This window comes from Yersinia sp. LJYL362 (assembly GCF_048323875.1).
In genome coordinates, this window is sequence record NZ_JBLWEX010000300.1 from 1 (window position 1) to 43,900 (window position 43,900).

Here is a 43,900-nt window from a genome sequence, read left to right on the forward strand (position 1 = left end):
AACGGGCTTCACCCAGCATTTCACGCTCTTCATCAATCAATACACCCGGCAAACCGCCCCACTGGAAAGAGAGCACGGCAGTCGCCCCCAGTTTGGCAAAGCGATCATATTGATGAGCAGCCACCAGTTCATTGTGCGCCAGCCCTGGCCGGATATCTTTGCCAGGGAAGGCTGCTCGCATCTGTTCCACCGCATCCAGCACCATTTCGATCGCACCATCACCCACGGTGTGAGTGTGTGGATGAAGGCCAGCACGGGCGCATTCCAGAATCACCGCATTGACGACTGGCGCGGTAAAATAGAGGTCGCCATAGTGTTTAGTGGGCTGCCAGTCTGGGTTTTCTGCCGTGCCGTGGTTGGCACGATAAGGTTCGAGCAGGGCGGCGGTCATGGTCGGCGGCTGTAATACACCGTCGATAAACAGTTTCAAGTGATCAACAGCAAACCCCGGCGCGGGTGTCCACTCTTCATTTCCCCACAGACGACCAAACTCCACCACTTCTTGCACCACGCGTGCCGCATCTTCTGGCCCTTGCAGGCTGTCTGGTGTCACTTCTTTGGCACCCAGAACGCGTAGAGTCAGCTCATTTCGCTCATATAATTGGCGGAAAGCCACCAATTGTTCGGCAAATACACGGGTATCCATCACGGTAGTGACGCCCTGAGCATTTAAGACTTGCTGCACATGAGCGGCTATTTGCACATTCTTTTCTGGCGTGGCAGAAGGGATGCTGTCAAAGGCGCGCATGGCCGGTGCATCTTCCAAAATCCCGGTGAGTTTACCGCTTGCATCGCGGGCTATTTTGCCGTCCGGCGGGATGGGAGTATTTTCGTCAATTCTCAGCAACTCAAGTGCACGGCTATTGGCCGCCAGCGTATGGCAGTCATTTGAGAATAAAGCCACCGGGCGACGAGTATTGAGTGAGTCGAGGGCGGCTCGGCTCATATCGGCCCCCACCGGTGTCATGGCTTGGCGCTGCCAGGCTCGCACCGTCAACCAGTCATTTTCACCTTTAAAGGGATCACTATCGAGATGCTTTTGGATAATATTCAATGTCTGCTCAACACTCAGCGCGGCATAATTGAGATTACAACCGATCAGCTGTTTGCCACCCCAAAACGGGTGCATATGGCTGTCAATAAGGCCGGGCATCATAAACTTGCCAGCCAGATCGATAAGTTGGGTTTTCGGGCCGGAAAATTGTGGGATAAGCTCATCACTGCCCGTCGCCAGAATATAGCCCTGGCCCAGTGCGATGGTGCTACACACCCGGTTATTGGCATCTGCCGTGTAAATGATGCCGTTGTAATAGATAACATCGGCGACAGTAGATTGTTGAGTCATAGTAGGCTCTCAAAAATCCCGTTTTTCCTTGATGTTGCAGCAGTTTTCGCATGCTAGCCACAACGACAATGATTTTGGGAATCGGTGGGTCAAATAGCCATTATAGCCGGTATCTCGAGCAAAACCTGTGGTACGAGACCGGTTGAGGCTGGTGTTAAGTTAAGTGTTTTTGAGTAATTCTGTTTTCATCATGGCGGTCAGATGGCGCAGTATTTCCGCTTCCGAAAAGCCTAATTCGGTCAATTGTGTTAATCCATCCAGACCACAGACCAGCCCAATCAAGCGCCATGCGACATCACTAGCATTGATATCAGAGCGGAATTCATTATTAGCTATTCCGGCATCAATTACCTCGACGGTAGCCTGATGCCAATCCGACATTGAGGTGGCACAGGCCTCTTTAATCAGGTCATCGCGCTCAGCGAGGATCGAAACTTCATTCCATAAGCGCGTTTCTCGTTTGCCCGCTTCATCTTGTGGATAACCCAGAACAAGAAGTACCCGCTCATGAGCCGGCAAGTTTTGGCTGTTCATCGCGAAAGCCGCTAAAGATTGCTTCACTAATAATAGAAAAGCATCGGCCCGCAGTCGTGAAACCGACGAAAAGTGATGATGCACTTGCCCAACAGCCACGCCCGCCTCACTGGCGACACGGCGCACGGTGGTGGCGGTCATTCCCTCGGTGGTTGCGACACGCATCGCCGCGTGCAAAATAGTGTTATGCCGCTCTTCACGATTCAAATAGGCCAAAGCGTTTCCTTTATCTGACGCATTCATGTTTTCATCATTATGTGATGAATTGGACGTTAGTTCAACTTTCCGCTATTATTGCGATATTGAACGGGTGTTCAACATTAATTTATACCTAATTCGAGCGTTTTGTATGTCCAAAAAGTGGATGATTTTCTACGTTATTATTCTAATGTATCTCCCTGTTTCTATTGATGCAACCGTACTTCATGTGGCTGCACCCCGATTGGGGATCGCCTTGTCTGCCACCGGTAGCGAGTTACTGTGGATCATTGATATTTACTCGTTGGTGATGGCCTGTTTATTACTCCCAATGGGTGCGCTGGGTGATCGCATCGGTTTTAAACGCCTAGCCTTACTGGGGTCGGTACTGTTTGGTTTGGCCTCTCTCGGGGCGGCGTTGGCACCTTCGGTGGCGGCGTTGATTGCTGCGCGTGCCTTTTTGGCCATTGGCGCGGCGATGATTCTGCCTGCGACTTTATCCGCAGTACGTCATATCTTTACCGATGAACGCGAGCGGGCATTGGCGTTAGGGATTTGGGTGGCTATCGGCACGATGGGCGCGGCGATGGGGCCGTTGGTCGGCGGGCTATTAATGGAATACTTCTATTGGGGCTCAGTTTTCCTGATTAATATCCCGATTATTATTGCGGTGGTTATTGCCACATTAGTGGTTATCCCTCGTCAGCCAATGCGCACTGAGCAGACGTGGAAATTAGCGCCAGCATTAGTATTGGTTACGGCGATCCTGATGTTGGTTTATGCCGCCAAAACCGGATTGCGCGGTAATGGAGATCCGCTGACGACCGCACTGACAGCATTCGCAGGCGGCGTGATGTTATTTGCTTTTGTGCGCCATCAATTATCAGCATCAGCTCCAATGATCGATTTTCGGCTGATAAGCCAACGAGTTATCGCGGTGGGTATGGTCATGGCGATGACGGCGATGATAACACTGGTGGGGTTTGAATTACTTCTGACGCAAGAATTGCAGTTTGTGTTAGGCAAAACGCCACTTGAAGCAGGGATATTTTTGCTACCGCTGATGATTGCCAGCGGGGTAAGTGGGCCGCTATCCGGGTGGTTGGTAGCCAAATTGGGGTTGCGTACTGTCGCCAGTGCCGGTATTGCATTGAGTTCATTGAGCTTTCTGGGATTAGCCTGGACAGATTTTGCCACGCAGGTGTATCTGGCGTGGGGGTGGATGATATTACTTGGTTTCAGTATTGAAGCTTCGTTACTGGCCTCCACCGCGGCAATCATGAGCGCCGCGCCGCCAGAAAAAGCCGGTGCGGCAGGGGCGGTAGAGGGCATGGCTTACGAGCTGGGGGCCGGGCTGGGGGTCGCCATCTTTGGCTTGATGCTATCGCGAGCCTATACCGCTTCGATTGTATTACCGGAGGATTTGCCCGCCAGTTTAGTGGAGCAAGCCAGTGCTTCTATCAGCGAAACCATCCAGGTTGTCAATAACCTTGGTGGGTATGAAGCGCTGCTCAATAGTGCCAAACTTGCCTTTTCTGCCTCGCACAGCTTGGTGTTAGGTACCGCCAGTATTTTGTTGATTTTGCTGGCAACCGTGGTGTGGTTTGCGATGCCAGGGAAGCGTGTGTCACAGTGGAAAAAAGCGGCGCATGACAGCGCCACCTATTAACTGTCAGAAATTAATATCTGGTAAGTAAACAGTCTTACTCTTTAGTCATTACACTGAGTAAAGTGTGTGATATACCTATTTAAGGTAGCGATGTGAGTTTTGATAGCGGGTGATGTCAAAACTGTATTCCCATAAAGAGTAAGGCTTTCTCTATGACCGCGCGGCAGTTCACAGCACAACTCGATGTCGACAGTTCAGCTCAACCTGTCCGGGTCTCTGTCAAAGGGGATTGGGTGTTGGCGCATTATCGCGATTTAGAACCTGTTGTGGCGAAATTTCGCACTAACCCTCCTCCTGCAGTCGTATTTGATCTCAATCAATTGGGCGCTTTGGACACCGCAGGTGCAACCTTATTAGCCTTGCTATTGGGTGAGTCGCGAATCAGCCATCTGCGTGAGCTCGCCCCTAAACTGCCCGAGGAACGCCGCACTTTACTGGAAACAGTGAGCCGTGTTTTACCTGATTTAGCCACTGAACCATCAGAAAAGCCCCCGTCATTTTGGCTTGAGTTATTGGCGAACACCGGCCGGTCGGTGGATAATTTATGGCAAGATATCAAATCGTTACTGGGTTTTGTCGGCCTGACACTTGAGGCGTTATTCAGCACGATTTTCCGCCCCTCGCGCTGGCGAATGACCTCCTTGATTGCCAATATCCAGCAAATTGGCCTCAATGCTGTTCCTATTATTATGCTGCTGACTTTTCTGGTCGGAGCGGTCATTGCTTTCCTGGGTGCCACGGTATTAACCACTTTCGGTGCGGGTATTTTTACCGTTGATTTGGTGGTGTTTTCTTTCCTGCGGGAATTTGCCGTGCTGCTCACCGCCATTTTGATGGCAGGGCGTACCGCCAGTGCCTTTACTGCTGAAATCGGCCTGATGAAAGCCAATGAGGAAATCGACGCCATCCAAACTCTGGGGCTCAATCCGGTTGAATTGTTGGTGTTGCCGCGGGTGTTGGCGCTGTTAATTTCATTACCGATGTTGACCTTTATTGGCATGATTTGCGGTATTTTCGGCGGGATGGTGGTCTGCGCTTTAACTCTCGATATTTCGCCCACGATGTTTTTATCAATCATGCAAAACAGTAATGGATTGCAGCATTTTCTGGTGGGAATAAGTAAAGCGCCCATTTTCGCTTTCCTGATTGCTATTATTGGTTGTCTGGAGGGGTTCAAAGTCACTGGCAGTGCTGAGTCTGTCGGGGTACACACGACTACCAGTGTGGTGCATTCGATCTTCGTGGTGATTTTGCTTGATGCCGTCGCAGCACTATTTTTCATGGAAATGGGATGGTGAGCCAAATGACGCAAGAGCCAATCATTCAAATTCGCAATCTGGTTAACTGCTTTGGTCAACAGTGCGTGCATCAAGACCTCAATCTTGATGTGCAGCGTGGCGAAGTTCTGGGTGTTGTTGGTGGATCGGGCACCGGTAAGTCTGTGCTACTGCGCAGTATCGTGGGATTACGCCGCCCCACGGCCGGGCAGATCCATGTGTTTGGTCAGGATTTAATGACATTGTCGGGCTTGGCTCGTTCCCAAGTTGAACGTCGATTTGGTGTATTGTTCCAACGAGGCGCATTATTCAGTTCTCTGACGGTGACGGAAAACGTGGCGTTGCCATTAATCGAAAATGCGGGTTTACCGCGTGGCGAGGCCGAGCGGTTAGCCCAAGTTAAATTAGCATTAGCGGGTTTACCGCCGGGGGCGGGCAGTAAATATCCGGCCTCACTGTCGGGCGGGATGGTCAAGCGTGTTGCTTTGGCCCGCGCATTAGCATTAGACCCAGATATTTTGTTTCTCGATGAGCCGACGGCGGGCCTTGATCCTATTGGCGCGGCGGCGTTTGACACGTTGATCCGCACCTTGCGTGATGCATTGAATCTTACGGTATTTCTGGTTACACATGATCTGGATACGCTCTATACCCTGTGTGATCGTGTGGCCGTGCTGTCACAAAAGAAAGTGCTAGTGGTGGATACCTTGGATAATGTGGCTGCAACGGATGATGACTGGATTCAGGCGTATTTTCATGGCCCGCGTGGCCGGGCTGCTTATCAGGCGGCGGCAGCGATTAATAGCGAAGAGAGGTCGTAAATGGAAACCCGTGCTCATCATGTTGTCATTGGTTTGTTCACTCTCATTGTGGTCAGTGCCGCACTGTTATTCTGCCTATGGCTGACAAACGCAGGTTCTAACCGCCAGTTCAAGCTATACGATATCGTCTTTAATGAGCCGGTGAGCGGGCTGTCTCAGGGCAGCATCGTGCAATACAGTGGTATTCGGGTCGGCGAAGTGACTCAATTGCGTTTAGACAGTGAGAACCCCAATAAGGTTTGGGCGCGTATCCGCGTGTCTGCTTCGACGCCTATCCGCGAGGATACTCAAGCCCGTTTGACCGTTGCTGGTATTACCGGTACCTCAAATATTCAATTTAGCAGCAGCACCCCGTCAAGCCTATTATTGGAGGGGAAAGAGGGCGAAATCCCTATTATTATCGCCACGCCATCACCGATGAGCCAATTGCTGGCCAATGGTGAGAATTTCATGAGTAACGCCAATGAAGTGCTGATGCGCCTGAACCAACTATTAGCGCCTGATAATCAGCAGCGACTCATCACCACACTGGATAATCTCGCACTGGTCACCCAGACGGTTGCCGATCAACGTCAGGATATTCGCACCATGTTGCAGCAGTTGGCGCAGGCCAGCAAACAAGCCAATGAGACACTGGCGCAAACCAACCGCCTGCTGCGTAATGCCAATGGGTTAATGGACGGGCAGGGTAAGCAACTGGTTAATGATGCCGCCAAGACCATGGCCTCGCTGCAAAATACCAGCACCATTCTCAATAAATTGGTCAGCGAAAATCAAACCTCTCTCAATAATGGCATGCAAGGAATGAATGAATTGGGGCCTGCTGTTGATGAGTTGCGCAGAACATTAGCCACATTGCGTGCGGCGGTTTCCCGTTTGGAAGAAAACCCGGCGGCTCTGCTGCGTGGCCGTGAAAGAACACAGGAGTTTACGCCTCGATGATATCTCTGAATATAACGCACTCTAGCGGCCGTGGTGCGTGGCTGTTGATGTTATCCGTGCTGGCAATGTTGCTGTCAGCTTGTACTATTTTACCCAGTGCGCCGGTATCACAAGTTTATCTACTGCCCGTGCCCCCAGCGGCAAATGTGCCACGTGCGCAGCCAGTGAATTGGTCGTTGCGCGTTTCACAACCGGCCACCAATCAGTTTATCAATAGCTCGCGTATTGCTGTTCAGCCGGAAGGTCAGGAAATTGCAGTCTACAAAAATTCGCGCTGGACCGATCCTGCCCCTATTTTGGTGCGTAATCGCCTGATTCAAGAGTTCCGCACTGATGGTCGTATTGCTGCGGTTAGCAGTGACGATGATAGCCTGCAAGCTGATGTGGAATTGAGTGGCGATCTATCGGCATTTCAGGGGGTGTATCAAGCGGGCAGCAGTGAAGTGCTGATCCGTTTTGATGCTCGATTGGTGAGAATGTCAGACCGTAGAATTATGGCGACGCGCCATTTTGAAGTTCGGCAACCCATTAAGGGCACGCAAATGAATGAAGTGGTGGAGGCTTTTGGCTTGGCGAGCAATCAGTTAGCCTCACAGATACTAAACTGGACACTGCAACAATCACCTCAGTAACTGTTTTCTCAGTTAAAGGGGGGGGGCTTCATCTTAAATATAGCCGAAATAATTCAAGTTGCAGGAAGGCGGCAAGTGAGTAACAAATCGGTCGGGAACCGATTTGAACAGCATTTATGCTAGCCCACAGGGTGAGCCTCAAGGATGGGGCTCATTAATCCCCAGGAGCTTATTGATTTTAAGGTCAATGGCAGTCAGTGACTGGGGTGACAAATCGGTCGGGAACCGATTTGAACGCTGTTTGCTGCGGCCTCGAAGAGGCGAGGCTCATGGATGGGCCGAGTAATGAAGGTAGCCAACGCACATGCAGCTTGAAGTATGACGGGTATATGTCAGGTTAAGTAAAGTCCGACAGTTATATTGACTGAGTAATTATAAACTTCTGCAAAATAACTGACCGCTGTTACGGAAATATATCTTATATCAAATAAGAGTTGATTTTATGTTTCATAATGTTTGACTATTGTTCTGTGAATTGAGCAAAAGGGAATCATTATGCTTTGGAAAAATACCCGGGAACAGTTTGGCCGTATCACTATTAGTCTCCACTGGTTGGTGGCATTCACGGTATATGCACTGTTTGCTCTGGGTTTATGGATGGTGACTTTAGGCTACTATGATGGCTGGTATCATCAGGCACCTGAAATACATAAAAGCATCGGCTGTATACTTTTTGCTGTGATGTTATTCCGGGTTGTCTGGCGCTTTATTTCTCCGCCACCAAAGCCTTTATCCAGTTATAGCCGTTTCACACGAGTAAGTGCGATATTGGCGCATCTGATTTTATATATTGTTTTATTTTGTATTATGTTCAGCGGTTATTTGATCTCGACGGCTGATGGGCAACCTATCAATGTATTTAACTGGTTTACTGTTCCCGCGACATTAACGGGTTTACCTGATCAGGCTGATACTGCCGGGACTGTGCATCTTTATCTGGCTTGGGCTGTAGTAGTGCTTTCATTATTACATGGGCTGGCCGCAATTAAGCACCATTTTATTGATGGTGATATTACCCTTAAACGGATGCTGGGACGTAGCTCCGATTAACCAACTGTATTATGGAGAATTAAGCATGTTTAATAAGACCCTATTGGGCCTGACTGTCGGCGCACTGATGTTTACCACGGGTAGTGCCGTAGCCGCCGAATATAAAATTGATAAAGAAGGTCAACACGCCTTTATCGAATTCCGGATTAAACACTTAGGTTATAGCTGGTTATATGGCAGTTTTAATGATTTCGATGGTTCTTTCACTTTTGATGAAAAGAATCCGGCTGCTGATAAAGTGAATGTGGTGATTAATACGGCCAGTGTTGATACCAATCATGCTGAGCGTGATAAACATCTGCGCAGCAAAGAATTCCTGAATGTCAGCAAATTCCCGCAGGCGACATTTGCGTCGACTGAAGTGAAGAAAAATGCCGAAGGTTATACCGTGGTTGGCAACCTGACATTAAATGGCGTCACTAAGCCTGTGACCTTAGAAAGTAAGCTGACTGGCCAGGGTAATGACCCGTGGGGTGGTTATCGTGCAGGCTTTGAAGCGAATGGCAATATTAAGCTGAAAGACTTTAATATCACCACTGACTTAGGCCCGGCTTCACAGGACGTCGAACTGATTCTCTCCGTCGAGGGTGTTCGGGCTAAATAATCTGTGTTGCTTTATTTGAAGGAGCCTTTGGCTCCTGAGGTTAATGACAAAGCTATTTATAGTACAGTGAGTAAAGGGTTGACCGTACCTAGGGGCGCTTCGACGGCTTATGCCGTTACGACCCCAACGGCACGCTTCCCCTTTATTTGACTTTGTCAGTAGTATGAGGAGCCTTTGGCTCCTTTTCTATCGGCCATATTATAGTCAATAATCGCTATTTTGCTTTGAGTGAGTTAAAAAAAGGCCCTTTACTGACTGAATCTCTGATGAGCAGTTCTGATTGGAATATATTTTCATTTGATAAATAGCCGCCATCCAACATGGATATCAGCCGATTAATAACTTCATTTATCATGCTACTGACGGGATCTTTGATACTGGATAATGGTGGCAGCAGGAAAGGCGCAATAGGAATATTATCAAACCCGATGATGGAGATATCTTCAGGGACTTTTAATCCGGTTTCATTTAATTTTTTTATTGCTCCAATGGCCATATCATCGTTACTGGCGATAATTGCGCTAAAGGGTAACTGGCTGGTTAATAAAGATTCGACCGCAGTGACACCACTTGCCGGTGTCCATTTGCCTTGCACAATAAGTTTGTCCTGAACGGGTAGGGAAAAGGCTGTTAATGCGGCTTTATATCCGGAAAGTCGCTCAATCGCGGTAGGTGAATCAAGTGAACCGGTAATAAAGGCAATATCGCGATGGCCCTGCTCAATAAGATATTGAGTCGCATTATAGCTGGAACCTTTATGATCGCAGAAAATACAATGGCTATGATTTTTACGCAGCTTTCTGTTCACCACCATAATTGGCTGCTTATATTGATCAATAATAAGATCCATGGCATCTACAGTTAAAAACCGGGGATAAATTATTATTGCGTCACAGCGCAAATCAAGCAGGAACTGAATAGCGTCTTGTTCCTCTTCCGCACTGTGTTTCCCATCTACCAGAACTAACTGACGGCCATTTTTTTCTAATTTTTGCGCGGCTTGCGATAGGATTTCGTTAAAGTAGCTGCCGTTATACAGGGTATTGGTGACCACCAATCCGATGCATTCAGATTTATTGGTTGCCAGATTTCTCGCCAGTAAATTTGGCCGATATCCCGTCTCTTCAATGGCTTTAAAGACACTTTCTTTAGTCGCATCACTGACATAGCCTTTGCCCGACAAAACACGCGAAACAGTGGCTTTTGAAACACCGGCTTTCTTTGCCACTTCTTGCATTGTAGACATAGGCCCTTCCTGACACGTTGAAATTATTGTCATTCTATACTCTTCGCCCTTGAAATTGCAGAAGTGTTCGTGGCATTCGTGATTTGGTCACATCGGTAAACCTCTCTCATTTGTTGGGATTTTGATGTCGATCGCCATCACAGAATGAAAATTGAATAAATTAATCTATTGAATTTCACCTCATATTTTAAGACTCTCATGTGGAACCGGTTACCTATCTATCTGAAAATGATCAGAGATAATATCTTTCCGGTCAGTGAATAATTTATAACTATATGAATTTGATAGCTAATTGTGAGCTTGCGGCTCTGGGGGGTATTTTCCCTCAGCGCAGAAGGGCACTTAGCTCAGCGCGCGCCATTACGGGGAGTTGTTACTCATGTCAAAAAATTATGCCGCAGTATCACAACAGATCGTCGATGCCATTGGTGGGGCCGATAACATCGGGGCCGTGACCCACTGCATGACACGTTTACGCTTTGTAATCAATGATGTGCGTGCGGTTGATTTAGCTAAGTTGAAAGCCATAGCCGGTGTGCTGGGTGTGGTACACAGCGAAAATCAATGCCAGGTTATCATTGGCAATAATGTGAGCTATGCCTTTGCTGAAGTGATCAAATTGCTCCCTGAAGGCGCAATACCGGTAAACGCACTACCCCAGAAAAATAAAATCACCTTAAAGCGAATTGGGGCAGGGATACTGGATGCATTGATTGGTACTATGTCACCGTTGATCCCCGCCATCATCGGCGGCTCCATGGTAAAACTGCTGGCGATGATACTGGATATGACCGGCATCTTTGGGAAAGGATCATCAACTCTCATCATTCTTAATGTGATTGGTGACGGTGCTTTCTTCTTCCTGCCCGTGATGGTGGCGGCTTCTGCGGCGATAAAATTCAAAACCAACATGTCGTTGGCTATCGCCATTGCCGGGGTATTAGTTCATCCAGCGTTTATTGATTTAATGGCCAAAGCCGCGCAAGGCCAACATGTTGAATTTATGGGGGTAACTGTCACAGCGGTGAAGTATACCTATACCGTTATCCCGGCACTCTGTATGACCTGGCTGCTGTCCTATATTGAGCGCTGGGTTGACCGTATTACACCGGCAGTGACTAAAAACTTCCTTAAACCGATGCTGATCGTGCTGATTTCAGCGCCGATTGCCATCATGTTTATTGGTCCGTTGGGCATATGGATTGGTAGCGGCATTTCTTCTTTGGTATATACCGTTCATGATTATCTGGGTTGGCTCTCCGTGGCGATTATGGGAGCACTTTGGCCATTATTGGTCATGACGGGCATGCACCGTGTCTTTACGCCAACCATCATCCAGACCATTGCCGAAACGGGAAAAGAGGGCATGGTGATGCCATCAGAAATTGGTGCCAATCTTTCATTGGGCGGCTCATCCCTGGCGGTCGCCTGGCGTACCAAAAACCCGGAGTTGCGCCAAACGGCGTTGGCTGCTGCGGCTTCCGCGATTGTAGCCGGTATCTCTGAACCGGCACTTTATGGGGTGGCGTTACGGCTTAAACGCCCGTTAATCGCCAGCCTTATCAGTGGGTTTATCTGTGGTGCGGTGGCGGGAATCGGTGGGCTCGCTAGCCATTCCATGGCCTCGCCTGGGTTATTCACCAGTGTTCAGTTCTTCGATCCCGCCAATCCAATGAGCATTGTATGGGTGTTTGGCGTTATGGTTCTGGCGATAGTTATCTCTTTCATCACGACACTTTTATTAGGATTTGAAGACATTCCTGTTGAAGACAGCGTAGATGGCCATGCCCAGTCTACTGACTCTGCTGTTTCGCACAGTGCAGTAAAAATTAACTAAATGAAGAGGTATTGCATGTCAGTATCAACATTTCCCGACGGTTTTTTATGGGGCGGCGCATTAGCCGCAAACCAGGCCGAAGGTGCTTGTTTTGAAGGTGGAAAAGGGCTGACGACGGTGGATATGATCCCTCACGGGGCACACCGTTTGGCCGTGAAATTAGGGCAAGAGAAGCGTTTTACCTTAAGAGATGATGAGTTTTACCCGAGTCATCAGGCAATTGATTTTTATCATCGCTATAAAGATGATATCGCGTTAATGGCAGAAATGGGGTTTACAGTATTCCGCACATCAATTGCATGGAGCCGGATTTACCCTAATGGTGATGAGTTGACACCGAATGCCGAGGGGATTGCCTTTTACCGCGACCTCTTTAATGAATGTAAAAAGTACAATATTGAGCCGCTGGTCACACTGTGTCACTTCGATGTACCCATGCATCTGGTGACGGAATATGGCTCGTGGCGTAATCGGAAAATGGTTGAGTTTTTCACGCGTTATGCCCGAACATGTTTTGAAGCTTTCGATGGTTTGGTGAAATATTGGCTCACATTTAACGAAATTAACATTCTTCTCCATAGCCCATTCTCCGGCGCGGGATTGGTGTTTGAGCCGAATGAAAATCAGGAACAGGTGAAATATCAAGCTGCCCATCACGAGCTGCTTGCCAGCGCCTTAGCCACCCAAATTGCTCATGAGGTTAATCCTGAAAATCAGGTGGGTTGTATGCTGGCGGGAGGGAATTTTTACCCGCGAACCTGTAAACCCGAAGATGTTTGGGCGGCGCTGGAAAAAGACCGCGAGAATCTTTTTTTCATTGATGTACAAGCTCGTGGGGCTTATCCCGCTTATACAAAACGCCTTTTCAGAGAGAAAGGAATTTCAATTGCCACCCAAGTGGGCGATGACGATATTCTTAAACATTCGGTGGATTTCGTCTCCTTTAGTTATTATGCCTCGCGTTGTGCTTCGGCGGATATGAATGACCATAACAGCAGCGCAGCTAATATCGTGAAATCCTTGAAAAACCCACATATTCAAGCCAGTGAATGGGGCTGGGGCATTGATCCTTTAGGGTTACGCATCACCATGAATATGATGTATGACCGCTACCAGAAACCACTTTTCTTGGTTGAAAATGGATTAGGTGCTAAGGATGAAATTAATCCGCAGGGTGAAATTGAAGACGATTATCGTATTAGTTATCTACGTGAACATATTAAAGCCATGGGTGAGGCCATTGATGATGGTATTCCGGTCATCGGATATACCTCATGGGGATGCATTGATTTAGTTTCTGCCTCGACTGGGGAAATGAGCAAACGCTATGGTTTTATCTATGTGGATCGTGATGACCAGGGGAGGGGGACTTTAGCGCGCAAGAAAAAGAAATCCTTCTATTGGTATAAAAAAGTCATTGCCAGTAATGGTGCTGATTTGAGTTAAATAATTCGCCGGGAATGGTGGCTATCACTGATATTCCCGGCGAGTAACCGTCGTCGGATACTGCTGTCTGTTTATTTTAAATTTATGATGTTTCACTCGTCACGATCGCGTGTCGAGCCTTTCTTCAAGTTGATCATAAAATCCATAAATGCGGTTCGCAATGGGGAAAATATCGGATGTTTACGATTTTCCATCATGGTTTCTGAAAACAGTTTCAGTCCTAGTGCAAATGCGGCCGTTTTCTCTTGACCAAAGTTCAGATCTTCACGCGCCTGTAGCCGTTCGATGATACCGAGGATCTCATCATGGTTCTCGGCTTCGAATGTGATCGGAGCTTTATCTATGACTTCCCCTTTGCGGTCAGTCAGTGGCTCAATGGTGATTCGATAACGGTAACCGGGCATTAGTTTTTCTCCGAAATAGTCGTCTCTGTCGCCTTGGGTTCTAACGCTTTTTCAATCGATTCTACTGCGGTCAATAATGCTGTATTAATATGCGCAACCTGCTCTGGTGTAATATCCGAGCGCATCATGCTGCTACGTAGAATATGGCGTAAACGGTGCATTGCATCGGAAATACCTTCAGCCATATTGCCTTCAGGGTGACGGTTAACTTGTGCCAATCGCGAAAAAATAGCATCAACCATCTGTTGATTTTGCTGTAATTCAGCTTTGCCAGCATCCGTAATTTGGTAGCTTTTACGGCCATTGCCGGTGGCTACTGGGGTAACAAAATCCTGCTCTTCTAACAATGTCAGTGTTGGATAGATAACACCCGGGCTTGGAACATATAAACCTGAGGATGCCTCTTCGATAGCTTTAATCAGTTCATAGCCATGGCTGGGCTTTTTATCAAGCAGCGCCAGCAGAACAACCCGCAAATCGCCATGTTCAAACAAGCGATGCATTTTTTCACCGCGCCCACGTCTACCTCCTCTTGCGGCTTCGATTGCTTCACCTGACATAGAGTGGCGGCCGCCACGATGCATTCTGTCACCGCAATGGCGCAGCCCTTCGTGGTGTTCTTCACGACAACGATGACCACGTTTTGAATAACCAAACATAATGAATCTCCTTTAGATATATCGAAAACGTTTCGATATATCTAATTTAGATCGATATATCGAAATTAGCAAGGGGGGGATATGAAAAAGATATATCTAAATGAGTTTTCCGGTTGAATGGGGGATGCAAAGATAGGGAGGAAATCACCATGGCACTGGTTTTTGAGCCTCCAGAGGGGGGCGGGATTTGTTTATGTTCAGAGGCAGGAGGGGGAGCGCCGTTATAAATATTCCCCTTGCGCCGTAGCACGATGGTGAGCAAGGGGAACCGAGCTATCAGCTTTTCTTCACAAACTCAGATTTTAGTTTCATCGGGCCAAAGCCATCAATCTTGCAATCGATGTTGTGGTCACCCTCAACCAGGCGGATGCTTTTTACTTTAGTCCCAATTTTCAGGGTTGAAGAGCTACCTTTTACTTTCAGATCTTTAACCACTGTCACCGCGTCACCGTCAGCCAGCAAATTGCCATTGGCATCACGTACTACCAGGCCCTCATCGGCAGTGGCGGAATCGCCATTTTCTGACCACTCATTACCACATTCTGGGCAATTCAGTTTTTCGCCTTCCTGCCAGGTATATTCAGAATTGCATTTTGGACAGTTTGGTAAACCCATCACGATAACCTCTTGAAATTAAAATTAATAAATATGAAAAAGTGACAAATCACAGATTACTGTATCGATGTTTACCTATTTTACACTTTTTATCACATTAAAGGATAGCCGGGCTGTGATTGAGGTCCGTAAAGGGGATACGTTTTGATGAAAGAAAATAAGGTGTCCACGCTAATAGACCAACAATCGCTGAGCTAATAGCACTTATATCATTATTTTCTAAAGAGAGATTAAATAAGACTACTGGAAGCCCCATCATAATAGCTTGATGGGGCTTTATGTTCAATTTAAGCACGATGGCGTGAATTAAAGATAACAAGCACTTCCTTATTCCCTAATTGACTATTTTGTGGGTTTTACTTGTTTAGAAGAGTGAGTACAGTTGGAGCCAGTACGAACACCCGATAAAATCGCGTGTTCGAGAGCTGCATTGATTATAGTTCGCGCTGGTTCATCATTAATGCCAAATCGACAAGGCGATTTGAGAATCCCCATTCATTGTCATACCAAGCGAGAATCTTGACCATATTTCCGCCGATAACCAGTGTTGATAACCCATCAATAATAGATGAACGCGGATCGCCCTGATAATCGCTCGAAACCAACGGCTCGTCGCTATAACCCAGAATACCTTGCAACGGCCCGGAAGCTGCAGCCCGGCGGAATGCATCGTTGACTTCCTGAACTGTGACATCATGCTCAAGCGTCACCGTAAGATCGACAATCGACACCACCGGAACAGGCACTCGCAGTGAGTAGCCTGTCAGGCGGCCATCAAGTTCAGGAATCACTTTCCCCAACGCTTTCGCAGCACCGCTGGAGTAAGGCACAATCGAAAGCGCTGCCGCGCGTGCACCACGTAAGTCTTGTTCGGGCTGGTCGTGCAATACCTGACTGTTGGTATAGGCGTGTGTGGTATTCATGAGACCGTGCTTGATACCAAAATGTTGGTGCAGCACTTGCGCGGCAGGAGCCAGACCGTTGGTCGTGCAGCTACCATTACTGACAACATAGTGTTTTTGCGGGTCGTACAGCTGATGGTTTACACCTATCACCACGGTTAAATCGTCATTTTTGCCCGGAGCGGAGATGATGACGCGTTTTGCCCCACCGCTGTGAATATGCACCGCTGCTTTTTCGCGTTCGGTGAAGAAACCCGTCGCCTCAATAACGATATCCACTTCCACATCCCGCCAAGGGATACGGGCCGGATCGCGCTCACTGAATACCACGATGGGTCGACCATCGACATTCAACTGCCCATCGGTGGCATCTACGGAACATGCCAGCGTACCCAATAGAGAGTCGTATTTCAGCAGATGGGCCAGCGTTTTGCTGTCTGTCAGATCGTTGATAGCCACAATCTGGATACCTGGATTGCCCAGTGCTGCGCGTAATACGTTGCGCCCGATTCTCCCGAAACCATTAATACCGACCTTGACCATGATGAACTCCTTATGTGTTGTCTCAGGAGTGACTTTAGGCCCAGAGCCATTTGGCGTAAATGACAAAAAAGGATCACTTTACGCCATTTTGCGACAATGAAAGCGCTGGCGATATTCCCCCGGAGTCAGGTGCAGCTGTTTTTCAAACATACGGCGCAGATTAATACTGCTGCCAAAGCCCGTTTGTGCGGCAATTTCGTCCAGCATATCAGTGGTTTGCTCCAGGCGCTGCCGTGCGGCAGCCAGGCGCGCTTCTGCAACATAGCGCGCCGGAGATGCCCCGGTTTCACGGGTAAAAACGCGGGTGAAATTGCGCGGGCTCATCGCCACTTTTTCTGCCAACTTTTCAACGCAGAGGTCGGTGGCAATATTTTCAAGTATCCACGACTGTAGGTCGCTTATCGGGCCAGAGCCGCTATTTTGCTGGAGATTGTAGCGGCTAAATTGTAATTGACCGCCGGGGCGGCGAAGGTACATCACTAAATCTTGCGCGACATCTCGGGCAAGGCTAAAACCGTAATCTTCCTCAACCAGCGCCAACGTCAGATCAAAACCGGAACTGACTCCACCGGATGTCCAGATGGACCCATCTTGAATATACAGCGGACCCCCTTCGACCTTCACTTCAGGAAATGCCGACTGCATGGTTTCCAGCAATTTCCAGTGGGTCGTAGCCCGTCTTCCCTGTAATAATCCGGCCTGCGCCAATAGCATCGCGCCGCCGCAAATTGAAGCAATGCGGCGTGCATGTGGCGCTGCAAGGTGCAGCCAGTCGACAATGGCGGTGCCTTCCTGCTCATTTTGGCCCCGACCCGTAATGAGTATGGTGTCGAACGGCTCACGGGGATCCAGCTCATGAAGGCGATGATCGGCAAGCAGGTTTAACCCGGACTGGCCGTGGATCACCTGATGCGGCTGGGTTGTTGCAATGCCAACATGATAACGAGGGCGTGCCAGACCTTCCGTATGCAACTGGTTAGCCTGCATCAGAATGTCTGCAATACCGGCAGATTCGAACAGCATGCCGCCGTCGGGAACAATAATGAGAATTTTCTTCATGTCCTGAAAAGTATACTTTTAGCAAAATAAGTCAACAGGAGAGGTGCGTATTTTAGTGGGTTGCGTGAGTCTGTGTTGATGTTAATAGTCGCTGATATTTAATAAATAAACTCGACCATATCAATTCGAAACGGAGGGGAGATAAATGAATATCACTATGATTTTAGGCGGTTACACATTGTTATCGACTCCACAGTTGGAAGCGATGTGTAAGGTGATGGTGTCCCCGACTGGAATCGAACCAGTAACTAGCCCTTAGGAGGGGCTTGTTATATCCGTTTAACTACGGGGACTTGCTTACCGGCAGGCTGACTGCTGTGCCGGAGTATTATACGCATTTTGACTCAGATAATAAGCAGTTAGCTGTCTGTTTGGTTACTCTGTCACCAACTGGCGGTGAATAATGAGTATTCTTTGGCAAAAAACATCAGTCAGCGCCGTAAATTATGAGTCGTTATGGGTGGGGGGCGGTGAATCACTGTCCACTTTTTCACTTTTTTTAGGTTTATGGGCCATATCACTACGAATCTGTGCGTGGCTTATCAGGGCAAAAATAAAGGTACCACCAATAATGTTCCCTGCCAGCGTCGGGATCGCGAACGGGTAAATAAATTGCTGCCAGGGTATTGAGCCGTTAAACACTAAATAAAAGATTTCCACTGAGCCGACCACAATATGGGTCAAGTCGCACAAAGCGACTAAATAAGTCATCAGGAATATCACCCATATTTTGGCACCTCCGGCCGAGGGCATCATCCATACCATGGTGGCAATGATCCAGCCGGAAAATATGCCTTTAGCAAACATTTCATTTGGAGAACTCTCCATCACCCCTTGAGCAATAGTGACAAATGCCGCGCGCGTTGCATTATCAAAAACGGGCATATGAATAAAAGAATAGGCTGCAACCCCCGTGCCGATCAGGTTGCCCAATAACACCACCCCCCAGAGACGAAATAATAGTACGAAGTTTTGGCGGCTGGGTTTTTGCATTATCGACAATACAGGTGTAACGGTATTTTCGGTGAAGAGCTGTTGGCGGGCCATAATGACAATAATAAAACCAAAGGTATAGCCGATATTTTCCAGTAGAAAGTTGGCGGGGGTCTCAGGCAATTTTGCATGGAAAATGCCTTTAGCAATCAAAGATGCACCCATTGAAAGCCCCGCTGCAACGGCCGACCATAATAGTGCGAAGCTGTCGCGCTCTAACTCTTTCTCACCATCGACACGGATAATCTCATGAATAGCCGCGGCCTTGGAGGGGAGGTTTTCTTCATTCACTTCAATTTCTTTCCCTTCATGCGGTTCATCATTTTCTACTTTTAATTTGCCCTTATCTTGAGACCGTTTTTCATTACTCATAAGGGATTCCTGGTTAGTAGAGGAAAAAGGCAATAGCCGAGCCATAAGCATAGTTGCAAATTTTTATTCGCGACTTTTTGGCCATGCAGATGGCAGTAAAAGGTCCGCTGGTTTTCATGTTGTTGGTTTTTTCTACAGAATATTGATCTTAACCCGAATATTACCTCTATAAGGGTAGGGATAGCGTTAGGCCCATACTACGTAAGGATTAAGCCTTTATGTTATCATTCGGTTTTCCTGAACTGACAATCCTACGGTGGAAGATAATCCTTCATGCTGGAAGCTAAAAATCTGACCTGCATCCGAGATGAAAGAAGCTTATTTCAACAGCTCAGTTTTTGTGTGGCTGCGGGGGAGATTGTGCAGGTCGAGGGGCAAAACGGAGCCGGTAAAACCAGTCTGCTGCGTATTCTGGCAGGCCTTGCCGATGCCGACGAAGGGCAGGTGAGCTGGCTAGGCGAAAATATTCGCCGCGACCGCGCCCGCTATCATCAGGATTTACTCTTTTTAGGCCATCAGCCAGGAATCAAGTCTGTACTCACCCCTTTTGAGAATTTGGCATTTTATCAGTCGGTATTTCAACAGGTTGATAGCACGGCCATCTGGCAAGCATTATCTCATGTCGGGCTGGTGGGATATGAAGATTTACCGGTATCGCAGTTATCTGCGGGTCAGCAACGGCGGGTGGCTTTAGCCCGTTTGTGGTTGAGTCAGGCGCCATTATGGATTTTGGATGAGCCACTGACCGCAATTGATAAACAGGGTGTGAGCACCTTGTTGGCTCTGTTTGTGGAACATGCCGCCAAAGGAGGCTCGGTGTTGCTCACCACTCATCAGGACTTAGAGGGTGTCGGGCAGCAGGTGCGTAAAATCAGTTTAACCAACACGCAGGAGAATTAATGTTTATTAGCGTGTTGCGTCGAGAGTTGAAAATTGCCTTCAGAAAAGGTGCAGAAATCGTTAATCCGCTCTGGTTTTTTCTGATTGTCATCACGTTGTTTCCGCTGGGTATTGGTCCTGAGTCACAATTATTGGCGCGTATTGCGCCGGGTATCGTCTGGGTTGCAGCATTACTGGCATCACTATTATCACTGGAGCGGCTATTCCGTGATGATTTCCACGATGGTTCTCTTGAGCAATTGCTGTTATTACCCAGCCCGCTGGCACTCACGGTGTTAGGCAAAGTGTGTGCTCACTGGGTGGTTACCGGGCTACCGTTACTGATTCTATCGCCGCTGGTGGCTTTATTGCTTTCCCTTGATAGCAACACCGCGATTGCGATGGCGCTGACACTGCTATTGGGAACGCCGACGTTAAGTTTTATCGGGGCAATCGGTGTAGCGCTAACAGTGGGATTACGTAAGGGCGGAGTTTTACTGAGCTTATTGGTACTGCCGCTGTATATCCCGGTGTTGATATTTGCTACTGCGGCCATTGATGCAGCTTCGATGTCATTACCCATCGATGGCTATCTGGCGATTTTGGGTGCGATGTTGGCGGGGAGCGCGACACTGGCACCTTTTGCTACCGCCGCTGCATTGAGAGTGAGTGTGCACTAGCTGTTTAGGGCGGGGATGCACAATAAAAGACTTATAAAAGAAAAGAGTACCGATTTTCAGAAGCTTAAGCGCGGTAGCCAACGCCAGTCAGAGCAGATTGCGCGCCGTATCCTGCACCGGTATTGCCCATAAGGTGATGCCCGTCCAATTTTAATGTGAGCAATGAAAAATGTGGAAATGGTTTCATCAATTCGCTAAACCTGAACGGCTCTATCAGCTGTGTGGCCGATTTATTCCATGGGTGGGCATCGGAGCCGTTATTTGCCTGACGGTGGGCTGGGTGTGGGGCTTTGGTTTCGCCCCGTCAGATTACCAGCAAGGTGATAGCTTCCGTATCATATATTTGCATGTTCCGGCGGCGATTTGGTCGATGGGCATTTATATGTCGATGGCAATAGCCGCGTTTGTCGGTTTGGTCTGGCAAATGAAAATGTCCGATAACGTCGTGGCCGCCATGGCCCCGGTGGGCGCAGTATTGACCTTTATTGCCTTGGTTACCGGTTCGGCCTGGGGTAAACCCATGTGGGGAACATGGTGGATCTGGGATGCGCGGCTGACCTCCGAGTTGGTGCTGTTATTCCTCTATCTGGGAGTGATCGCCCTGTATAACGCCTTTGAAGACCGCAAACTGGCCGGGCGCGCCGCCGGTATTTTGGTGCTGGTCGGTGTAGTCAATATCCCCATTATTCATTTCTCTGTCGTGTGGTGGAACACTTTACATCAAGGGTCGACTAACATGCAGCAAAGCATTGATCCGAGCATGCGCTCCCCGCTGCGCTGGGCTATTTTTGGTTATCTATTCTTCTTTATCACCCTGACATTAATGCGCCTGCGCAATCTGATTTTGCAGCAAGAGCGCCATCGGCCTTGGGTTGCCGCTTTGTTGCGTAAGGAGCCTCGTGTATGAATCCGGCCTTTAATTCTTGGGCGGCATTTTTTGCCATGGGGGGTTATGCCTTTTATGTCTGGCTGGCGATAGCGGCAACGGTCTTATCGCTGCTTGGCTTATGGATACACACGGTATGGCAGCACCAACAATTATTAGTAGATATTCAACGCCGTGAGGCGAGAGAACAACGTATTCGTCAGGCAAATCAGGCCCAGAATCACCCAGTCAAAAATGCCGCTCGTTCGCAGGAGAAACAACAGTGAATCCACGTAGAAAAAGTCGGCTCTATCTGGCGATGGTGGTGCTAATCGGTATCGGTTTGACCACCACTCTGGTGCTGTATGCGTTGCGTTCTAATATTGATTTGTTTTATACGCCGGGTGAAATTTTGCAGGGTAAAGGCGAGCGCCATGAGAAGCCGGAAATCGGTCAGCGCTTGCGCATTGGCGGCATGGTGATGCCGGGTTCGGTGAAGCGTGACGACAAAACGTTAGAAATGAGTTTTAAGGTTTACGATGCGCGCGGTGCCGTCACTGTGACGTATACCGGCATTTTGCCCGATTTGTTCCGTGAGGGGCAGGGGGTGGTGGCGCAAGGGGTGTTTGCTGAAGGCAATACCATCAATGCCAAAGAAGTCTTGGCAAAACATGATGAAAAATACACGCCACCGGAAGTCAAAGAGGCGATGAAAGAAAACCATACCCGCCCGGCTGAGGCCTACAACAGCACTGCTGCGCAAGGTAATGCCTCATGATGCCCGAAATTGGTAGTTTCTTATTATGTCTGGCGCTGGCTCTCTCGCTATTGCTGAGTTTGTATCCACAATTGGGGGCCGCTCGTCAGGATGCCCGCATGATGGCAACCGGCAGGCCATTGACCTACGGTATGTTTGCCACTATTGCGCTTTCATTTATATGCCTTGTATATGCGTTTGTGGTGAATGATTTCACTGTTGCTTATGTGGCGGCGAACTCGAATTCACATCTGCCGGTCTATTACCGCATTGCGGCAACGTGGGGCGCGCATGAAGGGTCACTGCTGTTGTGGGTATTGCTACTCAGTTGTTGGTCACTGGCCGTGGCGCTGTTTAGCCGCTCGATGCCGGATGATGCGGTCGCGCGCGTGTTGTCGGTATTGGGGATGATTACTGGCGGCTTCCTGCTGTTTATTATTCTGACTTCGAATCCATTCAACCGCACTTTGCCGGACTTCCCGATTGATGGCAATGACTTGAACCCGCTGTTGCAGGATGTCGGGTTGATTTTCCATCCACCTTTGCTTTATATGGGTTACGTCGGTTTCTCCGTAGCATTTGCTTTCGCTATTGCCTCTTTAATGGCCGGCAGACTCGATAGCGCCTGGGCTCGCTGGTCACGCCCGTGGACTCAAGCCGCATGGGTGTTTCTAACCTTGGGGATCGTGCTCGGTTCCGCGTGGGCGTACTATGAACTCGGCTGGGGCGGGTGGTGGTTCTGGGATCCGGTAGAGAATGCTTCCTTTATGCCGTGGCTGGCAGGGACGGCGCTGATTCATTCATTGGCGGTTACTGAAAAGCGCGGAACATTCAAAGCGTGGACAGTATTGCTGGCAATTACCGCATTTTCTTTATGCCTGATGGGTACATTCCTGGTGCGCTCCGGCGTATTGGTTTCGGTGCACTCTTTCGCCTCTGATCCCGCGCGCGGTATGTTTATTCTGGCCTATTTAGTGATAGTTATCGGCGGCTCTTTACTGCTGTACGCAGTTAAAGGCGCACAAGTGCGTAGCCGGACTCAACATGAAGTGTTCTCGCGCGAGACATTCCTGCTGGGTAATAACGTGCTGTTAATTGCTGCTATGTTGGTGGTATTGCTCGGCACATTGCTGCCATTGGTCCACAAACAGCTTGGATTGGGCAGCATCTCCATCGGCGAACCCTTCTTTAATACCATGTTTACCTGGCTGATGGCTCCTATGGCGCTCTTAATGGGGATTGGCCCATTGGTTCGCTGGCGTCGTGATGAGCCGAGCAAGCTTTACAAACGTTTGGGTGTGGCGCTGGTGGTCACTTTGCTAATGTCGATATTAGTCCCTTGGTTGCTGCAAGATACTATTGCCGGAATGACCGTAGTTGGCCTAATGATGGCTATCTGGGTGATTATCCTGACTGTGATGGAGTTGCACGAACGCGCCACGCATCGTCATGGCTTCTGGCGTGGCCTGAGCCATCTTTCCCGTAGTCATTGGGGGATGGTGCTGGGGCACCTTGGGGTGGCGGTGACGGTGATCGGTATTGCGTTCAGTCAGAATTACAGCGTCGAACGCGATGTGCGCATGAAAGCCGGTGATAGCATTGATATCCACGATTATCACTTTGTATTCCGCGATGTTCACGACATTAAAGGGCCAAACTATACCGGCGGCGTCGGTATTATTGATGTCACCCGCAACGGCAAGCCCGAAGCCACCTTGCATGCAGAAAAACGCTATTACAGTGTGGCCCGGTCAATGATGACGGAAGCGGCCATTGATGGCGGCCTGACCCGTGATCTGTATGCTGCACTAGGGGAAGAGCTGGATGACGGTTCATGGGCGGTGCGCTTGTATTACAAGCCATTTGTCCGCTGGATCTGGTATGGCGGGGTGTTTATGGCCATCGGCGGCATTTTCTGTATGTTTGATCCCCGCTATCGGATGAGCAAAAAGTTAAAACGCGGCGCGGCGACGGAGGCTAAATAATGAAATCTCAATCTTCATTCAATAAGCTGATGTTCATTCCACTGGTGCTCTTTCTGCTGCTGGTTGTGGCTTTTCTGGTGCAATTGACCCGCAATGCTAATGGCGATGATCCCACCATGCTGGAATCAGCGCTGATTGGCAAACCGGTACCGGCTTTTAAACTGGAATCCCTTGAGCAACCGGGGAAAACTTTCGATCAAGCGATATTGCATGACGGCAAACCCATGCTGCTTAACGTCTGGGCGACCTGGTGCCCGACGTGCCGCGCCGAGCATGAATATCTGAATAAGCTGGCGGCGCAGGGTATTCGTGTGGTGGGGTTGAACTATAAAGATGATCGTGCCAAAGCGGTGCAGTGGCTCAATTCGCTGGGTAATCCTTACGCGCTGAGTTTGTATGATGGCGATGGCATGTTGGGGCTGGATCTGGGGGTTTATGGCGCGCCGGAAACTTTCTTGATCGACGGTCAGGGCATTATTCGCTACCGCCATGCCGGTGATCTTAATGATCGCGTCTGGCAGCAGGAAATCCTGCCACTGTATAAAAAATATCAGGGGGGCGCATGAGATTATTCCGCCTGGCTCTGGGCCTGATATTGGGTTGGAGTATTTTTGCGACTCCTGTTTTTGTGGGCAATGTTTTTGCAGCCATTGATACTTACACCTTTAGCTCCGTGGAGCAGGAACAGCAATATCGTGAGTTAACCGAGCAATTGCGTTGCCCTAAATGTCAAAACAACAGCATTGCTGATTCTAATGCCATCATTGCCGCCGATATGCGCGGTAAGGTGTATGAATTGCAGCAGCAGGGCCATTCTAAACAGCAAATCATTGATTATATGGTGGCTCGATACGGCAACTTTGTCACTTATGAGCCACCGGTCACGGCAGCAACGTTGATTTTGTGGGTCGGCCCGGCCATGTTTGTTCTGATTGGTGCGGTGATTGTGGTGCTACGCGCTCGGCGGCGGGGGGGAAAAGAGGCCCCGCTTTCCCCGCAGGAGCAGCAGCGGTTAGACATTCTGCTGGCTGAACAAAAACAACCTTCGGCTCAACACAAAAAGACGAACAGGAAACAACCATAATGGCTTTTTGGCTGATAGTGATTATTTTGCTGGCGGTCGCGGGTGCCTTGTTGGTCATTCCGGCGCTGCGACAAGAGACGAATTCATCGGTAACGACCCGAGACGAGCTAAATAAGGCGATTTATCAAGACCGGTTGTCTGAATTGGCAGAGGATGAAGCGCAGGGCGTGGTGGAGCAGCGGCCTGAATTGATTCAGGAGTTACAACAGAATCTGTTAACAGATATCCCACATGAATCCACTGAGGGCACCAGCCCAATCAACCGCTGGGTTTTATTACCGGGCGTGGTCATTCTGGTGGTGGTTTCAGTCGGGTTATATGTGAAAACAGGCGGCTTGCCACAAGTGCAGGCGTGGCATCAGGTTGAAGCTCAAATGCCAGAGTTACGCGCCAGAGTTGCCAATGAGCGGGCTGAGCCTCTGACTATGGAGGAAGCCGCCCGTTTGGGGCTGGGATTGCGTACCTCGTTGCAACAAGATAGCGGTAACGTCAATGATTGGATGATGCTTGGCAGAGTGGGCATGGCACTGAATAATGCCACCACCGCCACACAAGCTTTTGCTAAAGCTTACCAACTTGCGCCTGATAATAATGATGTCAGGCTGGGATATGCTGAAGTGCTGACTCGCTCCAACGATCCGCAAGATAATCAGCTGGCAACCACCCTGCTGCGAACCATGGTTGGGCAGGATCACACCAACTTACGTGCCATGAGCTTGTTAGCTTTTAATGCTTTTGAGCAGGGTGATTTCAAACAAGCCATTGGTGCGTGGGAAGTTATGCTAAAATTGCTGCCTGCTGGTGATTCTCGCATCGAAGTGATAAAACGCAGTATTGCACAAGCGAAATCACAGGCAGGGCAGGAAACAGCTACACTGGGAATAGAGGTCTCGTTGTCATCGGAGGCTGCTCAGAAATTACCCCCACAAGGGGCGCTGATTATCTCGGTAACGGATGGAACAAACCCGATCCCTGTTGCAGTTAAACAGCTACCTTTGAGCCGATTCCCGCTATCAGTGACACTGGATGATAGCAATGCAATGATGCCGGAGCGTTTGCTCTCTTCTTTGCAGCAGGTTAATGTGCGTGCGCGTATTTCACTGGATGGCACTGCTAACTCGCAGCCAGGTGATTGGTTTGGTGAAAGCGGTGTGCAGGGTTTTGGCACGAAAGGGCAGCCCCAAACTATTCATGTTCAGATAAACAAACAGATCCCTTAAATATAAGGGGCTGGAAAGAATTTCATGGAGAAAGATATGAACTACCGCCTGATTGGGCTGGCTTTTGCAACCGTACTGTTAATAGGCTGCGCCAGTAGCTCGCCGGATCAAATGGAGCAGGGCCGCTCTGATCCGCTGGAAGGTTTTAACCGGGCAATGTTCAATTTTAACTATGAGGTTCTTGACCCTTATGTCGTGCGCCCTGTCGCTGTTGTTTGGCGCGACTATGTGCCGCAACCCGCACGCAATGGGATGAGTAACTTCTTGGGTAACCTTGAAGAGCCAGCCAGCATGGTCAACAGCTTCCTGGTCGGTGATCCGTACAACGCCATGAAGCACTTTAACCGCTTCTTCCTCAACACTATTTTGGGGATGGGGGGCTTAATAGATGTAGCCGGTATGGCGAATCCAAAACTGGCGAAAAAAGTGCCGAACCGTTTTGGTAGCACATTGGGGCACTATGATGTCGGATATGGCCCTTATGTAGTATTACCGGGCTATGGCAGCTTCACCATTCGTGAGGATGGGGGCGATGCAGTGGATTACGTCTATCCGGTGCTAAGTTATCTGACTTTCTGGATGTCGGCAGGTAAATGGATGCTAGAAGGGGTTGAAACCCGTGCGCAGCTATTAGATTCAGATGGCTTGCTGCGTAACTCTTCCGACCCGTATCTGATGGTGCGCGAAGCTTACTTCCAACGTAATGATTTCTTGGCGAATGGCGGGCAGTTGAAACCTGAAGTTAACTCGAATGCTCAAGCAATTCAGGGCGATTTGGAAAGTATCGATTCACCTAACTGATAGATGTGCTCGCTCGACACATAAAAAGCGCCGCGAGGCGCTTTTTTGTTGCTGCTGTATCTACGTAGTTGAAGGGTGTATACTCATTGTAGATACATAAAGTGAAGGGGGTGATTATGCGAGCTCAAGCCACATTACAAAAATGGGGCAATAGTGTTGCCTTACGGTTGTCGGGTAATCTTAAAACTATCCCTAATTTTGAGGTGGGTGACACTGTTGATATCGATATCAGCGAACAAGGATTAGTGATTCAAAAAGTCGTCAAAAAGCCTTTGACCGAAGAAAGCCTGCTTGCTGGACTTAGCGCTTACACGGCACATGCTGATGAACTTACCCATCCCACGGAGAGGGAGCTTGATTATTAATGTATATACCAAAGCGAGGCGATATTTGTTGGTTGGATTTTGAACCAACGAAAGGGAAAGAGATTGGCAAATATCGTCCTGCTCTTATTCTTTCACATGAAACATATAACCGCTTAACCGGATTGGTGATGTGTTGCCCTGTGAGTAGCACTGTCCGTGGCTCACCTACCGAAGTTCCGGTTACCAACCTTGATGTGCCTTGTGTTGTGGCAACGACCCTAATCCAAACCTTTGACTGGCGTCAGCGTAAGGCTAAATTTCTGATTGAATCAGAATCGGGTTTATATAATGAGGTGTTAGCGAGACTTATCCCGCTCATTGGCGGTGAACATCTACTCTCATATCCGGGATTGAATAAATAAAAAGCGCCGAAAGGCGCTTTTTTGTGGGCAATTATTAGGAAAACAACGCCGCCAATAATGGTTATCAGAAGGCGTAGTTGAAGTTCACGCCATACAGCAGTGCGGTACCTTTAGAGTCGAACTCATAAGTGGTTCCGCCCAATGCTGTTGGTGTTTTTTCTGTAATATGCACGTTCTGGCCATGCATATAGGAAATACCCACATCAACTGATGCATCTTTGTTAAATGCGTAGGTGGTACCGGCACTTATCCAGAAACGGTCCTGGTCTGGAATCGAGATAGTGCGGTTATCGGCTGGAACCGGGCTGTCATCGAACGCAATACCGGTACGGAAGGTCCAGTTATCATCGTAATAATAGGTGGTACCCAGCGCGATACGGTAAGCATCATGGAAGCCTTCTTGCTTCTCAAACAGAGTGTTACCGTTGGTTCCGGTGGCTTTCAGCTCTTTGAACTGGCTCCAACTGGTGTAGGCCATGCTGTAGTGAATAGCCCATTGTGGTGCCACTTTATTGTAGCCGGACACTTCCCACACTTCTGGCAAGTTCAGAGTCAGGGCTCCTGGAACGGTTTGACCGGCTAATCCACCAAGTTGGCGAGGCAACTGGTTACTGAAATCGCCATCAAAGTCAATTTTCACTTTTGAACGGTAGGTGAAGCTGTAGCGGTTTTCTTTATCAACTTCATACAGAACGCCCGCATTCCAACCATAGCCCCACTTGGTTCCTTCCATACGGGTAACTTCGGTGCTCGGTGCTTGTGGAATCGGTAACCGTGGGCCCGCCTCACCGGCATGGCGTACAATCTTGGCATCGGCATAAACTGCATTGAAGCCTAGACCAAAGCTGAAGTTTTCATTTAGGCGATAAGCACCGCTTAAATTGAGGTTTGCCGTTTTCAGGTCAGTCTGACCACCCAGAGAGCCGGCGACATAATCATCATTAAATTCAGTGGCTAAACCGTAGTTTGAGGTGCCGGAAGCCCCAATTGCCCATTGCTCATTCAGCGGCATAATAAAGTGGATATTGGGGATCCACTCTGATGGCGCGATGTTTTTGGCATTGGTACTTTTGCCACTTGGTGATGTTCCACTGATATCAACGTTGGGATCGACATACACAAAGCCGCCAGAGAAAGAAGGGCGATCGAACATCATCATGGCGGCGGGGTTGCGGCTACCAACGGAAGCATTGTCAGCAACAGCGCCTTCACCAGAGAAAGAGCGGCCCAATGCAGCTGCTGAATATTCATTTAGTTGAAAACCCGCTGCAGAAACGTTCGACGAAACCAGTGCTACTGCAGCTGCCAGAGCTGATCGGGTAAACAGGTTTTTCTGGTTCATGACCAAAACCTCATTGTTTTATTTAAACTATGTTACTTACCGTAACAAGAGAATGCGGGATTGTAGGGTCCGTTATCGGTCAGACAAAGCAGACCAGTGGCTGAAGTATAGGTCTGACCAGCGAGGGTGTTGCAAGTATGTTTTTACATTTGACCGAATTTGATTGCAAAAAATAGACGCAGTTAACAAAAAACTCACAATTTGGCAGCAATTAATACGTTATTGATGAGAGTGCGAACAATTTTAGTGTGATTTTCGTCACTTAATAGGCCTATAAACAGTAAGTCCTAGTACGCGATGAGTGACGGTAGTAAAATAGCGTCAGAGAAAATATTTTTTTACACCCTGTCTTATTTGTTTGCGCTAATGGTCATTTGCGCTGCGTGATAGGCAATTTGCACCTATTTTGAAATGTCCGTTGAGGAGAATTGAAGATGTCAGATGCAACTGTTGGATCAACAAACAACCGCTGTAGCGCGGAAGAAACCGCAGCCTGCTGCTGTATAGATGTAGGCACTATCATGGACAATACCGATTGCACTGCCTCCTATAGCTGTGTATTCGACAACCGTGCAGAAGCTGAAGCTATGCTGAAAACGCTAACTGAAAAAGCGCGTGCTGTTGAATCTGAGCCTTGCCTAATCGAGCATAAGCTGGAAGAAACTGACGGTGGCGTGCGTTTAACCGTTGATTTCACTTTTGCCTGCCAGGCTGAAACCATGATTTTTCAGTTAGGTCTGCGTTAATTCGCTCCTTGCTGTGAATCTATTTAGGTCAGTTAAATACCCAAAACGCGGAGCTTCTGGCTTCGCGTTTGTTTCTTGGATGATTTGCCTTTTGAAGTCATCGCGTTGGATATACCACTTCCAGATAAGTTATTAGCGCTGCCAGCGCTTCTCACTCCCCATTTTTATTGCGAAAAGTTGCTCCTGCTCCCACTTTCCTGTTCTATAGGTTTACCGAATGTAAATATTTGGTTAACAATAATTAGATCAGGTCAGACCTGTTATTTATTATGCTTTAATAAAAGCCACTTTGACGTATCAGGAGCATTTATGAGTAAGCCATTACCGCTAGTGACGCGCACGGGCGATCGTATTGCAATAGTCAGCGGCCTGCGAACCCCCTTTGCCAAGCAGGCTACGGCTTATCATGGTGTGCCCGCTGTAGATCTAGGCAAAATTGTGGTCAGTGAATTATTAGCCAGAAGTGGTATTACTCCTGAATTAATTGATCAATTAGTGTTTGGGCAAGTGGTCCAAATGCCTGAGGCACCGAACATAGCGCGCGAAATAGTGTTGGGCACGGGCATGAGTGTGCGTACCGATGCTTACAGTGTCTCGCGCGCATGTGCGACCAGTTTTCAGGCGGTGGCAAATGTGGCGGAAAGCATCATTGCTGGCTCCGTGACTATTGCGATTGCTGGCGGTGCAGATTCCTCTTCTGTTTTGCCCATTGGTGTCAGCAAAGCGCTGGCGCGGACCTTGGTTGATGTCAATAAAGCTCGAACGCTATCCCAACGATTGAAATTGTTTAGCCGGTTAAAACTGCGCGATTTGCTCCCGGTGGCACCGGCTGTTGCCGAGTATTCAACGGGCTTGCGCATGGGGGATACGGCCGAACAGATGGCAAAAACCTATGGAATTAGTCGCCAGGATCAGGATGCGCTGGCGCTGCGTTCTCACCAAATGGCGGCACAGGCCTGGCAACTGGGGTTATTACACAATGAGGTGATGACGGCTTATATTCCACCTTTTAGTGATGCCATCACTGAAGATAATAATATCCGCAAAGATTCTACCATGGAGCAGTACGCCAAATTACGTCCGGCATTTGATCGCAAACACGGCAGTGTCACAGCGGCGAACAGCACACCACTGACCGACGGTGCCGCTGCCGTCATGATGATGAGTGAATCAAAAGCGAAGGCGTTGGGTCTTCAGCCGTTAGGTTATCTGCGCAGTTTTGCCTTTTCGGCCATTGATGTCTGGCAAGACATGTTATTAGGCCCCTCTTACGCCACACCATTAGCACTCGATCGCGCTGGAATCACCTTGGCGGACTTAACTCTTATCGATATGCATGAAGCCTTTGCGGCACAAACTCTGGCTAACCTGAAAATGTTTGCCAGTGATAGCTTCGCACGCGAAAAACTGGGGCGCAGTCAGGCAATTGGTGAAGTTGATATGAGTAAATTCAACGTATTAGGTGGTTCTATCGCTTATGGTCATCCCTTTGCGGCGACCGGTGCACGTATGATTACTCAAACATTACATGAATTGCGTCGCCGTGGTGGTGGGCTAGGGTTAACAACCGCATGTGCTGCGGGTGGTCTGGGTGCAGCAATGATTGTGGAGGTGGAGTAATGAATCAGGAAAATACGCTTAACAGCGGTGATGAAACGACCCTGGTGGAGGTAGCCGCTCAGGCCCACTCTGCATTCACCCTCAGTGTTCGACCCGACAACATTGGTATCATTACTGTTGATGTTCTCGGTGATAAAGTGAACACCTTAAAAGCTGAATTCGCAGAACAAATTGCTGAAATACTGCAACAAGCACAGGCCTTGAGCCAATTACAAGGCTTAGTGATTATTTCTGGCAAACCGGACTCTTTTATCGCTGGTGCTGATATCACCATGATTGCTGCTTGTCGCACTGCGCAGGATGCGCGCATTTTGGCTCAGAAAGGCCAATCCATTCTGGCACAAATCGCGGCATTCCCTGTGCCGGTAGTCGCCGCTATCCACGGTGCTTGCCTGGGGGGGGGCCTGGAACTGGCGCTGGCATGTCACAGCCGAATTTGCTCACAGGATGATAAAACCGTGCTCGGTTTGCCAGAGGTGCAATTGGGGCTGTTACCTGGCTCGGGTGGCACCCAGCGTTTGCCGCGCCTGGTGGGGGTCAGTAAGGCACTGGATATGATATTAACGGGCAGGCAGGTGCGTGCGCGACAGGCACTTAAAATGGGGCTGGTGGATGACGCGGTGCCACATGACATCTTGCTGGATGTGGCTATTCAGCGGGCAAAAGCCGGTTGGCTTGATAAGCCAGCCTTGCCGTGGCAGGAACGTTTACTCAGTGGCCCGCTAGGTAAGGCACTGTTATTTAATATCGTTCGTAAGAAAACGCAGGCAAAGACCAAAGGCCATTATCCAGCAACAGAGCGTATTATTGATGTGGTGCGTAAAGGATTAGACTACGGCGGTCCTGCGGGTTATGAGGCCGAAGCTAAAGCTTTTGGTGAGCTAGCGATGTCCCCTGAATCAGCCGCATTACGCAGCTTGTTTTTTGCCACCACCTCGCTGAAAAAAGAGACAGGCGGCAAAGCGCAGCCTCGAGCTATCCATCGTGTGGGGGTATTAGGAGGGGGTCTCATGGGGGGCGGTATTGCGAATGTCACCGCAACCCGAGCAGGTTTACCGGTACGGATTAAAGATATCAATCCAACCGGAATTAATCAGGCGCTGAAATATACCTGGGATGCTTTAGGCAAGCGGGTGCGCAGTAAACGGATGCGCCCAGCAGAGCGGCAACGGCAGATGATGCTGATTTCCGGCAGCACGGATTATTGTGGTTTTGGCAATGTGGATATTGTGGTTGAAGCAGTATTTGAAGATTTATCGCTGAAACAGCAGATGGTGGCAGATATTGAGCATTTCGCGGCACCTCACACTATTTTTGCCTCTAACACATCATCTCTGCCCATCAGCGACATCGCGGCACAAGCACAGCGGCCAGAGCAGGTCATCGGCCTACATTACTTTAGTCCGGTGGATAAAATGCCGCTGGTGGAAGTTATTCCGCATGCAAAAACGAGCGAAGAAACCATTGCAACCACCGTTGCTTTAGCGCGCAAACAGGGCAAAACAGCGATTGTGGTCGCTGATCGAACCGGGTTCTATGTAAATCGTATTTTGGCTCCGTACATCAATGAAGCGGCCCGCTGTATATTAGATGGCGAACCCATCGATTCCGTTGATAAAGTCCTGGTCGATTTTGGTTTCCCTGTCGGGCCGATAACCTTGCTGGATGAAGTGGGAATTGATGTGGGTACCAAAATAATGCCCATTTTGGTGGCGAAGTTAGGGCCACGGTTTGCCGCGCCGCCTTCATTTGATGTCATCTTGAAGGATGGGCGAAAGGGGCGTAAAAATGGTCGTGGCTTCTACCTTTATCCGGTGAAAAGTAGCGGTTTTAGGTGGAAAAGAAGCCCCGGCAAGCAAGTTGACGCCAGCGTGTATACCTTATTGGGTGTGACGCCGAAGGCGCATCTGGACTCTGCCGTGATAGCACAGCGCTGTACGATGATGATGCTGAATGAAGCTGTGCGCTGTCTGGATGAATCCATCATTCGTAATCCGCGCGATGGGGATATTGGTGCGGTGTTCGGGATTGGTTTCCCTCCGTTCTTGGGCGGGCCTTTCCGCTATATGGACAGTCTGGGGGCAGACAAAGTGGTAAAAACACTGAATTTACTTGCCCAGCAATATGGCGAGCGCTTTGAACCGTGCCCGTTATTGGTCACGATGGCTGAGCAGCAACGCAGGTTTTATCCGCTTGAAAACAGCACGGATGAAGAGGTAACTGCACCTCATAATTAAGAGTGTGAACAAGATCACCCCCTGCAATTCTAACGGATAAGGTGGCTATACATCGGGGGCAACCCGCGCTACCTTAAATTAGAATCACGTAAAGTGACTATTCGTGCCAAAATGAATGAATAGTCACTTATTGCATAGGTGATAGAGTTTGGATTAAGCTATTGATATGGTTACTCTGTAACCAATTAAGGTTGGCTGTCGATATCAGTGGTGTAAAAAACAGCCATTTTCTTTACCTTAAGTTTCAGGCAAAATGCCCGGCCGCCATAGAGAGACGGCGCGTTATCGTTATGAAGTTTCTTTGCTCTCAAGCAAAGGTTTCGGCGGTACAGCACGCAAAGCGTTTCTGTATAGCGTTATTTTGTTAACAAAAACGGTGCAATATGCAAGTTTTCATTATGCGTCACGGCGACGCGGCTCTTGACGCAGCCAGTGATGCGCAAAGGCCTCTAACTCTGTGTGGTCAAGATGAATCACGTCAGATAGCGAGCTGGTTAAACGACCAGTCCGTTGATGTTGATAGGGTATTAGTTAGCCCTTATTTACGCGCAGGGCAGACATTGGCAGTGGTGCGTGAAGTGCTGACACTTCCTGCTGAACAGGAAGTGATGCCAGAATTAACGCCAGGTGGGGATGCCGCTTTTGTTAGTTGCTATTTACAAGCATTGGCAAAAGAAGATTGTGCTGCGGTGCTAGTCATTTCACACTTGCCGCTGGTCGGCTATTTAGTGGCTGAACTATGCCCTGGGCAATGCCCGCCGATGTTTGCGACGTCGTCTATTGCTTGTGTTGAGTTGGATGACGAGACCGGCAAAGGGACTTTTGACTGGCAGGTTAGCCCGACACAGCTTTTAGCTAAAGCTTGTCACGGGTAAGTATCATTTGAGCCAATGATCAATGGGCGCGGCATCACTGTCGCGCTCTTGTTATTTCTACTCTTTGTGATGGGTAGACTGCATGCAAATATGTGGCAGCAAAAATGCTTCCCTCCAGCCAATTAGGCTACTGCTCTAACTCGATTAACACCAATAATGCAGCCGTGCCACCCCATTCTTTCGGGGCCTGATGAAATGCCAACACATCGGGATGTTGCGCCAGCCATAACGGTGTTTGTTGCTTCAGAACATGCTTGCCATGCCCATGCATCACACAGGCGCAATGCACATGTTCGCGTTTGCAAGCCGCAATCAACGCGCCCAACTCTTGCTTAGCTTGTTTCTGGGTAAGCCCATGTAAATCCAAAAACATGTCGGGTGAATAATCGCCACGCCGCAGTTTCTTAACTTCAAAATGGTCAACACCTGGCCGCACATAGCGCGTTGGGCCTTCGGTATCCAATTGCGGTTGGAATTCGTCGGAAAAATAATAACTGGCATCAACTTGCTCTTGCAGCAACCGCTCCGGCGCAATTTTTTTGCCGAGTTTGGGCGAAGTACGATGGATAATCGTATCTTGTTTTAACTTTTTCGCCCCGGCTATCGACTCTTTAAAGAGCTGTAATTCATCTGTTGTCAGGTGATATTTATTTTTCATTATCTGTTCATTGTACTTATGCAATGTCCCCAGTTTACCTGTTGAGATGCATCTGTCTAAATAAATGTAACGGTAGAATTGATGGCTTTAATGTCTATTTCATTATTTGGTTATCATTCAACTGATGTATTGCTGCTGATTTGTGGCGGGCTTCATGGCAAACTAGGGGCATAGATAATGATTTTACGCCCTAGCTGGAGAATACCTTGGACAAGATTTTCGTCGACGAAGCAGTAAATGAGCTGCACACCATTCAGGATATGTTGCGTTGGGCCGTCAGCCGTTTTAACGCGGCCAATATTTTTTATGGTCACGGTACTGATAATCCGTGGGACGAAGCGGTGCAATTGGTTTTTCCAAGCCTGTTTTTACCGATAGATATTCCAGAAGATATGCGCAGTGCGCGCCTGACCTCCAGCGAACGTCATCGTATTGTTGAGCGAGTTATTCGCCGGGTAAATGAGCGTATTCCTGTTGCTTACCTGACGAATAAAGCCTGGTTCTGTGGCATGGAATATTACGTTGATGAGCGCGTATTGGTACCACGTTCACCCATTGGTGAGCTGATTAATAACAATTTCGCGGGGCTGATTCGCCATCAACCTAAACATATTCTGGATATGTGCACCGGCAGCGGCTGTATTGCTATTGCTTGCGCCTACGCTTTCCCAGAAGCGGAAGTGGATGCTGTCGATATCTCCAATGACGTGTTGGCGGTGACTGAGCACAATATTCAGCAGCACGGCATGGAACATCAGGTCACGCCGATTCGCTCTGACTTGTTCCACGATTTGCCACCCATCAAATATGATTTGATTGTCACCAACCCGCCGTATGTCGATGCTGAAGATATGGCCGATTTACCGCAGGAGTTCCACTTCGAGCCTGAATTAGGTCTGGCGGCGGGCAGCGATGGCCTGAAATTGGCCCGCCGCATTCTGGCTTGTGCGCCAGACTTTTTACAAGATGATGGCGTGCTGATTTGTGAAGTGGGCAACAGCATGGTGCATTTGATGGATCAGTATCCAGATGTGCCGTTCACTTGGCTGGAGTTTGACAATGGCGGTGACGGCGTCTTTATGCTGACTAAACAGCAACTGATTGATTGCGCACCCCATTTCAGCATGTATCGCGATTGATCATTAACTTTTAAACCTGTCAGGGTGACGAGTATTGCCCTGACAAAGTGCTTATTCGAGAATTCAAGGAGCCGTGATGGCTGGGAACAGTATAGGGCAGTTTTTCCGCGTCACCACTTTTGGTGAGTCTCACGGCATTGCCTTGGGATGTATTATCGACGGTGTTCCACCGGGTATTCCTATCACTGAGGCTGATATTCAGTTAGATCTCGACCGACGTCGCCCAGGTACTTCGCGCTACACCACTCAACGTCGTGAACCGGATCAAGTGCGCATTCTGTCTGGCGTATTTGAGAGGGTCACCACCGGTACCAGTATCGGCTTGATGATTGAAAATACCGACCAGCGTTCGCAAGATTACAGCTCAATTAAAGATGTGTTCCGCCCAGGCCATGCCGACTACACCTATGAGCAGAAATACGGGGTGCGTGATTATCGTGGCGGTGGTCGCTCTTCTGCCCGAGAAACGGCGATGCGTGTTGCTGCCGGAGCTATTGCGAAAAAATATCTGGCGCAGAAATTTGGCGTGCAGGTGCGTGGTTATTTGGCACAAATCGGCGATATTAGCTGTGATGTGGTTGATTGGGATCAAGTTGAACAAAACCCCTTCTTCTGCCCTGATGCCAGCAAATTGGAGTCACTGGATGCCCTGATGCGCGAGCTGAAAAAGGCCGGTGACTCTATTGGTGCCAAAATTACCGTCGTAGCTGAACACGTGCCCGTCGGTCTGGGTGAACCCGTATTCGACCGTTTAGATGCTGATTTAGCCCATGCGCTGATGAGTATCAATGCGGTGAAAGGGGTGGAAATTGGCGATGGTTTTGCTGTGGTGACCAAACGTGGTAGCGAAAACCGCGATGAAATTACGCCACAAGGTTTCCAAAGTAACCATGCTGGCGGCATTTTAGGTGGAATAAGCAGTGGGCAGCCAGTGGTAGCACATATCGCGTTGAAACCCACCTCCAGCATCATGGTTCCGGGGCAAAGTATTAACCGGCAGGGTGAGGCGGTTGAGATGATTACTCGTGGTCGTCATGACCCTTGTGTCGGTATCCGCGCCGTGCCGATTGCTGAAGCAATGATGGCTATTGTGTTAATGGATCACCTACTGCGCCAGCGTGCACAGTGTGGCGATGTGGTTTCAGACGTTCCGCGCTGGTAAGCACAATGAAAAAATGGATAGCGGGCTTATTGGCACTGGTTGCCATCAGCCCGGTGATGGCAGCGACGCCATGGCAGCAAATTACTCACCCGGTGGCAGGATCTCCACAGTCAATTGGTGGTTTTGCTAATGGCTGCGTTATCGGCGCGATGCCGTTGCCACTGGAGTCAGCCGATTATCAGGTGATGCGCCCGGATCAGCGCCGCTATTTTGGTCATCCGGATTTGTTGAACTTTATCCATCGCCTGAGTGATAAAGCCCAGAAAAATCAGCTTGGTACCGTGTTGATTGGTGATATGGCGATGCCAGCCGGTGGGCGTTTTAGCAGCGGCCATGCCAGCCATCAATCTGGCTTAGATGTGGATATTTGGTTACAACTGCCAAAGCAACGTTGGAGCCAGCAGCAATTATTAAAACCACAACCTATTGATTTGGTTGCTGCCGATGGTAAACGCGTGGCACCGGCATTGTGGCAACCGCAAGTTGAAAGCCTGATTAAATTGGCCGCCAATGATAATGAAGTGACACGTATTTTCGTCAATCCGGCGATTAAAAAGCAGCTTTGTTTAGATTCCGGTGCGGATCGTGCCTGGCTGCATAAGGTGCGGCCGTGGTTTGGGCATCGCGCTCATATGCATGTGCGTTTGCGTTGCCCGGCCGATAGTTTGGAATGTCTGGACCAAGATACGCCACCACCGGGCGATGGGTGTGGTGCGGAATTGGAAAGTTGGTTCCAGCCTCATCAGCCAAGTGCTAAACCGGGCAAAACCTTACCACCACCATTGCCACCTTCCTGTCAGGCTTTGTTGGATAACCATTTCGCTGCGGAATAAATCATGGATTGGTTTGCCCTGGGTCCTGCGGTTTTAGGGATATTATTTTTAGTCGCTTTATTGGCCGGATTCATTGATTCCATCGCCGGTGGCGGTGGGTTGCTGACCGTTCCGGCACTGCTGGCGGTGGGGTTACCTCCGGCGCAGGTGTTGGCGACCAACAAGCTGCAATCGGTTGGCGGATCATTCTCCGCCAGCCTTTATTTTATCCGCCGTGGGGCGGTTAATCTGAAAGAACAAAGGCTTACCATTGCTCTCACTGTGGTGGGTTCAATGTTGGGCGCCATTTTAGTCCAGCATATGCGGGCCGATATTCTGCGGCAAATTCTGCCACTGTTGGTGATAGGCATTGGGGTCTATTTTCTGGTGACCCCCAAGCTCGGCGAGGTTGACCAACAACGCCGTTTGTCAGCAGTGCCATTCGCCCTAATAGCGGGTGGTGGTGTGGGCTTTTATGATGGTTTCTTTGGCCCTGGAACCGGTTCTTTCTATGCTCTGGCTTTTGTGACCTTGTGTGGTTTTAATCTGGCGAAATCCACTGCACACGCCAAAGTACTCAATTTCACCTCCAATTTGGGCAGTCTGATTTTCTTTATTGTCGGCGGCAAAGTGGTGTGGAGTATCGGGTTGGTGATGCTGGTGGGGCAAGTCCTGGGCGCACGCCTGGGGGCTCACATGGTATTGACCAAAGGGCAGAAATTGATTCGCCCAATGATTGTCGTGGTGTCATTCGTCATGAGCTGCAAGCTACTGTATGACAGCCACGGTGCTGAGATTACCGCCTGGCTAGGGTTACACGTTTTCGCCTAATAATTTGTTTGCCTAACTTAGGGTGTCAAATAGAACAGTGAGCTTGAATACCACTGCTGATACCACTTTTACGGACCCAAGCATGACTCATGATTATCAACAATTAATCGATATTTTTAATAGCTGTTTTAGCGAAGAATATAATACCCAATTGGTGAAAGGCGATGATGAACCTATCTATCTGCCCGCCGATGAGACGTTTTCTTATCATCGGATAATTTTCGCCCATGGTTATTACGCCAGCGGTATGCATGAGATTTCCCATTGGTGTATTGCCGGTGAAGAACGCCGCAAATTAGTCGATTTTGGCTACTGGTACTGCCCCGATGGGCGCGATGCATTAACACAAAGCCAGTTTGAAGTGGTTGAGATCAAACCACAGGCGCTGGAATGGATGTTTTGCGCAGCCGCCGGTTTCCCGTTCAATGTCAGTTGCGACAATCTGGAAGGCGATTGCGAGCCGGACCGCATCACATTCCAACGAAAAGTGCGCGAACAGGTACTGTGGTATCTGGAAAACGGAATATCCCCACGACCTGCGGGCTTTATTCAGGCGCTACAATCGTTTTACAATACGCCATCGTTAGCGCCAGCGCTTTTCCCTTACCCGGAAGATTTAGCTTAGTTTTCTGTCTGGCTGAACATCCATTATTTTTGGATATAAAAAATGAATATATTGAGGAAACGATGATCGCAGAGTTTGAAACGCACATCCTGGCGCAGATTGATGACATGGTAGAACACGCCAGTGATGATGATTTATTTGCCGGCGGTTACCTGCGCGGTCATTTGACATTGGCAGTGGCTGAATCTGAAGAGTTTGGTGAGCACACTGCTGAGCAGCTACACGCAAGGGTCCAAACCAGTCTGGATAAAGCCATCAAAGCCGGTGAGCTTTCCCCGCCAGATCAAGCTTTGGTTTTGGGGCTGTGGGATCGCTTGTTAGAAAACGCTCAGTTGCCGCATTAATTAAAACAGATATTCAGATTGTCGACAAACCTCGGCGGCTCGATCTGAAGCGGAGAGGGCTGACAGAAGAGTAAAGCGTCCGCGCCAAGGATGGCGCGGCTCGAGCCCCCAGGGAAGGGTTTACGGCGTCTTTACGATCTGTCTGTTCTCGCCGCATTGAGTGTTTTGTTGTTAATCCCAGTAATTATTGTTAGATCACGCTGCTGTACCGGCCTGCCTTTCAGTAATTTTCGAATCCAGAATCGGTTAGGATTCAGTGCCGCCAGCGTGGTTGCATCTAATGGCTGCGGTTCGCCAAACATTTGTGCAGCCAGAATCTCTGCCACCAATGGCGCGCTGCACAAACCGCGTGACCCCAAAGCACCTACCATAAATAGCTCTGGCCACACCGGTGCGAGGGGAATGTCTTCGCCATGCTGGATTTTACGCGGCAAATCCTGGTATTGCGCCAGTGTGGCATTGTAATCCGGTACTGCGCCCACCATCGGCAAATGGTCACGAATAGCGCAACGCACACCACAGCGCGCCTGATTATCACTGATATCCACCTGTTGCGGCCAACTGACATTCGGCAGGCAACGTAACAGGCGATCCCGATTTTCTTGCTGTTCGTCGACACGAAAATCAGTTGCAACATCACCGCGCTGATAACTGGCACCTATACAGTGATGCTGATTGGCGGGGTTCACTGGCGTCAGGTAACCGTCATAGCACAGCACGTGTTGCAACTGGCTGAGTACCGGTGTGGTGGGGATGTGTGAGACCTGCCCGCGCACTGCTGACAGCGGCAGATGCTGAGTTTGCTCCCATTCGGGTAAGCGGTGGCCGGTGGCCAGCACTACCGTGGCATGTTGTCTGCTTGCCTGGGGTTGTTTATTTGCTATTGATTGCTTATTGTTTGCTATCGATTGCTTAAATGTGAGCTGCCATTGCCCGTCAATGCGCTCTAGCTGATGCAGTTCATGCTCATAGTGGCAGGTCATACCCTTTTGTTGCGCCAGCGCCATGAGCTCTGTGGTGAGGCCTGATGGGCAAAGCCAACCCCCGGCGGGGTAGTGGATACCCTCGTGAGCGCAATCCAACCCGGCCAGCGCACTCAGTTGTTCACGGCTCATGGCTGCGGCAAGTGATGTCGGCCAATCGGTTTGCAGTATTTTATCAATCTTGCCGCGGCTTTTAGCGTCAAAGGCCAACTGACTGACACCGCACCACTGGTGATCAAAGCAAATTCCTTGTTCGAGCAATTGGTCATATTGACGACGAGCAAAGGTAAAAGCGCTGGTGAAAAAAGTTTCCAACGCATCATTTTTACCATTTAGTAGCGGGTAGAGCGCACCTTGCCGGTTACCTGAGGCACCTTGGGCGGGTTGCGTATCGGCACAGTAAAGTGTGACTTTGGCACCACGGCGCAGCAACGCTAATGCCGTCAATGCGCTGACAATTCCCCCGCCGATAATGGCGATATCATCACAGCAAGCGGCTGAGGGCCGGTGATACCAAGGCTCCGATTGGGCATTAAGACGTTGTGGCAAAGTGCCGGTCAGCATTTCACGTTTCTGCCCAAAGCCTTTGACTTTAGCAACGTCAAATCCTGCTTGTTGCAAACCACGGCGCACAAACCCGGCCGCCGTAAAAGTGGCGAATGTGCCCCCGGGCCTTGCCATTCTCGCCATGGCATTAAACAATGCATCATTCCACATATCAGGGTTTTTAGCCGGAGCAAAACCATCAAGGAACCATGCATCCACCTGATTATTCAAACTGGAATCCAATTGGGGGAGCAAGGTATTCACATCACCAAACCACAAGTCCAGCGTAATAGCCCCCTCCGCCAGTAAAATACGGTGGCATCCGGCCAGCGGTAACGGCCACTGGGCGCGCAGCTGCTCGGCAAAACAGGCCAGTTCTGGCCAACGGGCATGGGCGGCGGCTAAATCAGCGACCTGAAGGGGGTATTTTTCGACACTAATATAGTGTAAACGTTGCAGTTTAGCTGCGGGATGAAGCTGGCGAAACTGGGCGAAGTCACGCCATAATGTCAGAAAATTCAACCCAGTACCAAAACCTGTTTCGGCAAAAATACAGTTATCACGCGGGTGTTGAGCAAAGCGCTCGGGAAAGCCATTTCCCTTGAGAAAAACGTAGTGAGTCTCTTCTAATCCATCTTCATTAGAAAAATAGATATCATCAAACTGTTCCGATACAGGTGTACCCTGTTCATTCCAGCTTAAAGTTGCCGTTTGGATTGGGGGGTGGCTCACGTTGAAAGACTCATATCTCAAGGGGTAGGGCGATTCTAACTATGTGACCCGCCGCGTGCAAATCGTAAAATTATCTGGGTATATTACGCTGATCGGACTTGTTCGGCGTACAACTGTACGCTAAAGTGCGTTGCAAAATCCCGAATATAAAATAAGTGGAAGAGGTATTGAATGAAGCGTGCAGTCATTACTGGCTTGGGTATTGTCTCCAGCATTGGTAATAACCAGCAGGAAGTTCTGGCATCTTTACAGGAAGGCCGCTCTGGCATTACTTTCTCTCAGGAATTTAAAGACGCAGGTATGCGCAGCCATGTATGGGGCGCTGTAAAGCTCGCAGCCGAGCCTAAAGATCTTATTGACCGCAAAGTGCTGCGTTTTATGAGCGATGCCTCTATTTATGCTTACCTTTCAATGGAGCAGGCCATCAAAGATTCTGGCCTGACGGAAGAACAAGTCTCCAATTTCCGCAGTGGGCTGGTGGTCGGCTCCGGTGGCGGTTCACCTCGTAACCAGGTGGCCGGTTCCGATGCCATGCGCACCCCGCGTGGCCTGAAAGGTGTTGGTCCCTATATGGTGACCAAAGCGATGGCATCTGGTGTCTCCGCGTGCCTGGCAACCCCATTTAAAATCAAAGGCGTAAACTATTCTATCAGTTCCGCTTGTGCTACCTCAGCACACTGTATTGGCCATGCGTTGGAACTTATCCAACTGGGCAAACAGGATGTGGTGTTTGCCGGTGGCGGTGAAGAACTGTGCTGGGAAATGTCCTGCGAGTTCGACGCTATGGGCGCATTGTCTACTAAATACAATGAAACTCCGGCGAAAGCATCCCGTACCTATGATAAAGACCGTGATGGCTTCGTCATTGCTGGCGGCGGCGGTATGGTTGTTGTTGAAGAGTTAGAGCATGCTCTGGCGCGTGGCGCGCACATCTATGCTGAGATTGTGGGTTACGGTGCAACGTCAGATGGCGCGGATATGGTGGCCCCATCAGGTGAAGGCGCAGTACGTTGCATGAAGATGGCAATGGACGGCGTTGATACACCAATTGACTACATGAACGTACACGGCACTTCTACTCCTGTGGGTGATGTGAAAGAGT

44 protein-coding genes and 1 tRNA gene are annotated in these 43,900 nt (G+C 49.2%); 32 read left to right on the forward strand and 13 right to left on the reverse strand.

Annotated elements, in window-relative coordinates; genetic code table 11:
• Positions 1-1,345 (reverse strand): amidohydrolase (locus ACNSO8_RS21940; protein WP_418395885.1); only part of this gene is annotated, 1,345 nt, incomplete at its 3' end.
• Between the two features lie 159 nt (positions 1,346-1,504).
• Positions 1,505-2,095: a TetR family transcriptional regulator gene (locus ACNSO8_RS21945; protein ID WP_418395923.1), complete on the reverse strand. Its 591-nt coding sequence runs from the start codon at positions 2,093-2,095 to the stop codon at positions 1,505-1,507.
• A gap of 133 nt (positions 2,096-2,228) precedes the next feature.
• Here ACNSO8_RS21945 and ACNSO8_RS21950 point away from each other — a divergent pair, with 133 nt between their 5' ends.
• The 7 genes from ACNSO8_RS21950 to ACNSO8_RS21980 all read left to right on the forward strand — a co-directional run bounded on the left by ACNSO8_RS21950 (position 2,229) and on the right by ACNSO8_RS21980 (position 9,072).
• Entirely contained in the window at positions 2,229-3,746 is a 1,518-nt protein-coding gene (locus tag ACNSO8_RS21950; RefSeq protein ID WP_418395886.1) for an MFS transporter, read from the forward strand.
• Positions 3,747-3,898: 152 nt separating this feature from the next.
• Positions 3,899-5,044, forward strand: coding sequence for an MlaE family ABC transporter permease (locus ACNSO8_RS21955; RefSeq protein ID WP_418395887.1), 1,146 nt, complete (start codon positions 3,899-3,901; stop codon positions 5,042-5,044).
• Positions 5,038-5,844, forward strand: a complete 807-nt coding sequence (locus ACNSO8_RS21960) for an ABC transporter ATP-binding protein (RefSeq protein ID WP_418395888.1) — start codon at positions 5,038-5,040, stop codon at positions 5,842-5,844. The genes ACNSO8_RS21955 and ACNSO8_RS21960 overlap by 7 nt, the downstream gene beginning before the upstream one ends.
• On the forward strand, positions 5,845-6,786 hold the full coding sequence (locus tag ACNSO8_RS21965; protein WP_418395889.1) for an MlaD family protein: 942 nt from the start codon (positions 5,845-5,847) through the stop codon (positions 6,784-6,786).
• The gene (locus ACNSO8_RS21970; RefSeq protein ID WP_418395890.1) at positions 6,783-7,418 is read left to right on the forward strand and encodes an ABC-type transport auxiliary lipoprotein family protein; all 636 of its coding nucleotides are present in this window, start codon (positions 6,783-6,785) and stop codon (positions 7,416-7,418) included. The genes ACNSO8_RS21965 and ACNSO8_RS21970 overlap by 4 nt, the downstream gene beginning before the upstream one ends.
• 495 nt (positions 7,419-7,913) lie before the next feature.
• On the forward strand, positions 7,914-8,468 hold the full coding sequence (locus ACNSO8_RS21975) for a cytochrome b (protein WP_418395891.1): 555 nt from the start codon (positions 7,914-7,916) through the stop codon (positions 8,466-8,468).
• Positions 8,469-8,493: 25 nt separating this feature from the next.
• On the forward strand, positions 8,494-9,072 hold the full coding sequence (locus tag ACNSO8_RS21980) for a YceI family protein (RefSeq protein ID WP_418395892.1): 579 nt from the start codon (positions 8,494-8,496) through the stop codon (positions 9,070-9,072).
• A gap of 214 nt (positions 9,073-9,286) precedes the next feature.
• On the opposite strand, the gene ACNSO8_RS21985 is transcribed toward ACNSO8_RS21980, so the two are convergent.
• Complete coding sequence (locus tag ACNSO8_RS21985) at positions 9,287-10,318, reverse strand: LacI family DNA-binding transcriptional regulator (RefSeq protein ID WP_418395893.1); 1,032 nt, start codon at positions 10,316-10,318, stop codon at positions 9,287-9,289.
• Positions 10,319-10,697: 379 nt separating this feature from the next.
• Between ACNSO8_RS21985 and ascF the strand changes: the two genes are divergently transcribed.
• Both ascF and ACNSO8_RS21995 read left to right on the forward strand, forming a co-directional pair.
• Positions 10,698-12,155 carry a PTS cellobiose/arbutin/salicin transporter subunit IIBC gene (ascF, locus tag ACNSO8_RS21990; protein WP_418395894.1) on the forward strand — a complete coding sequence of 486 codons (1,458 nt, stop codon included), beginning with the start codon at positions 10,698-10,700 and terminating at the stop codon, positions 12,153-12,155.
• Between the two features lie 15 nt (positions 12,156-12,170).
• Positions 12,171-13,601 carry a 6-phospho-beta-glucosidase gene (locus tag ACNSO8_RS21995; protein ID WP_418395895.1) on the forward strand — a complete coding sequence of 477 codons (1,431 nt, stop codon included), beginning with the start codon at positions 12,171-12,173 and terminating at the stop codon, positions 13,599-13,601.
• 92 nt (positions 13,602-13,693) lie between these two features.
• Here ACNSO8_RS21995 and ACNSO8_RS22000 read toward each other — a convergent pair whose 3' ends face one another.
• The 7 genes from ACNSO8_RS22000 to ACNSO8_RS22030 form a co-directional block, all read right to left on the reverse strand.
• Positions 13,694-14,005: a DUF3861 domain-containing protein gene (locus ACNSO8_RS22000; RefSeq protein WP_418395896.1), complete on the reverse strand. Its 312-nt coding sequence runs from the start codon at positions 14,003-14,005 to the stop codon at positions 13,694-13,696.
• Entirely contained in the window at positions 14,005-14,664 is a 660-nt protein-coding gene (locus ACNSO8_RS22005) for a PadR family transcriptional regulator (protein WP_418395897.1), read from the reverse strand. The genes ACNSO8_RS22000 and ACNSO8_RS22005 overlap by 1 nt, the downstream gene beginning before the upstream one ends.
• A gap of 276 nt (positions 14,665-14,940) precedes the next feature.
• Positions 14,941-15,282 carry a zinc ribbon domain-containing protein YjdM gene (locus ACNSO8_RS22010; protein ID WP_418395898.1) on the reverse strand — a complete coding sequence of 114 codons (342 nt, stop codon included), beginning with the start codon at positions 15,280-15,282 and terminating at the stop codon, positions 14,941-14,943.
• A gap of 431 nt (positions 15,283-15,713) precedes the next feature.
• Entirely contained in the window at positions 15,714-16,724 is a 1,011-nt protein-coding gene (gap, locus tag ACNSO8_RS22015) for a type I glyceraldehyde-3-phosphate dehydrogenase (RefSeq protein ID WP_418395899.1), read from the reverse strand.
• Between the two features lie 78 nt (positions 16,725-16,802).
• Complete coding sequence (locus tag ACNSO8_RS22020) at positions 16,803-17,783, reverse strand: GlxA family transcriptional regulator (RefSeq protein ID WP_418395900.1); 981 nt, start codon at positions 17,781-17,783, stop codon at positions 16,803-16,805.
• Between the two features lie 218 nt (positions 17,784-18,001).
• Positions 18,002-18,076 (reverse strand) — tRNA-Arg (locus ACNSO8_RS22025).
• A 151-nt stretch (positions 18,077-18,227) separates the two neighbouring features.
• Positions 18,228-19,148: a formate/nitrite transporter family protein gene (locus ACNSO8_RS22030; RefSeq protein WP_418395901.1), complete on the reverse strand. Its 921-nt coding sequence runs from the start codon at positions 19,146-19,148 to the stop codon at positions 18,228-18,230.
• 273 nt (positions 19,149-19,421) lie between these two features.
• Between ACNSO8_RS22030 and ccmA the strand changes: the two genes are divergently transcribed.
• The 12 genes from ccmA (at position 19,422) to ACNSO8_RS22090 (ending at position 28,146) form a co-directional block, all read left to right on the forward strand.
• Entirely contained in the window at positions 19,422-20,048 is a 627-nt protein-coding gene (ccmA, locus tag ACNSO8_RS22035) for a cytochrome c biogenesis heme-transporting ATPase CcmA (RefSeq protein WP_418395902.1), read from the forward strand.
• Complete coding sequence (gene ccmB, locus ACNSO8_RS22040; RefSeq protein ID WP_418395903.1) at positions 20,048-20,707, forward strand: heme exporter protein CcmB; 660 nt, start codon at positions 20,048-20,050, stop codon at positions 20,705-20,707. Before ccmA ends, ccmB begins: the two co-directional genes overlap by 1 nt.
• 169 nt (positions 20,708-20,876) lie before the next feature.
• Entirely contained in the window at positions 20,877-21,614 is a 738-nt protein-coding gene (locus ACNSO8_RS22045) for a heme ABC transporter permease (protein ID WP_418395904.1), read from the forward strand.
• Positions 21,611-21,859, forward strand: coding sequence for a heme exporter protein CcmD (gene ccmD / locus ACNSO8_RS22050; RefSeq protein WP_418395905.1), 249 nt, complete (start codon positions 21,611-21,613; stop codon positions 21,857-21,859). The genes ACNSO8_RS22045 and ccmD overlap by 4 nt, the downstream gene beginning before the upstream one ends.
• Positions 21,856-22,350, forward strand: a complete 495-nt coding sequence (gene ccmE / locus ACNSO8_RS22055; RefSeq protein ID WP_019081957.1) for a cytochrome c maturation protein CcmE — start codon at positions 21,856-21,858, stop codon at positions 22,348-22,350. The genes ccmD and ccmE overlap by 4 nt, the downstream gene beginning before the upstream one ends.
• On the forward strand, positions 22,347-24,314 hold the full coding sequence (locus ACNSO8_RS22060) for a heme lyase CcmF/NrfE family subunit (RefSeq protein ID WP_418395906.1): 1,968 nt from the start codon (positions 22,347-22,349) through the stop codon (positions 24,312-24,314). Before ccmE ends, ACNSO8_RS22060 begins: the two co-directional genes overlap by 4 nt.
• Positions 24,314-24,880, forward strand: a complete 567-nt coding sequence (locus tag ACNSO8_RS22065) for a DsbE family thiol:disulfide interchange protein (protein WP_418395907.1) — start codon at positions 24,314-24,316, stop codon at positions 24,878-24,880. The genes ACNSO8_RS22060 and ACNSO8_RS22065 overlap by 1 nt, the downstream gene beginning before the upstream one ends.
• Positions 24,877-25,398, forward strand: a complete 522-nt coding sequence (locus ACNSO8_RS22070) for a cytochrome c-type biogenesis protein (RefSeq protein WP_418395908.1) — start codon at positions 24,877-24,879, stop codon at positions 25,396-25,398. The genes ACNSO8_RS22065 and ACNSO8_RS22070 overlap by 4 nt, the downstream gene beginning before the upstream one ends.
• On the forward strand, positions 25,398-26,618 hold the full coding sequence (gene ccmI, locus ACNSO8_RS22075; protein WP_418395909.1) for a c-type cytochrome biogenesis protein CcmI: 1,221 nt from the start codon (positions 25,398-25,400) through the stop codon (positions 26,616-26,618). Before ACNSO8_RS22070 ends, ccmI begins: the two co-directional genes overlap by 1 nt.
• Positions 26,619-26,654: 36 nt before the next feature.
• Positions 26,655-27,419, forward strand: a complete 765-nt coding sequence (gene mlaA, locus ACNSO8_RS22080) for a phospholipid-binding lipoprotein MlaA (protein WP_418395924.1) — start codon at positions 26,655-26,657, stop codon at positions 27,417-27,419.
• A gap of 116 nt (positions 27,420-27,535) precedes the next feature.
• Positions 27,536-27,784 carry a hypothetical protein gene (locus ACNSO8_RS22085; protein WP_005171960.1) on the forward strand — a complete coding sequence of 83 codons (249 nt, stop codon included), beginning with the start codon at positions 27,536-27,538 and terminating at the stop codon, positions 27,782-27,784.
• The gene (locus ACNSO8_RS22090) at positions 27,784-28,146 is read left to right on the forward strand and encodes a type II toxin-antitoxin system PemK/MazF family toxin (RefSeq protein WP_418395910.1); all 363 of its coding nucleotides are present in this window, start codon (positions 27,784-27,786) and stop codon (positions 28,144-28,146) included. Before ACNSO8_RS22085 ends, ACNSO8_RS22090 begins: the two co-directional genes overlap by 1 nt.
• Positions 28,147-28,210: 64 nt before the next feature.
• Here the strand turns inward: ACNSO8_RS22090 and fadL are convergent, their stop codons facing one another.
• A complete protein-coding gene (gene fadL / locus ACNSO8_RS22095) occupies positions 28,211-29,488 on the reverse strand; it encodes a long-chain fatty acid transporter FadL (protein ID WP_418395911.1) in 1,278 nt (425 codons plus the stop codon).
• Positions 29,489-29,922: 434 nt separating this feature from the next.
• On the opposite strand from fadL, the gene ACNSO8_RS22100 reads away from it, so the two are divergent.
• From ACNSO8_RS22100 to sixA, 4 genes are all read left to right on the forward strand, one after another.
• Positions 29,923-30,234, forward strand: a complete 312-nt coding sequence (locus ACNSO8_RS22100; RefSeq protein WP_019081964.1) for a YfcZ/YiiS family protein — start codon at positions 29,923-29,925, stop codon at positions 30,232-30,234.
• Positions 30,235-30,543: 309 nt separating this feature from the next.
• Complete coding sequence (gene fadI / locus ACNSO8_RS22105) at positions 30,544-31,854, forward strand: acetyl-CoA C-acyltransferase FadI (protein ID WP_418395912.1); 1,311 nt, start codon at positions 30,544-30,546, stop codon at positions 31,852-31,854.
• Positions 31,854-34,091 carry a fatty acid oxidation complex subunit alpha FadJ gene (gene fadJ, locus ACNSO8_RS22110; RefSeq protein ID WP_418395913.1) on the forward strand — a complete coding sequence of 746 codons (2,238 nt, stop codon included), beginning with the start codon at positions 31,854-31,856 and terminating at the stop codon, positions 34,089-34,091. Before fadI ends, fadJ begins: the two co-directional genes overlap by 1 nt.
• Before the next feature lie 383 nt (positions 34,092-34,474).
• Entirely contained in the window at positions 34,475-34,966 is a 492-nt protein-coding gene (gene sixA, locus ACNSO8_RS22115; protein WP_418395914.1) for a phosphohistidine phosphatase SixA, read from the forward strand.
• A 127-nt stretch (positions 34,967-35,093) separates the two neighbouring features.
• On the opposite strand, the gene smrB is transcribed toward sixA, so the two are convergent.
• Complete coding sequence (gene smrB / locus ACNSO8_RS22120; RefSeq protein ID WP_418395915.1) at positions 35,094-35,624, reverse strand: endonuclease SmrB; 531 nt, start codon at positions 35,622-35,624, stop codon at positions 35,094-35,096.
• A gap of 206 nt (positions 35,625-35,830) precedes the next feature.
• On the opposite strand from smrB, the gene prmB reads away from it, so the two are divergent.
• The 6 genes from prmB (at position 35,831) to ACNSO8_RS22150 (ending at position 40,537) form a co-directional block, all read left to right on the forward strand.
• On the forward strand, positions 35,831-36,763 hold the full coding sequence (gene prmB / locus ACNSO8_RS22125) for a 50S ribosomal protein L3 N(5)-glutamine methyltransferase (RefSeq protein WP_418395916.1): 933 nt from the start codon (positions 35,831-35,833) through the stop codon (positions 36,761-36,763).
• Between the two features lie 76 nt (positions 36,764-36,839).
• Positions 36,840-37,925: a chorismate synthase gene (aroC, locus tag ACNSO8_RS22130; protein ID WP_418395917.1), complete on the forward strand. Its 1,086-nt coding sequence runs from the start codon at positions 36,840-36,842 to the stop codon at positions 37,923-37,925.
• A 5-nt stretch (positions 37,926-37,930) separates the two neighbouring features.
• Complete coding sequence (gene mepA, locus ACNSO8_RS22135) at positions 37,931-38,758, forward strand: penicillin-insensitive murein endopeptidase (RefSeq protein ID WP_418395918.1); 828 nt, start codon at positions 37,931-37,933, stop codon at positions 38,756-38,758.
• A gap of 3 nt (positions 38,759-38,761) precedes the next feature.
• Complete coding sequence (locus ACNSO8_RS22140) at positions 38,762-39,568, forward strand: sulfite exporter TauE/SafE family protein (protein ID WP_418395919.1); 807 nt, start codon at positions 38,762-38,764, stop codon at positions 39,566-39,568.
• A gap of 82 nt (positions 39,569-39,650) precedes the next feature.
• Complete coding sequence (locus ACNSO8_RS22145) at positions 39,651-40,193, forward strand: elongation factor P hydroxylase (protein ID WP_418395920.1); 543 nt, start codon at positions 39,651-39,653, stop codon at positions 40,191-40,193.
• A gap of 62 nt (positions 40,194-40,255) precedes the next feature.
• Positions 40,256-40,537: a YfcL family protein gene (locus tag ACNSO8_RS22150; protein ID WP_050129886.1), complete on the forward strand. Its 282-nt coding sequence runs from the start codon at positions 40,256-40,258 to the stop codon at positions 40,535-40,537.
• A 131-nt stretch (positions 40,538-40,668) separates the two neighbouring features.
• Here ACNSO8_RS22150 and mnmC read toward each other — a convergent pair whose 3' ends face one another.
• On the reverse strand, positions 40,669-42,798 hold the full coding sequence (gene mnmC, locus ACNSO8_RS22155) for a bifunctional tRNA (5-methylaminomethyl-2-thiouridine)(34)-methyltransferase MnmD/FAD-dependent 5-carboxymethylaminomethyl-2-thiouridine(34) oxidoreductase MnmC (protein ID WP_418395921.1): 2,130 nt from the start codon (positions 42,796-42,798) through the stop codon (positions 40,669-40,671).
• 171 nt (positions 42,799-42,969) lie between these two features.
• On the opposite strand from mnmC, the gene ACNSO8_RS22160 reads away from it, so the two are divergent.
• Positions 42,970-43,900 (forward strand): beta-ketoacyl synthase N-terminal-like domain-containing protein (locus tag ACNSO8_RS22160; RefSeq protein ID WP_418395922.1); only part of this gene is annotated, 931 nt, incomplete at its 3' end.

What these genes read in the sequence shown, in the direction of transcription:
- ccmB (WP_418395903.1), top strand. Translation starts at nt 20,048, where the DNA reads ATGTTTATTAGCGTGTTGCGTCGAGAGTTGAAAATTGCCTTCAGAAAA.
- ACNSO8_RS21995 (WP_418395895.1), top strand. Translation starts at nt 12,171, where the DNA reads ATGTCAGTATCAACATTTCCCGACGGTTTTTTATGGGGCGGCGCATTA.
- ACNSO8_RS22000 (WP_418395896.1), bottom strand. Translation starts at nt 14,005, where the DNA reads ATGCCCGGTTACCGTTATCGAATCACCATTGAGCCACTGACTGACCGC.
- aroC (WP_418395917.1), top strand. Translation starts at nt 36,840, where the DNA reads ATGGCTGGGAACAGTATAGGGCAGTTTTTCCGCGTCACCACTTTTGGT.
- ccmA (WP_418395902.1), top strand. Translation starts at nt 19,422, where the DNA reads ATGCTGGAAGCTAAAAATCTGACCTGCATCCGAGATGAAAGAAGCTTA.
- ACNSO8_RS22020 (WP_418395900.1), bottom strand. Translation starts at nt 17,783, where the DNA reads ATGAAGAAAATTCTCATTATTGTTCCCGACGGCGGCATGCTGTTCGAA.
- ACNSO8_RS22090 (WP_418395910.1), top strand. Translation starts at nt 27,784, where the DNA reads ATGTATATACCAAAGCGAGGCGATATTTGTTGGTTGGATTTTGAACCA.
- ACNSO8_RS22100 (WP_019081964.1), top strand. Translation starts at nt 29,923, where the DNA reads ATGTCAGATGCAACTGTTGGATCAACAAACAACCGCTGTAGCGCGGAA.
- ACNSO8_RS22070 (WP_418395908.1), top strand. Translation starts at nt 24,877, where the DNA reads ATGAGATTATTCCGCCTGGCTCTGGGCCTGATATTGGGTTGGAGTATT.
- ACNSO8_RS22045 (WP_418395904.1), top strand. Translation starts at nt 20,877, where the DNA reads ATGTGGAAATGGTTTCATCAATTCGCTAAACCTGAACGGCTCTATCAG.
- ACNSO8_RS22005 (WP_418395897.1), bottom strand. Translation starts at nt 14,664, where the DNA reads ATGTTTGGTTATTCAAAACGTGGTCATCGTTGTCGTGAAGAACACCAC.
- ACNSO8_RS22145 (WP_418395920.1), top strand. Translation starts at nt 39,651, where the DNA reads ATGACTCATGATTATCAACAATTAATCGATATTTTTAATAGCTGTTTT.
- ACNSO8_RS22085 (WP_005171960.1), top strand. Translation starts at nt 27,536, where the DNA reads ATGCGAGCTCAAGCCACATTACAAAAATGGGGCAATAGTGTTGCCTTA.
- mlaA (WP_418395924.1), top strand. Translation starts at nt 26,655, where the DNA reads ATGAACTACCGCCTGATTGGGCTGGCTTTTGCAACCGTACTGTTAATA.
- ACNSO8_RS21960 (WP_418395888.1), top strand. Translation starts at nt 5,038, where the DNA reads ATGGTGAGCCAAATGACGCAAGAGCCAATCATTCAAATTCGCAATCTG.
- ascF (WP_418395894.1), top strand. Translation starts at nt 10,698, where the DNA reads ATGTCAAAAAATTATGCCGCAGTATCACAACAGATCGTCGATGCCATT.
- sixA (WP_418395914.1), top strand. Translation starts at nt 34,475, where the DNA reads ATGCAAGTTTTCATTATGCGTCACGGCGACGCGGCTCTTGACGCAGCC.
- ACNSO8_RS21985 (WP_418395893.1), bottom strand. Translation starts at nt 10,318, where the DNA reads ATGTCTACAATGCAAGAAGTGGCAAAGAAAGCCGGTGTTTCAAAAGCC.
- fadL (WP_418395911.1), bottom strand. Translation starts at nt 29,488, where the DNA reads ATGAACCAGAAAAACCTGTTTACCCGATCAGCTCTGGCAGCTGCAGTA.
- ACNSO8_RS21975 (WP_418395891.1), top strand. Translation starts at nt 7,914, where the DNA reads ATGCTTTGGAAAAATACCCGGGAACAGTTTGGCCGTATCACTATTAGT.
- ccmD (WP_418395905.1), top strand. Translation starts at nt 21,611, where the DNA reads ATGAATCCGGCCTTTAATTCTTGGGCGGCATTTTTTGCCATGGGGGGT.
- gap (WP_418395899.1), bottom strand. Translation starts at nt 16,724, where the DNA reads ATGGTCAAGGTCGGTATTAATGGTTTCGGGAGAATCGGGCGCAACGTA.
- ACNSO8_RS22030 (WP_418395901.1), bottom strand. Translation starts at nt 19,148, where the DNA reads ATGAGTAATGAAAAACGGTCTCAAGATAAGGGCAAATTAAAAGTAGAA.
- ACNSO8_RS21950 (WP_418395886.1), top strand. Translation starts at nt 2,229, where the DNA reads ATGTCCAAAAAGTGGATGATTTTCTACGTTATTATTCTAATGTATCTC.
- fadI (WP_418395912.1), top strand. Translation starts at nt 30,544, where the DNA reads ATGAGTAAGCCATTACCGCTAGTGACGCGCACGGGCGATCGTATTGCA.
- mepA (WP_418395918.1), top strand. Translation starts at nt 37,931, where the DNA reads ATGAAAAAATGGATAGCGGGCTTATTGGCACTGGTTGCCATCAGCCCG.
- smrB (WP_418395915.1), bottom strand. Translation starts at nt 35,624, where the DNA reads ATGAAAAATAAATATCACCTGACAACAGATGAATTACAGCTCTTTAAA.
- ACNSO8_RS21970 (WP_418395890.1), top strand. Translation starts at nt 6,783, where the DNA reads ATGATATCTCTGAATATAACGCACTCTAGCGGCCGTGGTGCGTGGCTG.
- ACNSO8_RS22140 (WP_418395919.1), top strand. Translation starts at nt 38,762, where the DNA reads ATGGATTGGTTTGCCCTGGGTCCTGCGGTTTTAGGGATATTATTTTTA.
- ACNSO8_RS21980 (WP_418395892.1), top strand. Translation starts at nt 8,494, where the DNA reads ATGTTTAATAAGACCCTATTGGGCCTGACTGTCGGCGCACTGATGTTT.
- ACNSO8_RS22065 (WP_418395907.1), top strand. Translation starts at nt 24,314, where the DNA reads ATGAAATCTCAATCTTCATTCAATAAGCTGATGTTCATTCCACTGGTG.
- ccmI (WP_418395909.1), top strand. Translation starts at nt 25,398, where the DNA reads ATGGCTTTTTGGCTGATAGTGATTATTTTGCTGGCGGTCGCGGGTGCC.
- ACNSO8_RS21965 (WP_418395889.1), top strand. Translation starts at nt 5,845, where the DNA reads ATGGAAACCCGTGCTCATCATGTTGTCATTGGTTTGTTCACTCTCATT.
- ACNSO8_RS21955 (WP_418395887.1), top strand. Translation starts at nt 3,899, where the DNA reads ATGACCGCGCGGCAGTTCACAGCACAACTCGATGTCGACAGTTCAGCT.
- fadJ (WP_418395913.1), top strand. Translation starts at nt 31,854, where the DNA reads ATGAATCAGGAAAATACGCTTAACAGCGGTGATGAAACGACCCTGGTG.
- ACNSO8_RS22150 (WP_050129886.1), top strand. Translation starts at nt 40,256, where the DNA reads ATGATCGCAGAGTTTGAAACGCACATCCTGGCGCAGATTGATGACATG.
- ACNSO8_RS22060 (WP_418395906.1), top strand. Translation starts at nt 22,347, where the DNA reads ATGATGCCCGAAATTGGTAGTTTCTTATTATGTCTGGCGCTGGCTCTC.